This is a genomic window from Embleya sp. NPDC050154 (genome assembly GCF_044460165.1).
Classification (GTDB): Bacteria; Actinomycetota; Actinomycetes; order Streptomycetales; family Streptomycetaceae; genus Embleya.
This window is the reverse complement of record NZ_JBITJP010000015.1, coordinates 57,672-113,205: the sequence shown is the minus strand read 5'-3', so window position 1 is coordinate 113,205 and position 55,534 is coordinate 57,672. Positions and strand designations below refer to the sequence as shown.

Here is a 55,534-nt window from a genome sequence, read left to right as displayed (position 1 = left end):
ATTGCCGCGCATCCGTACGGACAGATCGCTACGTTTCTCATCCGCGATATCGAACGGGGTGTGTACGCGGTCGGCGAGCGAATCCCGTCGGATTCCGAAATCATGCGGACCTATGACGTGGCTCGGGAAACAGCCCGGCGCGCGGTCGCGATCGTGCGTGAGGCGGGCTACGTCGAGACGAAGCCACAACGAGGAACGTTCGTGCTCGTACGCGATGAGGACATCAAAAGCTGAAGTAGGTCAGCCCCGACCCCGGGTTGCTTCGGGTCGGGGCTGACGCGTGGCTAGGTGACCGGCGCCGGTCCGATCTCCACTCGGCCGTTCGGCCCGTTGACCCATGTCCGTTGCCCGTCCGGGGTCACGGTGACGCCGTGCTGTTCGCGCGCGGGTTCGCCCTGGGCACGCCACGCGTCGTATGCGGCTTCGATCTCCGCCCACAGATCACGTGGTCCGGACTCGTTCACCTCGAACTTGTCGGCCCCGGGCACGTAGTCCACCGATGCCCACGACAAGCCGTCACTGAGCCATTGCGTGTACTCGTCCGCAGCGTCACCGTGCCCGAAGTACACGCGTTGCTCGACATCCGGCAGGCGCAGCCCGATTGCGAACTCGGCGTGTTCCCGCATGGGTCGCGGGTCGGTCGTGGTGTGTCGCACCCTGTCCGGTGCCGGGTCCGGGATGACGTCGCCCACGAACTCGCGGGTGTCGAACCTCCGACGTTGCGACCGTGCCCACATGAAGTTCACGCTGCCCACGAACGGACCGCTCGCCGTGCCGTCGCTGTTGACGACAAGACGCAGAAGCCCGCTGTTGTGAAACGCCGTTCCCCAAGGCGTGAGGATCACACCGCCGGGCTTCACTTGCTCCGGCCACTCGTACGGCACGTGCTGAACCGCCATGGTCGCGATGAGGCGGTCGTACGGTGCGCCGTCCGGGTACCCCCGCAATCCGTCGCCCACGACAACGAACGGTGCGGCTCGGCAAGCGATCAGGTTCTCTTTGGCTTGTGCCGCCAGGGCCGGGTCCACCTCGATCGTGATCACCTCGCCATCGGTCAGCGCGGTGGCCAACAGCGCGGCGTTCCATCCGGTGCCGGTCCCGACTTCGAGGACTCGGTGATCCGGGTGGATGTCGAGTTGATCGAGCATGAGCCGAACCAGGGACGGCATCGATGCGGACGACGACGGGAACAGACCGCCCCCTTCCGCTCCGTCGTCCATTTGGGTGACGAGAGGGATGTCCGCCGCTACGGCGTCCGCCCACGCGTCGGGGTCGTTGTCGCGGTTGATCGGGTCGTCGTCGTCCGCCCACACCACGGCGGGGATGTACGGGCGACGGGGCGTGTCCGCGAACACGCGTTCCCAATTGACCGCCGTCACTTGTCCTTGTCCTTGTCCGGCTTGGGCTGGGGTACTTGGCCGTCCCGCTCCCGGATGGGGGTCTTGCTGTCGCCGTCGTCGCCGGGCTTGTTGTGCTGTCCCACGGTCGTACCTCCCGAGGTGTCGAGTCGGTATCCATCGTGCGTGCATCCGTCCGGCACCTGAGCCCGAACTCCCATACGGCGTAGGGGCTTCCGCTTCCGATCGGACGGGGCAGAGGGTCCGACCAACTGTGAACGGAGGTTGCCGGTTCACCCCTGCCCCCTTCCGCGCACGGATCGGCCGTACGCGGGTCAGGTGCCGCCCGCCGGACGAACACCCGTCTTGTGAGCCCCGGTCGGGGCTGCGGTCAGACGTCTCGGTAGACGACGCTCGGACAGTGCTTGCATTTCATCTTCTGAACACCCATGAGAGGTGCTGCCGCCGTGCCGTACTCGTGTCGGCCGGTCGGTGACTTCGGGCATGGGGAGTCGCTGCTCATGGCGCGCCTTCTTCAGGGGTGATGGAGACCCCGCCCGCGCCTTCCTTGCGTTCTCGGGTGGGGCCGATTGTGGGGTTCAGCGCGAAGGGTCGACGCGGTGAAGCTTGGACGCTTCGAGCAGGTACGGGATGCCGCGCGAACCACGTCCGCCGACTTGGACCATGACGACCTGGTCGTCGTGGAGACCGGGCGAGTCGGCGACGGTCACTACCTGTCCCGGAGGCTGGTGAAGACCGGTGCCGGGCAACGGCTGAACCCATTCGTCCGGCCGGAGCGGTGCCCGGAGGGCGGGCTCTGGCGGTTCACGTTTTGGCGCTTCGTCGGGCACGGGGATCGCGATCACGCCGCGCTTGTTCACGGTGAACACTCGGCGGGTCATGTCAAGCCCGCTTTCGAACCGGGAACCACGCTTCGAATCTCATGCAGTACTTCGCCCGCGCCGCGCGAACGACCTCGCGATGCCGTACGAGCGCGTACCCCGACAGTGTTCGGCCATCGATGCGTGAAAGGCGATACTCGGGCGGGCTTTTCGCAACCGGTTCATCCGGCATCGCGCATCACTCCGATCCGGGTAGCGGCCTGTGGCACTCGGCGCGCCGTGCGGGGAATGGACAAGCCCAGTGCGCCGAGGTTCTGCCGCCGATTCAGCTCCATACACCGATGTTGGCGGTGCGCGGTAGACCCGCGCGGCGACAGAGAAGACGGCATTCCGGCGTCATTAGGGGCGGCAAATCGGTGTCGGAAGCGTGTGCGCACGTCTACCGTGATCTGCATGACGGAGCCGAACAGCACACTTCGCGCGGTCCGCATGGGGCTGCTTCTGAGTCAGGACGACATGGCCCGGGCCGTTCGCAACGCCGGCGAACGGTCGGGGGAACCCAACGGGTGCAGCAAGCGACACGTCCAACGCTGGGAAGCGGGTGAAGTCGCAGCGCCACGGCCGGTCTACGCACGTGCCCTTGAGTCCGTCACCGGACTTCCGATCAGCGCGCTCGGCTTCACACTGGCGGTACCCGTGGCGCGGGTCTCCGACGACGGAGCCGGTGGCCATGATCTGAAGCCCTCGCCCACCGGAGTGGCAGCCGCCCGCAACACGCCCGGCGCCGATACCCACGAGACCGCCCAAGGCAGCTACAGCGGGATATGGCTCAGCCGGTACGAGTACTACTCCAGTGGCCGGAACGGAACGTACGTCGGACAGCACTACGTCATCCTGTTGCAACACGGCAACCGGCTCACGGCGCGCAGCCTGCCCGGCTCCTCGGATTCCCCGCTGACTCTCGATCTGGCCATCGAGCGGAACGTCGTGACGGGTACGTGGACGGAGCAGACCGCGAACGACGGCTACTACCAGGGGGCGCGCTACCACGGGGCGATCCAACTCCTCGTGGAGCCGACCAGCCGCCGTATGTCCGGGAAGTGGGTCGGATTCGGCAAGGAGTTCGACGTGAACACGGGACCGTGGGAACTGGTCTTCAAAGACGCGTCCACGTCGAAGGCAGCCCTGGAGCGGTACAACAAACGCCCCGAATGAGCGATGACGAGGTCTGGCGCGGAGCAAGGTATCAACGGAATCGTCCTTGGCCGTCCACAACGAAAAATGCCCCGACCCGATGGCGAGTAGCCGACGAGCCGGGGCATAGTTGCAAGTATCATCAGTTGTGGGCATCCACAAAAATGGCCCTATGGGCCACGCGCGGATTTCCCCTCCCTGCCGCTCGGTGTGGCCGGGGGGGAGGGGGTCCCCGCCCGGGCTGAGCCGCGCCGAGGTCAGCTCGACTCGGACGGAGAGCGACGCTCCGCAGCCCAACCGCCGGGCTGAAGCCGAGCGGTCTCGCGGTTGTGGCAGCGCACACACAGCGGACGTAGCCGAGTCCACGCATCGGGATCGGTCACGCCCTGGTCGAGCAACTGCCGCCGGCTGATCGGATGATGGTCGGCGACAACGGCCGGTTGAGCACAGAGAACACACCACGGGTTCGCGTACGGGTAGGCGCGGCGGGTCCGTTGCCAACGCACGTCGTATGCCTTGCCGTTGCTCACGCGAGCCTTGTTGGCCTGCCTCTTGTGCTTCGCGCAATGCCCGCCCGAGGTCAGCTCGGGACAACCAGGGACGGAGCAAGGGGGGCGGGGTCTTCGCGGCATGGGGGTACCTCCAAACGAGTGGGTGTGGACACGCAGCGCGTTGGGAAGGTCACCGCTGGTCGGCAAGTGGTCGACCGGTGAGGGGACTTACATGTCTGATGAACAAGCGGCGCCCAATTCGCACGGTCCGGTACAGGAACAGATGACACCCGAGATGGCCGCACGTCTCGGCCTGACGCCGACGCCTGAAGGTGCGGCACTCACGCCGATTCCGGCTGATCAGGTCAAGCCCGAGGACATCGGCATTCTGTCGATCGAGTACCAGAACGGTGAGCCTGTCGTCATCGTCAGTGGCGGAAAGGTCGTACCCACTCGGCTGGCGGTAGCCGGCGCCAACGGGAGATTTGCCACCTACAACATCGGCCCCCTACCGGACGGCGCACCCAACAGGGGAGACCTCTGGGGCTTCGCCAGCTTCGACGACTTCTTCAATCGGTGATCGACGCCTTTCACCCCCTGAAGTGGACGAAGCCGAGTCCGGCAGCGAAGGAACACGGTCCCCGTAGCCACAAGCAGGACACGACCACCCCGGTATGAGCCGTTCAATGCCCGTACCGGGGCGGTTGCATGTTGCGGGGCCGGCGGGGTCGTCTGGGCAGGGGGCGCCTCCGAACGAGTGGGTGTGGCCACGCAGTGCCATGGGAAGGTCACCGCTGGTCGGCAAGTAGTCGACCGGTAAGAGGACCTACATGTCTGACGAAGCGGTACCCAACTCGCACGGTCCGGCGTCGGTTCGGGTTCCGGTCACCACAGACCCGAACTCGATTCCGGTGGACCAGGTCAAACCTGAGGACAGCGGCACACTGTCGATCGAGTATTGGGACGGACGGCCCGTGATCGTCGTCAGTGGCGGAAAGTACATCCCGGCCCACCTTCCGGTGGTGGATACCAAGTCGAAAGCGTCGAATTTCCCAGGTTGGGACAGTTACGAGTCTCACGGGACTTACGTGTTCGCCAGCGGCCAGAGGTACGAGGGCGGATGGAGCGAAAGCCTCACTCCTGGGCCCTGAGCCACAGACGGACCGGCCGCCCTTTTTCCACTGAGCGGCCGATCCATCCTCGCCCCGGTACGAACCGTTCAGCGCCCGTACCGGGGCGGTGTTGTGTCGCGGGACCGGCGGGGTCGAACCGCCACTACCGCCGTGTTCAACCGAACGACCAGCCCGGTCTACTAGGGCGCGTATCCAGTTGAGATCAGCAGGAGCTCCGGCTGAGGGGTTGAGCCGGATCATCGCGGCGCGGAGATGGAGGCCGGTGGGGTAGCTTTCGGGGGTCTGGTCGTATCTCGTGGAGATGCCGCGCCAGGCCTTGGGTTTGTTGATCAGGCGCTCGATTCTCGAGGAAACCCTCGAACCGTCCTGCTTCGGGGCCACTCGGAATCGCACACCACGCACCGCGCACCGCGCATGAACTTCATCACCAGGTAGGTGAGTTCGGCCGGGCCGTCCGGCCCCGGACCCGAGTACCGACCGGACGAGCCGAAGGAGTACTCCGGTCCTGGGACCGGAGGACGATGTGCGCCGAGGCCCGGGTTCTTAGCTTGGGCGCCATGCCAAACGCGACCCCGCGTGTATCGCGGGCCATCCCCGACCACCCGTCCGATCAACGGAGTCAGCCGCTTTCGCGGGCAGTCCGGCAGGTGCTGCGTACCTTCGTGCCCCTCGTGCTGTGCGTGGGTGCGGCCGCCGGCGGGATCGGCACCGCATATGCGGGATCGGTGACCGACACCAACCCCCCGGCCACCGCGTCGGTCTTCGCCGGCGTCGCCGCGTCCGCCGGCCCGGAGGGCGCCGCGGCCGCGGCGTTCGGCTCCCCCGAGGCGGCCCTGGGCCGGGTGGCCCACCCGCTGCGCACCACCGAGCCACGCGGCGGCCTGGCCGATCTGCGTCCGTTCGGCCGCATGGTCGGCGACGCCCGGGTGGTGGGCCTGGGCGAGTCCACCCACAGCTCGCACGAGTTCCTCACCGTCAAGCACCGGGTCCTGCGGTATCTGGTCGAGGAGAAGGGCTTTCGGGCCTTCGCCCTCGAAGCCGCGTGGAGCACCGGAGTGCGGCTCGACGCCTACGTCCTGCGCGGCGAGGGCGACTTGAAGCAGATCATGGACGAGGAGTTCCAGGGCTCCTACCGGTTGTGGAACAACGCCGAGTACCGCGATCTGCTCCAGTGGATGCGCGCGTACAACGCCGAGCACCCGAAGGACCCGGTGCGCTTCGTCGGCGACGACAACGGTTTCGCCGGTGCCCAGCTGTACGACAAGGTGGGCGCATACGCGGCTGCGGCCCGCCCCGAACTCGTTTCGCAGCTCACCGAGTTGTACCGGGGCCTGCGGCCCGCCACCGACGCCGACACGTACATCAACGAGTACCTGTCCAAGCCGATCGCCGAACGCAGGGAAATCGCCGAACGCACGGGCCGGGCGGTGGAACTGCTCAAGCAAAGGCCCGGCACGGGCACCGACGCCGACGCGCATGCCTGGGCCGTCCAGCACGCCACCGCGATCCACCAGATGACCACGTTGTACGCCTTCGACTTGGACGACCCCCGAAGCATCCCCGACGCCATGACCTACCGCGACCGGAGCATGGCGGACAATGTCGCCTGGTGGCAGCGGCAGACCGGCGACAGGATCGTGCTCGCCGCCCACAACACCCATGTCGCCCTCGACACCTACGCCCCCGCTACTCATCCGAAGGTCCAGGGCGCCTTCCTCCGCGAGCGGTTGGGCAGCGGATACCTGAGTGTCGGACTCACCTTCGACCGGGGCTCGTTCAACGCCTTCGGCCGGGACGGCGGCGTGCACCGCTTCACCGTCGGCCCGGCCGCGCCCGGCACCGCCGAGCACACCCTCGACCGGGTGCGCTACCGCGACTTCGTGGTCGACCTGCGCAACACTCCGACGGAAGCCCGCGCCTGGCTGGCCGAGCCGCACACCATCAAGAACATCGGCGCCACCTACCCCGGGATCGCGGACGCCCCGCAGATCCGACTCGCGAAGACACACGACGTCGTGATCCACCTCCGGCAAGTGAACGCGGCCGGCATGCTCAACTAGCGCGTATCGGGTCGCGATCGATCTGTGGGATTCGTCGCCGAGGCGGTCCTGAGCTGGTGGATCGTCGTGTTGTGACGAGAGAGCAACTGACGGACGTGGACTGGGAGTTCATCGGGCCGTACCTGCCGATCGGTGGGTTCGGTCCGTATCCCGAGCGGCTGCGGCAGCAGTTCGAGGGCGTGATCTGGAAGTTTCGGACGGGTGCGCAGTGGCGTGAGATGCCGGAGCGGTTCGGTGCGTGGCCGACCGTGCACAACCGTTTTCTGCAGTGGCGTGACGCCGGTGTCTTCGAGGCCCTGTTGGAGGGTCTGATCGCGGAGGCCGCGAGGCGGGGCGTGGTGGACCTGTCGTTGGTGAGCGTGGACTCGACCACCGTCCGGGCGCATCACGACGCCGCCGGGATGCATCTCGATCCCGCCACGCTCACCACCCTGGAGAAGGCGGCCGCCGAGGAGGGGAAGGCCCGGAAAAAGGGGGGCAGGCCGGGGGAACAAGACGGGAACGGAGCCGGAATCGATCCGGAGCGGGAGGAACGACGACGTGTCCGGCGCCGACACAAGGTCCGACTGAGGGTTGCTCTGCTCGGGCGATCGAGGGGCGGGCAGACCTCCAAGATCCACCTCGCCTGCGACCGGAACTGCCGCCCGTTGGCGTTCGTCCTGACCGCGGGACAGGCCGCCGACAGCCCGCAGTTCGTCCCCGTCCTCGGGAGGATACGGGTCCGCAGGCCCGTCGGGCGTCCCCGCACCCGACCCGACGCGGTCGCCGGGGACAAGGCCTACTCGTCCCGCGCCAACCGCGCCCACCTGCGGAAACGCCGCATCAAGGTGGTCATCCCGGAGAAGAGCGACCAGGCCGCCAACCGCAAGAGGAAAGGCAGCGGCGGCGGCCGGCCCGTCGGCCACGACGCCGACCTCTATAGGGAACGGAACACCGTCGAGCGCCTCATCAACGAGCTCAAGGCCTGGCGCGGAATTGCTACCAGATACGACAAAATCCCCAGAGTTACCTCGCCCCCCTCCACCTTCGCGCCGCCATGATCTGGGTCAACGCCCTCAGCCGGAGCACCCGTTGATCTCAACTGGATACGCGCCCTAGTGACTCTCGTTCGGTGGCCGGGCTGGTTGTGCTCAAGCGCCGCACGGGCTGGGTGGCCTCATGCGCCGGCCGGGCTGGGTGTGCTCAGGCGCCGCACGGGCTGAGTGGCCTCGGACGCCGCACGGGCTGCTTGGGTTCAAGCGTCGGCTGGGCTGCGTGGTTCGGGTGGAAGCGCCGGTCGGCTCTTTGGGGCCCGGCCGGCGCTGTCGGGTTGGGGGTCAGGGGGTGAAGGTGGTGAGGACTTGTTCTGCTTCGGTGAGGAGGGTGGTGTCGTGGGCGCCGGTGGCTACCGTGTCGTAGAAGAGGTGGACTCGGGCGTTTTCGATGCCGCTGAAGTTGGTGATGCCGATTCGGAGGCGGCGGTCGAGGAGGTCGTCCCAGCCGCCCTTGGTGAAGTGTTCGTGGGAGTAGCCGGCCAGGCCGAGCCACAACATTCGTTTTCCGGCCAGGCGTGGGCGGCTGCGGCCGTAGGCGAAGCCGTAGTTCCATACCCGGTCGATCCAGCCCTGGAGTAGCGCGGGCAGCCCGAACCACCACACGGGGAAGACCACGACGATCGTGTCCGCGGCCTCGATCCGGGCCATCTGCGCGCGTACTTCCGGGCTGTAGTGCTTGTCCCGGTCGGCCCAGTCGGGTTCGTCCTCGACGGTCATCCGCGGGTCGAAGCCCTCGGCGTGCAGGTCGAGTACGTCCACGGTGTGGCCGTCGGCCAGCAGCCGATCCCGGACCCGCGCGGCGACCCGGGCGGTCAGCGAGTCGGCCCGGGGGTGGGCGAGGACGACGAGGGCGTGCGGCGCGTCGGTGGTCATGTCGGGGCCTTCCTCGGTGGTGGTACCGGTCGGAGCGGTGGGGCCGGGTCAGTCGGCCAGGCGGACGAGCATCTTGCCGGTGTTGGCGCCGCCGAGTACGCCGAGGAAAGCCGCGGGGGCCTGCTCGATGCCCTCGAACACGGTCTCGTCGGTGCGCAGCGAACCCTCGGTCAGCCAACCGATCGCGCGCTCGGTGAACTCGGGGAACAGCGCGAAGTGGTCGGTGACCAACAGGCCGCGCAGGTTCAGCCGCTTGATGTACGCCTGGAAGAGGTTGCTCGGGCCGGGCACCGGCTCGGTGGCGTTGTAGCCGCTGATCGCGCCGATCAGCGCGAACCGGGCGCCGACCTTGGCGTTCGCGATGGCCGCCGCCAGGTGGTCGCCGCCGACGTGGTCGAGGTAGACGTCGATGCCCTCGGGCGCGGCCTGGGCGAGTTGGTCGCCGATCGCACCGGCCCGGTAGTCGAGCGCGACGTCGTAGCCGAAGTCGGTACGCAGCCGCTCGGCCTTGGCCGGGCCGCCGGCCGAGCCGATCACCCTGGCCGCCCCCAGCTTGCGGGCGATCTGGCCGGCCACGCTGCCGACCGCGCCCGCCGCGCCGGAGACGAACACCGTGTCGCCCGCTCGGACGGGGGACACTTCGGTCAGCGCCGCGTACGCGGTCAGGCCGGGGGTGCCCAACGCGCCCAGGTACGCCTGGGCGGGGACGGCGGAGGTGTCCAGGACGACGGCGCCGGCCGCGTCCACGACCGCGTACTCGCGCCAGCCGGCGAAGTGCGACACGGTCGCGCCGACCGGGACCGCGTCGGCACGGGAGGCGATCACCTCGCCGACCGCGCTGCCGTCCAGGACCGCGCCCAGCTCGAACGGCGGTATGTACGACTCGACGTCGTCCATCCGACCGCGCATGTAGGGGTCGACCGACATCCAGGTGTTGCGGATCAGGAGCTGACCCTCGCCCAGCGCCGGGATCGCGGCGGTGACCAGCTCGAAGTCGGCGGCGGTGGGGGTGCCCACCGGGCGGGCCGCCAGGCGGATCTCGCGGCCGGTGGTGACAAGGTTGCCGGCGGCGGCGGCAGGGGCAGCGGCGGCGGTGCCGGTGGTGGCGGCGTCGGCGTTGGCGTTGACGGACATGGTGGGGCTCCCTGTTTCGGTGCTTCCCGGGCCGCGGTGTGTGCTGCTCGGGGTGTCTTGTTCGGGCCGTCCCGAACTCGATGACACGACTGTGCCGCCGGCCGCGCACGGAATCCTGGGGGTCTACGCACGGGCGCCGGCGGTCCACCGTCAGAGGCCGGTTGACCTGCGCTAACGTGGCGGCATGCGCTTCGGGGTGATGGGTCCGCTGGCGGTGTGGACCGCGGACGGACAGCCGGTTCGCGTCCCGGAGTCGAAGGTGCGCGCGCTGCTCGCGGACCTGCTCGTGCATCGGGGCCGGGCGGTTTCGGCGGATCTGCTCGTCGAGGACCTGTGGGGCGCGGACCCGCCGGGCAATCCGGCGAACACGCTCCAGACCAAGGTCTCCCAACTGCGCCGGGCGCTGGAGGCGGCCGAACCCGGCGGGCGTGAACTGGTCGCCTACCGCCCGCCCGGCTACGAGCTGCTGGTCGAGGCCGGTGCGGTGGACGCGGACCGGTTCGCCGAGCTGACCGCGCGGGCGCGGGCGAGCGCCGACGCGCGGACCCGGGCCGGCTTGTTCGCGGACGCGCTCGCGCTGTGGCGTGGGCCGGCGTTCGCCGACTTCCGGGACGAGGAGTTCACCCGCGCGGCGATCACCAGGCTGGACGAACAGCGGCTGACCGCCCTGGAGGACCATGCCGAGGCGCGTCTGGAACTGGGCGAACACACCTTGCTCGCCGACGAGTTGGGTGAGCTGGTGGCGCTGCATCCGGTTCGGGAGCGGCTGCGTGCCGCGCATCTGCGCGCGCTGTACCGGTCCGGGCGGCAGGAGGAGGCGTTGGCGGGGTACGCCGAGCTGCGCGAGCGGTTGGCGGACGAACTGGGCCTGGATCCGGGGCCGGAGCTGGCGGCGTTGCAGCGGGCGATCCTGGCGCAGGATCCGGGGCTGGCGCCGGTTTCCGCAGCCGGCTCGGCGGCGGGGTCCGTGCCCGGCGCCGCGTCCGGGGCCGCACGGGTCGGCGCGGCGACGGGCTCGGTGGGTTCGTCGGCGGACCCGGCGGGAGGTTCGACGGGTGCGGCGGGGCGTGCGCGGTCCAACCTGCCTGCCGCGTTGACCGAGTTGGTCGGTCGGGAGGACGCGGTGTCCGAGGTCGGCAAGCTGCTCCGGGCCGCCCGGCTGGTGACCCTGACCGGCCCCGGCGGGGTGGGCAAGACCCGGCTCGCGCTGGAGTGCGCGGCCCGGGCGATGGACGACTTCCCGTTCCCGGACGGGGTGTGGCTGGTCGAGTTGGCCGGCCGGCGCGATCCGAGCGGCGACGACCTGGCCGATGCGATCGCCTCGGCGCTGGGCATCCGGGACGAGGTCGCGGCCGGCGCGGGACATGTCGCGGCCCAGTCGCGGACCCGGTTGGCGGACGCGCTGCGTGGCCGTCGGCTGCTGCTGGTCCTGGACAACTGCGAGCACGTGATCGAGCCGATCGCCGAGTTGGCGGACCTGTTGCTGCGGGCCGCGCCCGACGTGCGGATCCTGGCCACGAGTCAGGAACCGCTCGCGGTGGGCGGCGAGGCGCTGAGCGTGGTGCGGCCGCTGGTGGTGCCGGACGCCGGGGCGGATCCGGCGGCGTTGGAAGGGTCCACGGCGGTACGCCTGTTCGTGGCCCGAGCGGCCGCGGCGGCGCCCGGCTTCGTACTGGACGCATACACGGCGGACGCGATCGCGGCGATCTGTCGGCGTCTGGACGGGATCCCGCTGGCCCTGGAACTGGCCGCGACCCGGGTGCGCGGGCTCGGCGTTCACGGTCTCGCGGCGCGGCTGGACGACCGGTTCCGGGTGCTAGGCGTGGGTCGGCGCGGGGTGCCGGCCCGGCAGCAGACGCTGCGCGCGATGATCGACTGGAGCTGGGAACTGCTCGGCGCACCGGAACGGATCGTGCTGCGCCGGTTGGCGATTCACGCGGACGGGTGTGCTCCCGAGGCCGCCGAGGCGATCTGCTCCGGCGACGACGTGGCCCGGGTGGACGTGCTCGACCTGGTCGGTCGGTTGGTCGACCGCTCGCTGGTGGTCGTGGTGGAGGGGCGGTACGGGCCCAGGTACCGGCTGCTGGAGTCGGTCGGCGCGTACTGCGTGGAACACCTGTACGCGTTGGGCGAGTTCGACGTGGTGCAGGCTCGACACGACGGCTATCTGGCCGAGTTCGTCGAGCGCGCCGGGCCGCGGTTGTACGGCCGCGATCAGTGCGAGTGGCTCGCGCGGCTGGACGCGGAGAGCGGGAACCTGCGCGCCGCGTCCGATGGCGCGGCCCGGCGCGGGGACGCGGGGCTCGCGTTGCGGTTGGCGGGTGGGGCGGCGTGGTACCGGTTCCTGCGTGGGCGCCACCGTGAGGCGTGGCGGGCGTTGGACGCGGCGTTGGCGGTCGAGGGTCGCGCGCCGGCCGCGTTGCGCGCGTCGGCGGGAGCCTGGCGGGCCGGGTTCGCGATGGTGATCGGCGACGGCAGCGATCTGGTACGGCAGAGCCGCGACGCGCTGGCGGCCTACGACGGGATCACGGAGGGGCGGGCGCGGGCCGAGTGGTTCCTGGGCCTGGCCCACCTGCACGTGGGGGACGCGGACGCGGGTGGCGAGCTGATCGATCGGGCCCTGGCGGGTTTTCGTGCGGCGGACGACGCGTGGGGGATCGCGGCGGCGTTGACCGGTCGGGCGAAGGCGGTGATGTTCCGCGGCGACCACGTGGCGGCCGGCGAGGCGGCGGCGGACGCCGCGGCGCGGTTCGCGGTGTTGGGCGAGCGCTGGGGGCTCGTCCAGGCGTCGGATCAACTCGCCTATGTGGCCGAGGTGTCGGGCGAATACGACCGGGCCGCCGAGCTGCATCGCGAAGGGCTGCGCGGGGCCGAGGAGTTGGGCCTGTGGACGGATGTGTCGTACCGGTGGTCCGGGCTGGGTCGGATCGCGTTGTTGCGGGGTGACTTCGGGTCGGCCGAGGAGTTCCACGAGCGGGCGCGTCGGCTCGCGGTCGAGCGGTCGGACCGGTTCGCGGAGGAGTTCGCGACGGTCGGGCTGGGGCTCGGCGCGCGACGTGCGGGGGACCTGGCGGGGGCCGAGCGGCACCTGCGCGGTGCGCTGGAGTGGAATCGTCGACTGCACGAGGACTACGGCGTGCCGTTCTACGGGGTGACGCTGTTGTTGGCCGAATTGGGCTTCGTGGCGGAACTGCGCGGGGACGCGGTCGGTGCGCGGGACCTGCACGAGGAGGGGTTGGCGGCGGCGCGGTCCTCGGGTGATCCTCGGGCGGTCGCGCTGGCGCTGGAGGGGCTGGCCGGGGCCGAGTCGATCTCGGGCCGAGCGGCGGAGGCGGCGACGCTCCTGGGCCGCGCGGAGGCGCTTCGGGCCTCCATCGGCGCGCCGTTGCCTGTCGGCGAACGCGGCGACGTGTCGCGGATCGCGGCGGCGGCCGGGAAGACACTCGGCCCTGCGGCCTATGCGCGGGCCTTCGACGAGGGCCTCAAGCGCGGGCCGGGTTGAGGGGTTCGGTGGGGCTTGGGTGTCGGTTGGGTTGGGTTGGCCTCAAACGCCGGCCGGGCTGAGGGGTTTCGGCGGGCGTTGGGTGTCGGTTGGGTTGGATTGGCCTCAAACGCCGGCCGGGCTGAGTGTCGTTGGCTGATTTCGAGCTGGTGCCGTGGGGCGCGTTGGGTTGGCTTCAAGCGCGGGCCGGGTTGAGGGGTTCGGTGGGGCTTGGGTGTCGGTTGGGTTGGGTTGGCCGCAAGCGCCGGCCCGGCTGAGGGGTTTCGGCGGCTCGATCGAAGCCGACGTTGCCTGATGCCTTGCCGAGGAGACCGAACGTGGATGGTCGGGGGTTGGCCAACGGGTTCTCGGGCACCGGCCTGACTGTGGGGTTCGTGGGTGCTGGGTGGTTGGGAGGGTGGGGTATTGGTGGGGTAGTAGCGTCCGGGGGTATGGAGATTTGGGTTAATCCTGCGTGTTCGAAGTGTCGGTCCGCGTTGTCGTTGTTGGATGAGGGGGGCGTCGAGTACACCGTGCGGCGGTATTTGGAGGAGCCGCCGAGTGTGGATGAGCTCGAGGCGGTGTTGGGGCGGTTGGGGTTGGAGCCGTGGGACATCACGCGTACCGGTGAGGCGGTTGCGGGGGAGTTGGGGATGGGGACGTGGGGGCGTACGACCGGCGATCGCGGGCGCTGGATCGCCGCGTTGGCGGAGCATCCGATTCTGATCCAGCGGCCGATCATCACCGCTGACGACGGCGCCACCGTGGTCGGGCGCACGCCGGAGGCCGTGCGCTCGCTGCTCGACTGAGGTGGTGACGCGTTCCCCCTCGGGACGGCGCGCCGCCGCGGTGGGGTGTGTTTTCCATCCTCTTTCGGGCTCCTCGCTGCACTCGCCGCCCCGACGAAACGCCCACGTGGAACCACTGGGCGGGCGCTTCGCCGGCACTCCGACGCACGGTGCCGGACGCCACGGAGTCCGACGGGGGATGGAAGGCACGCCGTAGGGCCGATCGCCGGTGCGGGTGGAAAAACGAGGGACATATGCCCGATTAGTGCTGATTTGGGCGTAATGCACCATAACGTAGCGTCATGATCTTCTCGGTGGCCTCGTACTTCGTGGTCGCGGCGATCGCCCCGTGGCTGATTCGACGCCTCGGGCGGAACGCCTTTCTCGTGCTCGCCGCGCTCCCGGTGGCGACCACGGGGTGGGCACTGGCCCAGGCCGCCTCGGTTTTCGACGGCGAGCCGGTGGTCGAATCGCGCCCGTGGATCCCCGAGCAGGGCGTCTCCCTCGCGTTTCGATGCGACGCGCTCGCGCTGCTGATGGTGTTCCTCGCGGCCGGCGTGGGTGTTCTGGTCCTGGTGTACTGCGCGCGCTACTTCGCCGCGGACGAGCCCGGGCTCGGCGCGTTCGCCGGAGTCCTGGTCGGCTTCGCCGGCGCGATGATCGGACTGGTCACCACCGACGACCTGATCCTGCTGTACGTGTTCTGGGAGCTGACCACGGTCTTCTCCTACCTGCTGATCGGCCATCGCAGCGAGCACCGGGGCTCGCGCCGGGCCGCGATGCAGGCACTGACCATGACCACCTTCGGCGGACTGGCGATGCTGGTCGGGCTGATCCTGCTCGGCGAGCGGGCGGATACCTACCGGCTCTCCGAGATCCTCGCCGACCCGCCCGGCGGCACCGTGGTGACCACCGCGATCGTGCTGATCCTGGTCGGCGCGCTGTCCAAGTCGGCGATCGTGCCGTTCGGTTCCTGGCTGCCCGCCGCGATGGCGGCGCCCACCCCGGTCAGCGCGTACCTGCACGCGGCCGCGATGGTCAAGGCGGGCGTGTACCTGGTCGCCCGCCTGGCCCCCGGCTTCGCCCAGGTCATGCCCTGGCGGCCGATCGTGCTGATCGCCGGCTGCGCGACGCTGCTCCTGGCCGGATGGCGGGCGCTGCGCGAGGACGACCTCAAACGAGTGCTCGCCTACGGCACCGTCAGCCAACTCGGCCTGCTGATCGTGGTCACCGGCGCGGGCAACCGGGACGCGGCGCTCGCCGGCATCGCGATGCTCGTCGCACACGCCCTGTTCAAGGCCACTCTGTTCCTGGTGGTCGGCATCATCGACCACGCCGCCGGCACCCGGGATCTGCGCCGACTGTCCGGCCTGGCCAAGGCCATACCGATCACCTGCGTGGTCGCGGTGGTGGCCGCGCTGTCCATGGCCGGGCTGCCGCCGATGGTCGGGTTCGTCGCCAAGGAGGCCGTGTACGAGGCGTTTCTGCACCGGGGCCGCACCGACTCCATCGTGCTGGGCGTGCTGGTCGCCGGCTCCGCGCTGACCGCCGCGTACAGCCTGCGCTTCGTCTGGGGCGCCTTCGCCCGCAAACCCGGCGTACCCACCACCGGCTGCGAACCGTTCGGCGGACTGCTGCTCGGCCCCGTGCTCCTGCTCGGCACCGGCTGCCTGGTGCTGGGCCCGGCGGCAGCGTCGCTGGACCACTGGATCTCGTCGTACGCCGACGAGTTCCCGGCCGAAGGGACCGACTACCACCTGGCCCTGTGGCACGGCCCGGGTACCGCGCTGTACCTGTCCTGCGCCGCGATCGGCGTGGGCATCGTGCTGTTCCTGGCCCGCGAGCCGGTGGTGCGCCTGCAACTGGCCACCGCGCGGATCGAACCCTCGCGGCTGTACGACGCGCTGGTGCGCGGTGTGGACCGAGGCGCCCTGCAACTGACCGGCACCACGCAGCGCGGCTCGATGCCGGTCTACGTCGGGGTGATCCTGCTCAGCCTGATCGCGACCACCGCCTCGATCGCGCTCGCCCACCTCCCGCTGCCCTTTCCGCATCCGCCACGCTGGTCCGACTCGGCCGCGCAGGTCGTGGTCGGCGTACTGGTCGCCGCCGCCGCGCTGATCGCCGCCGGCACCCGGGACCGGCTGCCCGCCGTACTCCTGGTCGGCGTCACCGGCTACGGCTGCGCGACGCTGTTCGTCCTCCAGGGTGCCCCCGACCTCGCGCTCACCCAAGGACTGGTCGAGACGGTCAGCGTGGTGGTGTTCCTGCTGGTGCTGCGCCGACTCCCGCGCCGGTTTGCGAACACCACCCGGCCGGGGCGCCGGGCCGTGCACATCGGCTTGGGCGTGCTCACCGGTGTGGTGCTCGGGGGCGTCGCGATCTCCGCGTTCGCCGCGCGCACCCACCCGCCGGTGTCCCAGGCGTTCGCCGCCGCCGCGAAGGAGGCGGGCGGCAAGGAGATCGTCAGCGTCCTGCTCGTGGACATCCGGGCCTGGGACACGATGGGCGAGATCGCCGTCCTCGCGGTCGCCGCGATCGGCGTGACCAGCCTGATCTTCGTGCGCCGGGCCCACGGCCTGCCGCGACCCGGCGACGGGGCACCGAACCCGCCGACGCCGCCCGGCGGGACCCACCCGGGCGAGCCGGACCCGGCGGCAGAGCCGATCCCCGGGCCGGTCGTGGTCGGCACGCTCGCCCCCGAGCGGCGCACGGTGCTCTTCGAGACGGTCGCGCGGGTCGCCTTCCCGACCGTGCTGGTGTTGTCGCTCTACTTCCTGTTCAGCGGCCACTCCACACCCGGCGGCGGCTTCGCCGGCGGGATCACCGCCGGCCTCGCGCTGCTCCTGCGCTACCTCGCGGGCGGGCGTTACGAACTGGCCGAGGCCGCGCCGTTGCCCGCCGGGCGGCTGCTCGGCACGGGCCTGGTGATCAGCGCGGGCGCCGGCCTGGTCGGCCTGATCGTGGGCGGCTCGGCGCTGCGCAGCACGGTGGTAGACGCCACGCTGCCGCTGTTCGGCGACGTGCACATCGCGACGTCGGTGTTCTTCGACATCGGCGTCTACCTGCTGGTGATCGGCCTCGTGCAGGACGTGTTGACCGCGCTTGGCGCGGAGCTGGACCGACGCATCGAACAGACCCGGGACCGGGACGCCGAACGGACGGTGATCGTATGAAGAGCCCGACGATGATCCTGGTACTGACCGCCGCCGTCCTGGTGGGCGTCGGGGTGTACCTGGTGCTGGAACGCAGCCTGACCCGGGTCCTGCTGGGCGTGGTGCTGATCGGCAACGGGGCCAACCTGATCGTGCTCGCCGGCGGTGGTCGCGCGGGCGGCGCGCCCGTGCTCGGGGTGACCTTGCCGAGCGCGATGAACGATCCGCTGCCGCAGGCGATGGTGTTGACCGCGATCGTGATCACGCTCGCGGTGACCGCGTTCGTGTTGTCGATGGTGCACCGGCACTGGGAACTCACCGGGACCGACGAGATCCAGGACGACGCCGAGGACCTGCGCGTGGGGCGGCGTGCCGAGCGGGGCAACCTGCGCACCGAACACCGGCGGCTGCGCCGCGAGTTGCGCAGGCAGACGGCGGAGCGTCGGGCGGTGGTGCGGCGGCTGGCGGTGGAGGCCCGGGCGAACTACGCCGACGAGTGTCGACGGCTGGGCGTGGACGAGCGAGGGCAGGGCGGCCGGCCCGAGGCGCAGCGGATCGTGGGCGAGCGGCGCGAGGAGCTGAAACTGCGGCTGCGCGGGATCAAGTCCGAGCACCGCATCCAGCAGGCCGAACTGCGGGCCCGTTTCCGGCGGGCGCGGCGCGAGCTCAATCGGCAGGCGCGGGCCGAACGGGCTGCCGTCGCCCGCGCGGACAGCGTGGTGGACGCGGTGCCCGACACCGAGTTCCCGCGCCGCGTCGATCCGGCGAGCCGAGTCCGTGACGAGCAGGGCCGGAACAGGCCCCGCCGATGAATCATCTGGCGCCGCTGCCGGTCTTGTTGCCGCTGTTCGGCGCCGGGCTCAAGCTGGCGATCGGCGCCCGACTGCCGCGCGGCCAGCGGGTGATCAGCATCGGCGTGCTGACCGCGGTTCTCGGCGTGGCGATCGCGCTCCTGGTGGCCGCGGATCGGGACGGTCCGGTGGTGGCCAGGCTGGCCGGATGGCCCGCGCCGACCGGGATCGTGCTGGTCGCGGATCGGCTGTCCGCGCTGATGCTGGTGGTCTCCTGCGCGGTCACCCTCGGCGTCCTGGTCTACTCGATCGGCCAGGGCCGTGCGGACGAGGACGAGGCCACGCCGCTGTCGGTGTTCCACCCCACGTACCTGATCCTGGTCGCGGGGGTGGCGGACGCGTTCCTGGCGGGCGACCTGTTCAATCTGTACGTGGGCTTCGAGGTGTTGCTCGCGGCCAGCTACGTGTTGTTGACCGTGGGCGGCACCGCCGCCCGGGTGCGCGCGGGCGCCGGCTACGTGGTGGTCGGCCTGCTGTCCTCGATGGTGTTCCTCGCCGCGATCGCGATGGTCTACGCGGCGACCGGCACGGTCAACCTGGCCCAGCTCGCGGTACGGCTGCCCGAGGTGGATCCCGGCGTGCAACTGGTGCTGGAATCGATGTTGCTGATCGGATTCGGGGTCAAGGCGGCGGTGTTCCCGCTGTCCGCGTGGCTGCCCGACTCGTACCCGACCGCGCCCGCGCCGGTGACCGCGGTGTTCGCCGGACTGCTGACCAAGGTCGGTGTGTACGCGATCATCCGGGTGCAGACGTTGCTCTTCCCGGACGGACATCTGCGCGCACTGCTCCTGGTGGTGGCCGCGTCGACGATGATCGTCGGCATCCTGGGCGCGATCGTGCAGAGCGACCTGAACCGACTGTTGTCCTTCACCCTGGTCAGCCACATCGGCTACATGGTGTTCGGCATCGCGATCGCGAGCGCGGCGGCCCTGGCCGGCACGGTGTTCTACGCGATCCACCACATCACCGTGCAGACCTCGCTGTTCCTGGTCACCGGGCTGATCGAGCGGCGCGGCGGGAGTACCGACCTGGGCCGGCTCGGCGGGCTGGTGCGGCTGTCGCCGGCGCTCGCGGTGTTGTTCTTCGTACCGGCGATGAACCTGGGCGGGATCCCGCCGCTGTCCGGATTCCTGGGCAAGTGGCTGCTGTTGCAGGCGGGCGCGGAGAGCGGCACGCCGGCCTCGTACGTGCTGATCGGCGCGGCGGTGGGGACCAGCCTGTTGACGCTGTACGCGATGGCCCGGGTGTGGGGGCAGGTGTTCGGCAGTTCGCCGGACACCTCGGGTGCGACCGCGTACTCCTCCGGCGCGAGTCTGAGCGGGCGTGATGTCGCGGCCACCGGCGGGGCATTGCCGCGCGCGATGACGTACGCGACCTGCGCCCTGGTCGCGGTGGGGTTGGCCTTCACGGTGCTGGCCGGTCCGCTGGTCGCACTGGTCGATCGCACGGGTGTGGAACTGGTGGGCCGGGTCGGCTATGTCGACGCGGTGCCGCTGCCGGGCGGGTTCGAACGCGGGGCGGGCCGATGACCGCGACCCGGATTCGGGCGGTGTCCCGGCGCGGGCGGATCTCGCCGCTGTTGGTGGTGTGGTTGACCGCCGTGTGGGTGGCGCTGTGGGGCACGCTGACCGTCGCCAACGTGCTGACCGGGATCGTGGTCGCGGTGCTGCTGTCGGGACTGCTGCCGCTGTCGTCCGGTCGGGGCAGGCTCGCGTTCCGGCCGTGGGGGCTGGCCCGGTTCGTGGCGATGTTCGTGGGTGACCTGGTGATGTCCTCGCTGCGGGTGGCGTGGCAGGCGTTGTGGCCGGGCAGGTTGCCGCGCAGTTCGGTGGTGGGGGTCGAGTCGGCCACCCGCTCGGACGTGCTGCTCACGCTCACCGTGCTCGCGCTGAACGTGATGCCCGGCAGCATCGTGATCGAGATCCGTCAGGGCCGGCCGACCACGCTGTTCATCCATGCCCTGGGCGCCGATACGCCGGCCTCGGTGGCGGCGGCCCGGCGGGCGGTGGTGCGCCTGGAGGCCCGGGTGGTCGCCGCGTTCGGTACCCGTGCGGAACGCGGCGTGTCCGCGGCAGACCCCGGAGGTGGTTCATGAACGCGTTCGTCGGCGGTGCCGTGATCGTATTGCTCGGCGGGGCCGCGGTGGCGGCCCTGATCCGGCTCGTGCGCGGGCCGTCGACCCTGGACCGGGCGGTGGCGGTGGACATGCTGCTCGCGGTGGTGTTGGCCGCGATCGCGGCGGAGGCCACCTTGAACCGACACACCACGACCGTGCCGGTGCTGCTGGCGCTGGCCCTGGTCGGCTTCCTGGGCTCGGTGTCGATCGTGCGCTTCTCGGCCCGCGAGGACGGCTGACGTGCGGGCCGGCGAATTCGCCGACGGCGCCTCGGCGGTGTGCCTGCTCGCGGGTTGCGCGCTCGCGTTCGTCGCGGGCGTGGGGCTGCTGCGCTTCCCGGACACGTTGTCCAGGATGCATACGGTGGCCAAGCCGCAGGTGCTCGGCCTGCTGCTGGTCACGCTCGGTCTGGGGCTGCGGCTGCGCAGCGGGATCGACATCGGGATGCTGGTGATGGTGGGGTTCTTCCAACTCACCACCGTTCCGGTGGCGACCCATCTGGTGGGGCACGCGGTCTATCGGCTGCCGCAGTTGCCGACCGGGGACCTGGCCGTGGACGAACTCGCGGACGGGGTCGACCCGAAGAGCTGAAGGTCGTCGGCGGGCAGGCGGGCAGGCGGGCAGGCGGGCAGGCGGGCGGGGGGCGGGCGGGGCCGCACGCGGTGGCAGGGCGTGGCGTCTTGTCAGCGGACCCGGTGGGCGCGGCTGATCCGGGACCACACGCGTCGATCGCAGACGCCCGCCGGGCGGCGGAAGGCGTCGTGGCCGATCGTGCGCAGCGGTCCGGTCTCCAGCCAACTGCGGCGCTCCGCGCCCGGATCCCAGGTCTTGGTGGGCATGCGCACATAGCGGTCGCGGGTGCTCTGGTCCCGGCTGGTGATCTTGAGCACGTCGGCGCCGCGCGGTCCCACCCGGACCACCAGGCACGGGCGATCCTTGGCGGTGTCGCCCTCGTCGAAGGGCACCGAGGCCCACCAGATCTGACCGGGGGCCGGGCGGGACGAGCGGCCGGACGGCACCGGCGGCGGCGGGGTGCGCGGCCGGCGGGTCACGAACCACACGAGAGCGGCCGCGAGGAGGACGACCACGAGTGCCGGGACGAGGAACTTCATGATGCCTGTCTACCCGATCCGCGCCCGACTCCGGGAGGCCGAGGCCCTCGCCGGATGGTCATATTTCACTCCGATGCGCGAGGTTGGCGGGTCGCCCCGGCGGATAGTCGGGACGAGACAACCCTCGACCCAGGCCACCGGGCCTGCGGCTCGCGTACGTCACGGGTCCGCGGGGCAGTCGCATCCGAGGCCCGCGACCGGCGTGCCCGCACGCCGGTCGGCCGGGCCCGCGCCCGGCCGTTCGGGGCCACCGCACGTCCCGGGGCCGAGCCGGCTCTCGGTCGTACCCGCCGCAGAAAGGAATTCACGATGAATCCGGAACCCCGCGAGATCGACGAGCCCAAGGCTTCGGCATCGGCCGGCGCCGGGGCGATGTCCGGCGTCGACCCGATCGGCGGCTGAGTCGTGTCGGAGCGGGTGGCGGTGGTGGCGGTCGGCGGCCACGAGAGTGCGAACGGCGCGGCGCTGCCGGGGCTGTTCGGGCCCGAGGTGACGTCGGTGGCGTGCGGACGGCAACTGCACCGGGCGGTGTGCGCCTTGCTGCGGGGCGGAGCGGAGCGAGTGTGCGTGGTGCCGATCACGTTGGGCCGGGACGCGACGCTGGTCGCGGACACGGCGCGCACCCTGCTCGCGCTGCCGGCGGCGGAGCGGTCCCGGGTGCTGCTGGGCCGGCCGTTCGCCGGTACGGAGCAACTCACCGAGTGGCTGCGCGCGGCCGCCGCGCGAGTGCCGGCGCGGGCCGCACTGCTGATCGCGGCGCCGGCGGGGGAGCCGCACGAGGACGCCGAGTTGTACCGGATCGCGCGCCTGGTGTGGCAACACGGCACGCATCGGATCGTCGAGGTCGCGCTGATCGGCGGTGATCCGGACCTGGGCCGGGCGCTGGAGCGCTGCCGGGTGTTGGGCGCGGTGCGCACCGTCGCGCTGCCCGCGTCCTTCGTGCTGCCGCCCGTTCCGGGCGTGGCACCGCTGCTGTCCGGGCCGGCGGCGGCCGGGGTGCTGGCCGCTCGGGTCGGCCTGGCCGTCGAGCGCTTCCGTGTGCACGGCGACGACGGCCTCGCGGCGACCGGCGCGCACTGGCCCGTGCACGCCCATCCGGACCGGCCGGCGCTCGATCACGCCCATCCGCTCGGCCGGGCGCACGGACGCGAGTTCGTGCACGCGTCCCCCTTCCCCGTCGCCTAGGAGCGTCGATCCCATGGTCATGGCCCGACCACAGCGGTACCTCTACCGCGACGACCCGGCCGCGCCGGCCCCTGACCGGCCCGTGTTGACGGTCTCGGTGCGCAACTCCGGCGCCGGTGTGATCCGGGTCGGATCGCACTACCACTTCGCCGAGATCGACCCGGCGCTCGTGTTCGACCGCGCGGCGACTTTCGGCATACGAGCCAACATCGCGGCGGGTACGTCGATCCGGTTCGAACCGGGCGGCACGCGCGAGGTCGAACTGCGCCCGTTCGCGGGTACGGGCCGCCTGGTGGGCTGCACCGACCTGGCACACGGCCCCGCCGCCGGGCGGCCGGCCCGGCTCAAGGCGACGCTGCGGGCGATCGAACACGGCCTGCGCGAGGCGCACGCGCGGGCGCAGACTGGCGGCGCCGACCCCACCGCGCCGCAGCCGGCCGAGGCGGAGCGGCCTGCGGGTTCGGTACCGGCCACCGCCAGGGCCGGCAGACCACCCAACCGGCCGGCCCCACGCAAACCGGGAGCCGGCCCCCCGGCAAAGCCCTCACCCACGACGCGATCCACCCGAAAAGGCACCCGCTGAAGCCGAATCCGGGACGAATGTCGGCCCGGGCCCGGGCTCCGCCTCGGCTCTGGCTCCGCCGTGGCTCCGGCTCCGGCTCCGGCCCGGGTTCCGGCCTCGGTTTCCGGCCTGGGCTCGGCTCGACTTCGGCTCTGCCCCCGACCTGCTCCGTCCCCGACCCGGTTCCGTCCCCCGACCCGGCTCCGTCCCCAGACTTGGCCCCGGCCCGGCTCCGGGCCCGGCTCGGGCTTTGGCTCCGGCCCCGCCTCGGTTTCCGGCCTGGGCCCCGACTTCGGCTCCGACCCGCCTCCTGCCCCGCCCGTGGCTCAGCCCCGCCCCCGACCCGACCTGACCCGATTCGGGCCGGGCTCCGGCCTGGGCCCGGGTTCCTGCCCCGGCCTCGCCCCGACTCGGGCCTCGGTTCGGGCCCCGCCGGTGCTTCGCCCCGACCCGGCGCCCGACGCCGCCCCACCCGACCCTGTTTCGCCCTCGACCCTCTTCCGGCCCCGACCCCGACCCTGGGTGCGACCTCGGGACCGGTTTCGGGCCGAGTGGGCGCGGCTCGGGCCGGTTTGCCCGGGGCGTTCGGTCAGGTCTGGTGGGGGTAGGTCATTCCGATCCCGAGGGTTGATTGCATCGGGAGCAGGCCCGTGCCGATCGTGTCCATGACCGCGGGCAGGATCAGGTCGGCCAGGTGCGCGGCGCGGGTCGCGCCGATGGCCTGCCAGGGCTGGGCGGCGAGTTCGTCGGTGAGGGCCTCGACGGAGTCGCGGCCGGTCCGGCCCGCCTCGGTCGCGGTGCCGTCGGCGGTGAGCCAGCCCCGGGCGGCGAGGCGCTCACGGGCCGCGTCCCACTCGTCGGTGCTCCACTGTCGGCTTGCGAAGATCTCGGCCGGCGCCGCGCCCGCGGCGCTGTGTGAGACCAGCGCCTCGACGCCGTCCAGACGGTGGGTCACCAGTGCCGCGATGTGGCCGTCGCCCCGGTGCTCGCGCAGCCGGGTGATCGCCTGCCACAACACCAGGTGTGGTTCGCTCGCCCACGGCAGCGCGGCGTGCGCGGCGGCCAGTGGCCGGCCAACGTTGTCGGCCGCCTCGGCCGCTTCCCTGGTCAGTGCGGCGGCCTCGGCGATCTCGGGGGCGTGTACGCGCTCACCGAGCGCCGCCCGCAGCGTCGCGTCGGCCGCGCGCAGCCGGGCCGCGAGCACCGCGGTCGGATCGGCGATCTCCCAGGCCCGGGGGACGTACCGGGCGACCATCGCCGGGCTGAAGCTGTAGAACGTCGAGGTGACCAGTTCGGCGGAGGCGGCGCCCAGCGCCGCCGCGCGCATCGCGAAGTAGGCCGGCCAGCGTTCGTCCACCGCGTACCCGAGGGCCTCGGCCTCCTTGAACATCTCCGGTGAGTAGTAGTTCAGCGCGTGCAACGGCTCCAGGGTCTGCCACATCCGGCGGACCAGTCCGGGGTTCAGGGTTTCGTTCGTCGCGCTCATGTCGGTTCCTCTTCCTGGGACTTGTCTTGCGGATGTGCTTTCCGAGACGCGTCTTCCGGGGCGTGTCTTCCCGGGACTTCGCCGCCGGGTGCGGTCATCGGTCGGATCACCGAGCCGGACCCCGAACTTGTCGATGACAAGATTGCTCTTCTGGCCCAGACTTGTCAATGCCTAGATCCCGAGTAGCATCGATCCATGACCACCGGACGCCCCTATCACCACGGCGATCTGCGCCGCGCCGTGCTCGCCGCCGCGCTGGACGTGGTGGCCTCGGACGGGATCGGTGCGATCAGCCTGCGCGACCTGGCCCGCCGCGCGGGCGTGTCGCACGCCGCCCCCGCGCACCACTTCGGCGACAAGACCGGGCTGCTCACCGCGATCGCGGCCGAGGGCTACGGACTGCTTGCCGACGCGCTCGCCGAGGTGGTTCCCGGCGACCTGGACGCGCTGCGCGAACTGGGCGTGCGCTACGTGTTGTTCGCGCTCGCGCACCCCGCGCACTTCGAGGTGATGAACCGCCCGCACGCGATCGACGGCACCGATCCCGAACTGCTGCGCCAGCGCGCCCGGGCCGGCGCGTCGCTGCGCGGCGGGGTCGCGGGCGTGCCGGCCGAGCGCCGGGGCGATCCGGATCAGGCGGTACTCGCCGCGTGGTCGCTGGCGCACGGATACGCCGCCCTGCACCTGTCCGGGGGGATCCCCGCCGCCGCCGACCCGGGTGCCACGTTCCGGGTCATGGCCGGCATGTTGTTCGCCGGGCCCGTCGAGGGGTGACGGACACCCGCGCCGCGCGCTCCGGCGGACTCGGGCGTCCGCCTCGGCCGCCCGGAAGCGATGATTCCGGGCGCCGGTGTGCACCATGTGTGACCGAAGGACTCTTGACCGTGATGTCGGGGGCCCGGTACACCTGACAGTCGGGTCGAGCACGACCCGCTCGACCTTCTGGAGAAACGCGCCTCGTCGGGCCGGGGGCTTCCCGCGCTTCGACGGCACGTCCCGGTGGATGGTGTGGTTCGCGACCGGGCGTCCCGCGCACGTGAGCCCCGCACACGTGGTGCCGACCGAGGCCCAGCCGCGGTTCACCGCGCCACCGCGGGCATCGAGCGCGAGGGTGCGCGGTGCGACCCGGTGACGGGAGGCCGAGCATGCCGGAAGTGAGCGTGGTGGTTCCGCTGTACGGCGACCACGAGGCGCGCGCGGTGTTCGCGTCGGTCGCGGCGGCCTGGCTGGCGCAGAGCGTGCGCTGCGAGGTCGTGCTGGCGACGGCCGGGGAACCGGCGCCGGCCGTGCCGCCGGACCTGGACGCGTGCCGGCGGGTGCGTGTGGTCCGGGCCCCGGCCACGAACCTGGCCGCCGGGCTGCTGCGCAACGTGGCGGCGGAATGGGCCAGGGCACCCGTGTTGTACCTGACGGACGCCGACGTGGCCCCGCTCGGGCGGGACTTCGTGGCGCGGGCACTGGAGTTGGCGGCCGGCGGGGCGTTGGCCCAGCCGTGGATGTACCGGCTCGTCGGCGCCGCCGAACTGCCGTCCGGGTGGGCCGCGGTGGACATGGTCCCGGTGGGCCGGGATCCGTTCTGCTTCGTACGGGAGGATCCGGACGGTGTGCTGCGCGGCTTCCCGGACGAGCGCATGGTGTGGGATCCGCCACCGCACGGCGCGCCCGAGGATGTGCAGGCGATCCCGCGCGTGTTGCCCCCGCCGCGGGCGCGGGCGCCGTACGGGCCCCGAAGCCGGTTGTGGCGCGCGCCGTATCAGTGGGGGGCGATGCTGGTGGACCGCCGTACGTTCGACCTCGTCGGCGGCTATTGCCCGCGCTATGTGGGCTGGGGCAGCGAGGACGACGACCTGCTCGCGAAGGTCGCCGCGCGCACCCGGTTGCGGCGGGGCCGGCAACTCGACCGGTCCTGGAGCTGCCTGCACTTCGAGCACCGCACGCCCTACGACGGGAGCGAGCAACAGGCGGCCAACGAGCGGCTGTTGGCCGCGCGGACCGCAGCGGGGCCGGAGGCGATGATCGAACAGGACCTGGCCGCGCACGCGGACCCGGGCGGCGCGCCGTACGGCCATTGAGCCTCGCCGGCCGGGGCGCGGGCGACCGATCGGCCCGCACGATCGGCCGGCGCGGCCTCGGCCACCGCCCGGTCGGTCTACCGGCCCCGCCGGGCTCCCGGGTTCCGGTCGGGCCACCGGACCCGGTCGCGCTACCGGGGCCGGTTCAGCCAGTCGTGGAACAGGCCGAGGCCCGCCGCGCACTGCGAGTGCAGCGGCGTGGGCAGCGCGTCGGGCGCGAACCACTCCAGCGCGTCGAACTTGTGCGGCTCGCCGATCGCGACCCGCTCCGGGTCGACCGCGACCGCGAACACCACCGCGACCCAGTGCGTCTCCACCGGCTCCCCGCGCAGCACGTTGCGCACCCCGATGGTCTCGATCGACAACGCCTCGGTCGCGTACTCCTCGCGTACCTCTCTGGCCACCGCGCGCTCGAAGGTCTCGCCCCACTCCAGCGCGCCCGCGCCGGTGTCCCACGTGCCCGCCTCGTCCCGGGCCGCGGCCGACCGGCGGGCCAACAACACCCTCCCGGCGCCGTCGTGGCACACGAAGACACAGGACACGGACGGGCCGGCGGGCCGGTCCGCCGCCATCAGAAGTGCTCCAGCAACTGCGGGAACGCGGTCAGCGTCAACACCCGGCTGTCGTTCGGATCCAGCTCGCTCTGCTCCAGGACCCAGGTATGCGCGTTCGGGATGAACACCGCGCCCAGACCCGCGCCCCGAGCGGGCAGAATATCGGATTTGGGGGAATTTCCGATCATCCAGGTCGTCTCCGGCACGAGCCCGTGCGTGCGGGTGAGGTCCAGGTAGGCGTCGACACCCTTCTCCGGCACGATGTGCACGCTGTTGAAGTGGTGGGCCAGCGCGGACGCGTCGATCTTGCGCTGCTGCTCCTCGGTGTCGCCCTTGGTCAGCAGCATCAGGTCGTGGCGCGCGCCGAGGGTGGTGAGCGTCTCGACGACCCCGGGGACCAGTTCCACCCGGTTCTCCACCAGCGCGACGGCGAGTTGCTCGATGTGCCGCAATTCCGCGGCGGTGGCCGGCCGCGCGTGCAGCCGCTCCAGCGCCTCGCCCAGGCTGCGCAGGAACATCTTGCTCCCGTACCCGTGCGTGATCGCGTTCGCGGCCTCGATGTCGTTGAGGATCGCGCGGATCTCGGTCCGGTCCAGGGTGGGGTGGTCCAGCCAGTCCAGCCAGTCCTCGATGACCCGCTCGAACAGGACGTTGTTCTCCCACAACGTGTCGTCGGCGTCGAAGATCAGGACCTGACGCGAGAGGCCCGTCGGTGTGCGCATGGTTCGATTCGTCTCTGTCCGCTCGGCGACACTGCGGCGATCATCCTAGAGCCGGCCCCCGGCATGATCATCGTGTTTTCCGGCCGACGCCGTGCCGCCGCCCCGCAACGCCCGGCGCCCGACCCGGGCAGCCCGACGAGGCAGCCCGGCCGGGCGCCGGCCGCTTGTGCGCCACACGCCGATCGCCTGCCTGTGCGGACCGGTGAACAGCGCCGACGCCAACTGTGCCCGGTCGTTGACCCCGACCTTGCGGTGCATCCGCGTCAGGTGTTGCTCCACCGTGCTGACCGTGATGCAGAGCAGCTTGGCTATCTCACTCTTCGTGTGCCCCAGCGCACCAGGTCAGCGCGCCGGCGACACATGCCGCGGCGATCTCCCCCGGGGAGTGGCCCAGGACGGCGGCCGGCCGCACGCCGTGGTCCTGCCACAGCCGGGCGAGGGAGACCGAACCACGATGCGGGCGCTTCTCCGGCACGCCGATGCACGGCATCCGCCCGTCGGGCTCCTCGCTGCGCTCACACGCGGAGCCCGACGGGGGATTGAAGACACGCCCTAGTACTGCTCCGCGAGTAGCTCGCGGGCGCGGCGCGCGGCTTCGGCGACGAGCGACTCCAGCGCACCCGCCGGGATCCCGGGCGGCGGCGTGATGCGCGCCGGCGCGACCGGGTCCGGGACCGGCGGCGGATCGGCGGGCAACGGGTCGGCCGGCCGGTACGCCTCCCGGGCGGTCACCCCGGACCCGGGCAGCCCGGGCCCGGTCGTTCCGGCCCCGGGCAGCCCGGCCGCCGGGGCACGAACGCGGGTGATCGTGTCCCGCTCGCGCAACCGGTCCAGGAACACGCGTTCGCCCCGCCCGCGGATCAACAGCAGCACGAACGGGTCCGCGTCCAGCAGCCAGGCCGTCTGGTAGCTCAACGCGGCGGCGTGCGTGCAGGGCAACTCCCAGTCGGGACAGTCGCATTCCGGATCCAGATCGCCGATGCCGGGGAGCAGCGCGACGTCCGCGTCCTCGGCGGCGCTCACCAGATCGCGCGGCATGTCCCGCTCCACGAGCGCGGCCAGGTGCCCGGCCTTGGCGGCCACCTGGTCGAGGAAGCGATCCCATTGCGCGTCGGTGAACCGTTCGACCCGCACCACGGTCTCGTACGGCGTGCCGTCCGCGTCGTGCACGGTCGCGGCGATCCGGCCCGGGCCGACGGTGATCGGGCCGACCCGGCCCGAGTTGGCGCAGGCCCGGCCCCTGCGCATCGGCTCCTCGGAAAGCGCCGAGTCCTCCAGGGCGTTGGTCCAGGCGCGGCCCCACCAGGTCTGCCCCTTGGCGCCGCGCGACCGGCGGGCGGTGAACGCGGGGAAGACGCGGGCGGGTTCGGCGCTCATCGGGCGCTCATCGGTCATCGGGCGCTCCTCAGCTCGACCAGGTCCGCGAGTTCGGTGTCGGAGAGTTCGGTCAGCGCCGCCTCGCCGCCGGTGAGCACCGACTCGGCCAGCGCGCGCTTGTCGCGCAACATCTCGGCGATCCGGTCCTCGATGGTGCCCTCGGCGATGAACCGGTGCACCTGGACCGGCCGGGTCTGGCCGATCCGGTACGCGCGGTCGGTGGCCTGTTCCTCGACGGCCGGGTTCCACCAGCGGTCGTAGTGCACGACATGGTCGGCGCGGGTGAGGTTGAGCCCGGTGCCGGCCGCCTTGAGCGAGAGCAGGAAGATGGGCACCTCGCCGTCCTGGAAGCGGGCGACCAGGGTGTCCCGGCGGGCGGGCGAAGTGCCGCCGTGCAGAAGCTGGTTGCCGATGCCCCGGGCGTCGAGGTGGCGGGCGAGCAGTCTGGCCATGGTGACGTACTGGGTGAAGACCAGGACCGCGCCGTCCTCGGCGAGGATGGTGTCCAGGAGTTCGTCGAGCAGTTCGAGCTTGCCGGAGCGACCGTCCAGGCGGGGTGCGCTCTCCTTGAGGTACTGCGCGGGGTGGTTGCAGATCTGCTTGAGCCCGGTGAGCAGGCCGACGATCCGCCCGCGCCGGGCCATACCCTTGCTGTCCCGCAGCTCGGCCATCGCCTCGCGCACCGCCGCCTCGTACAGCCCGGCCTGCTCGCGGGTGAGCGACACGGGCTGATCGGTCTCGGTCTTGGCGGGCAGCTCCGGGGCGATGCCCGGATCGGACTTGCGGCGGCGGAGCAGGAACGGCGCGATCAGCCGGCCCAGTCGCTCCGCCGTGGGGCCGTCCCGATCGGCCTCCACCGGCTTGACCCAACGGCGGCGGAACGCGGCGAGGTTGCCGAGCAGGCCCGGGGTGGTCCAGTCGAGGATGGCCCACAGCTCGGACAGCCGGTTCTCCACCGGGGTGCCGGTGAGCGCGACCCTGGCCCGGGCCGGAATCGCGCGCAGCGCCTTGGCGGTGCCGGAGCTGTGGTTCTTGACGTGCTGAGCCTCGTCCGCGACCACCAGGTCCCACGGCACGGCGGCCAGGCGGGCGCGATCCAGGCGCATCGTGCCGTACGTGGTGAGCACGAAGCCGTCGCCGAGGTCGTCGAGGGTGCGGGTGGCGCCGTGGAAGCGGCGCACCGGGGTACCCGGCGCGAAGCGCTCGATCTCCCGCTCCCAGTTGCCGAGCAGCGAGGCCGGGCAGACCACGAGGGTCGGCGCGGCCTCGGCCGGGTCGCTGCACACGGTCCGGCGGTGCAGGTGCAGCGCGATCAGGGTGACGGTCTTGCCCAGGCCCATGTCGTCGGCCAGGCAGCCGCCCAGGCCCAGCGAGGTCATGCGATCCAGCCAGCGCAGGCCGCGCAGTTGGTAGTCGCGCAGGGTCGCGGCAAGCGCCTCGGGCGCGGCGATCGGCTCGCCGCCGGCGTCCGGATCGGCGATCCGCGCGCGCAGGTCGTCCAGCCACGTCGAGGTGCCCACCTCGATCCGCTTGCCGGCCACCTCGGTGCCGCCGGTCAGGGCCGCGTTCAGCGCCTCGATCGGGGTGAGCGGTTTGATCGAGCGGTTGCGGGCCTTGGCGGCCAGGGCGGGGTCGACCAGCACCCACTGATCGCGCAGACGGACCACGGGTCGGTGCGATTCGGCCAGCGCGTCCATCTCGGCTGCGGTCAACGGGTGCTCGCCGAGCGCGAGTTGCCAGTCGAAGCCGAGCGGGGTGTCGCCGCCGAGGAAGGCGCGCAGATCACCGGGCGCCCGGTCGCGGGCGCCGACCACGGCCTTGGCGGTGAGGTCGCGGACGAGATCGCGCGGCCAGTGCACCTCGACACCGGCTGCGGCCAGCCGGGCGGTCGCGGCGCCGAGCAGCGCCCCGAGGTCGTCGTCGCCGACCACCACGCGGTCCGGCACGCCGGCGTTCAGCAGTGGTTCCAGGGCGGGCCACACCCGGGCGGCCCGGCGCAGCGCGAGCAGTACGTCCAGCCGGGCGCGTTCGCCGAAGCGCGGGTCGGTGCCGGTCCACAGAGTGTCCGCGTCGATCACCGCGGTCGGGTCGGCGAGCGAGTGCACCTGGACCACGGCCCGGAACGGCGCGTGTTCGACGTCGTACGTCTCCAGCCGCAGCGAGATCCGCACGCCGGTGTCGATCCCGGCGGCGACCCGGTCCGACCACGGGCGCAACTCGGGCAACCGGCGCGGAGCGGCGGCGGCGAACGCGGAGGCGTCGTCGGCGGACGCGGTGGAGTCGCCGACACGCGACGTCGCGGCGGTGCGCGGCATGGTGTCGGCGACCGCGTCCAGGAAGGCGCGGACCAGCGGCGCGGCCTCCGGGAGCAGCGCGCCGCCCGGCGTCGGGATCGCCCGCGCCTCGCCGGGCATCGCGTCGGCGAGCGCTCGCACCCGCTCCACGTCGGCGGCGTCCAGCGGCCCGGCCCGCCACGCGTCGTGGTCGCCGGGGGAGAGGCCGGGCAACATCCGGCCGCGCGCGACCAGTTGCAGCGCGAGCACGGTGGCCGCGCCCCAGAACGCGGCGGCCGGGTGGGCGTCCGGGGCCCGGCGGGCCCGGGAGAGCAGCCGGACCGCGTCGGTGACCGGCACGCGCACGGCGGGATGGGTGTGCTCGATGCCGTCGGCGTCGAGCACGGTGACGGTGTCGGTGCCGGTCGGGTGCGGCCAGAAGGCGACGGTGCCGGCGCGGGGCGGATCGGCCGGCGCGAAGGTGGCGGCGCGTCGGATCAGGTCGGGCGGGGCGTGGGTGACGCGGGTGGCGATGTTCGTTACTCCTGTGTCGCGGGGGGTTCGGTGTGCCGGGCGGATTCCCCGGCCTCGGCGGGCTCGGCGTGCCGGGCGGGTTCGGGGGACTCCGCAGGCCGGGCGGGGTCCGCGGACTTCGCGGGCTCGCGGGAGCGGATCAGCGTCTCGATGCCGTCCAGGACCAGGCGCAGGCCGAACTCGAAGCTCGCCTCGGGCGGCTCCTCGTAGGTGCCGGCGGCCCAGACCCGGGTGAGGGTGGGGAAACGGGCGGGCTGGATCAGGCGTTCCAGGTAGGGCGTGCTCTCCGTCCACCAGTCCTCGTAGCCCACGCCGCTGTTCGCCGCGTCCCGGTTGACGTCGACGGCGACCTGGGTGACCCCGCGGACGTACGCGTCCACGAGTCCGACCACGTGTGCCATCTCGGCCTCGGTCAGCCCGAGGTCGGCGACGGTGCGCAGCGCCACCTCGGCCCGGGCGGTGATCCTGGGGCCCATCAACAGCAGTCCGGGACCCCACAGTTGCACCACCCACGGGTGCCGTTGGGCGAGCGCGTGGTCGGCGCGCGCCTGCCGCTCCAGCGCCGTGCGCCAGCCGAGCCCGATGGGGTCGGGCAGCTCGCTCTCGCCGAGCACGGTGTCGAACATGACGTGCAGCAGCTCGGCCTTGCCCGGCACGTAGGTGTACAGCGACATGGTGCCGACCCCCAGGCGCTCGGCGACCGCGCGCATGGACAGCGCGCCGAGCCCGTCGGTGTCGGCGATCGCGATGGCCGCGAGCACGATGCGGTCCACGGTCAGTCCCTGTTTGGGACCCCTGGTCGGCCCCTCGCCGGTGCGCCACAACAACGCGAGCGTCCGCGCGGGATCGGCGCGCCCACTCTTTTCTCGTGCCACGTGCGTGCCTCTCTCGGGAAACTCCGTATGGCGTACGGTACGTCATCCGGAATTGATCGACAAGTGCCGTGGATTCGATCGGGAGCACGCTTGCGCGACAACTCCGTATGTCGTACGGTACGGCGTACGGAGCAACTTCGTACGTTGTACAGAGTTGGCTTTCGAGGGCATGACCCGAGAGCGCGACAAGCCGAACAAGAAGGGGTGTACATGCCACTGGCGATCTCCGCCGAGGGTGTGACCAAGACCTACGGCGCCGAGCGGGCGTTGGACGGGTTCGATCTGGAGGTGCCGGTCGGGACGGTGCACGGGCTGCTCGGACCCAACGGGGCGGGCAAGACCACGGCGGTGCGGATCCTGACCACACTGCTGGCGTCGGACGGCGGGCGGGCCGAGGTGGCCGGGCTCGACGTGACGCGGGACGCGGCGAGGGTACGGGCCCGGATCGGGCTGCTCGGGCAGCACGTCGCACTGGACGAGATGCTCGGCGGGCGGCAGAACCTGGAGATGTTCGGCCGGCTGCACCACCTGGGTGCCCGCAAGGCCCGGATCCGGGCCGGCGAGCTGCTGGAGCGGTTCGCGCTGACCGACGTCGCCACGCGGGCGGTGACCACGTACTCGGGCGGCATGCGGCGCCGGCTGGACCTGGCCGCGTCGCTGATCCTGGCGCCCGACGTGCTGTTCCTGGACGAGCCGACCACCGGGCTCGACCCGCGCGGGCGCACCGAGGTGTGGGACGCGGTGCGCGAACTGGTGGCGGGCGGCACCAGCGTGCTGCTGACCACGCAGTACCTGGAGGAGGCGGACATGCTCGCGGACGCGATCTCGGTGGTCGACCACGGCCGGGTGATCGCCCGGGGCACACCCACCGAGCTCAAGTCCCGGCTCGGCGGCGACCGGATCGACGTGGTGGTCCGCGACCCGCTCGACCTGGGCGCGGCGGCCGCGATCCTGACCGACGTGGGCGCCGGCAATCCGGAGATCCACCACGACCAGCGGCGGGTGGGCATCGCGGTCTCCGACCGGGTGGCCGCGCTGACCGGCACGGTGCGGGCGCTGCACGACGCGGGCATCGAGGCCGAGGACATCGCGCTGCGCCGACCCACGCTGGACGAGGTCTTCCTGACCATCACCGGAGTGCGTCGGGACGAGAAACCGGACGACCGCGCGGGCGGACCGCCGCGCGCGGCGGGCAAACCCGGCACGGGCGACAAGGCGGAGGTGGCCGGATGAGTACCGCACTGCGCTGGGCCGTGCTGGACACCTGGACGCTGACCCGGCGCGCGTTCGCGCACTGGGCCCGCCAACCCGCGCCGGTACTGGTCGGGTTGCTGTTCCCGGTGCTGATGGTGCTGATGTTCGGCTACCTGTTCGGCGGCGGAATGGACGTGCCGGGTGGCGGCGACTACCGCGAGTTCCTGATGCCGGGGATGTTCGCGATGACGATGGTCTTCGGCATCGAGTCCACCTTCACGGCGGTCGCCGGCGACGCCTCGCGCGGGGTGACCGACCGATTCCGGTCGATGCCGATGTCCCGCTCGGCGGTGGTCGGCGGTCGGGTGCTCGCCGACATGCTGCACGCCGCCGTCGGACTGCTCGTGCTGATCGGCTGCGGGCTCGCAGTGGGCTGGCGCTGGCACGAGGGACCGGGACGGGCGGCGCTCGCCGTCGCGCTGCTGCTGGCGCTGCGGCTGGCGGTGTTGTGGATGGGCATCTACCTGGCGCTGCGCGCGAAGGGGCCGGAGTCGGTCGCGGCCCTGCAGATCCTGGTCTGGCCGCTGGGCTTCTTGTCCAACGTGTTCGTGGCGCCGCAGACGATGCCCGGCTGGCTGGGCACGATCGCCGAGTGGAATCCGCTGTCCGCGAGCGCGGGCGCCGGCCGCGAGTTGTTCGGGAACCCCGGCTGGGCCGGCGGCTCCTGGATCGCCGACCACGCGGTCCTGATGGCCTTCGTCTGGCCGCTGGTGCTCATCGCGATCTTCGCGCCGTTGTCGGTACGGCGCTATCGCGGACTCGGGCGGTAGGGCTGCCCCGTCCCGGCACCGGGTCGGCGTCCGGCCGCTCGCGAACCCGCGAGCGGCCGGACGCGCCATCCACGGACCGCGATCAGGCGGGCCCCTCGCCACGCTCGACCAGATCCCAGGCGTGGGCGAACAGTTCGGGCAGGGTCAGGCGCCAGACCTGGTCCTCCCACACCCGTTTGCCGATCAAGTGCACACCCAGCAGATTCGCCTTCCACACCTCGATCGGCCACAGCGGCTTGCGGGCCTCGGCCCAGTCGCCCGGCAGGAAGACCCCACGACCGGCGCGCGCCCGCTTGTCCGCGACCACCACGCCGGCCGTCACCAACGCCGCCGCGGCCTGCCGGTGGCGGGCGGCGTTCCAGCCGTTCCACAGCCGGACCCGTCGATCGCTCGGGCGCGCGATCGCGAGCAGTTGCAGGTACAGCGCGGCGGCGTCGGCGTCCACGCCGAGTGCCTTCTCGACCCGTGCGACCGTCTCCGGCGCGCTCAGCGCCGGATTGCCCTCGTACCCGCCGACCGGCAGCGCGTCGCCGGCCACCCGATCCACCACCCGCGCGCACCAGTCCCCGCGCAGCATGTCGACGGCGTCGCGCACCGGTGCGCCACCGGAGGCGACCCGCCGCAGCAGGTTCGAACGCTCGTCGTCACCGTAGAGCGCGGGCCGGAAGTACAGCCGTACGAACGGATCGGGGGCGCGTTCGGTGGGTGTGGCGAGGGTGGCGATGGTCAGGCCGTCGTCGAAGTTCGCCGACGTCAGCGGGAGCGGTCCGGCATGCGGGCGATCGCCGAACAGCGCCCGCAGGCGGTCGGCGCCCTCGTTGGAGCGCGCGGTGTAGCCGGCGTTCAGCAGCAGTCCCGGATGATCGAGCCGGGCGCGCACGGCGGCCACCACGGCGGGCAGCCCGGCGCGGACCGGATCCCCGGCGGGCAACTCGGCGTAGACGGTCGGCAGCGCGACATCGAGCGCCATCAGGAACTCCGCGAACCAGCGCTCGCCCTGCCCTTCGCTGGTGCTGTACGTCCCATGGGTGCCCTCCACCAGCCACGAGTCGTGGTTCCGGCTGGTCAGCGGGTGTGTCTCGGGGGCCAGGAAGGCGGCGCACACGTGCGCGGCCGGGGTGTGCAGGGTGACGCGACCGAGCTCGGCGAGCACGGCGAGGGTCTCCTCCGGCACCGGCCGCGCCCGCCCGAACCGCTCCCGCCACGCGGCGGCGATCCCGGCCGCGAGCGCACCCGGGGCGGCGTCCTCCCACAGATCGGCCGGATCCTCGGGCAACACGCGCGCGAACAGCTCCAGCCGCTCGAGTTCGGTCAGCCGGCCCAACTCGTCGTAACCGGCGTCGGCTTCGGCCGTGCTCAGCCCGAGCAGGCGGCGCTGGTCGGGATTCAGCGGCGGCAGCGTGCGGATCCCGCCGGCATCGCCGGTCAGCAGCAGCACCGCCGCCGCCCGGGACACGCCCGTCTCCTCGGCGAGCAGTCGCGCCGCCGCCGGATCCCAGGCGATCGGCCCGCGTTCGCGCACCAGCGCGACCAGGCGGCGCAGTTGCCGCGCGTCGCCCCAGCCGTGGGCGACCTCGACCCAGTCGGTCGGCTCGCCGAACACGGGCGGATCGGCGTCCCCGGCCCGCACCTGGAGCACGCCGCAACGGCCGTCACGCGGCCACGTCGTGGCGATCGTGGCCCCTCGCCCGTCGCGCACGGCCTTGGCGTCGGCGCGCGCGGAACCCACGCGTATCCGGGTCGTCGGGTCGGCCAGCGGCGTGCCCGCCCAGTTCTCCAGGAACCCCAGCAGGGCCTCGCGCTGCTGCGCCGAGGTGGTCGGGGCCGCGGCGCGCAGCGCGATCGCGCCGATCCGGCCGATCAGCGGCGGCCAGGACCCGTCGCCGATGATCCCCGGGCCGTCCTCCTCGGCCGGCGGATCCCACGTGCCGGCGAGATAGCCGCCGACCCGCTCGACGCCCGCCAACACATTCCAACTCCACATCCCCAGACCGGTGACCAGCCCCGACAATGCCGGGGAGAGCCACTGATCACGAGGATCAACCGTCGTAGGTGCCATGCCGACATCCCTATCGCGTCGCGCCGACGCGGCCGGCGGCGCCCCACTCCCACGCGTTGCCACGGCTCACGACACCGGCGAGACCGGCGACGCCGACGCTCACAACACCAGCCACAACGCGGTCGTCGACGCGACCAGCCCCAGCGGCACGGTCAGCAGCCCCAGCCGAGTGAAGGCCGCCAGGTCGGCGTCCGTGTCGTGCTCGCGCAACACCCGCCGCCACAACAGCGTCGCCAGCGACCCGACGTAGGTCAGGTTCGGGCCGAGGTTCACCCCGATCAGCACGGCGAGCACGGGCCCCGGACCCGCGCCGGTGCTCGCAGTGAGCGGCAGCAGCGCGAGTACGGCCGGCAGGTTGTTGATCAGGTTCGCCAGACCGGCCGCGACGGCGGCGATCGCGAGCAGGGCCGGCCACGAGGACCCGGCCGGCAACACGTGGGCGAGCGCGTCGCCGAGCCCGTTGTCGACCACGGCGGTGACCACGACCCCCAGCGCGAGCACGAACAGGCAGAACAGCGGATCGGCCGCGCCGAGCAGGCCGCGCACCGTGGTGTGCCGGCGGCGCAGCGCGCGCACGCCGAGCACCAGCACACCGCCGAGCGCGGCCCACACCGGTTCGAGTCCGGCGAGCGAGGTGACCGCGAACCCGGCCAGCGTGCAGGCCAGGACGACCAGCACGAAGATCGGCACCCCGGTGGTCGGCGTCGCCGTCGGCGGGGTGAGCGGCGCGGCCAGGTCGGTGCGGAAGAAGCGGCGGAACACCACGTACTCGACCACGATCGCCACCAGCCACGGCAGCGCCATCAGCAGCGCGAAGCGCCCGAAGGACAGGCCGCTGACGGTGAACGCGAGCAGGTTGGTCAGATTCGACACCGGCAGCAACAGCGAGGCGGAGTTGGCCAGATGCGCACACGCGTACGCGTGCGGGCGGGCGCGGGCACCGACCCGCGCCGCCGTGGCGAACACCACCGGCGTCAGCAGTACGACGGTCGCGTCCAGGCTCAGCACGGCGGTCACCACGGCGGCGACCACGAACACCCCGGACAACAGCCGACCCGGCCGGCGCCGACACAACCGGGCCACCGCGTTCCCGGCCGCGACGAACAGGCCCTCGTCCGCGCACAGCTTGGCCAGCACCAGCACGGCGGCCAGGAACGCGACCACCGGCGACAACGTGCGCACCTGCTCCCGGGCCGCGTCGAAGGACACCGCCCCGGCGGCCACCACCAGGACCGCCGCCGGCACCGCGGCGACCGCCTCGGGCCATCCGCGCGGCCGGGCCACGGCGAACGCGAGCACCGCGGCCAGCAGCACGACGGACAACGTCTCGGCGGCGGCGGTACCCACGGTCATCTCCCCGGCGAAGGTCGGACGGTGCCGATCGACCGACCGGGTCGACGAGCGGCCCACCACCCTGCCGGCCGCCCTTTTCCGGCTCGACGGCGGGCCCGGGGTCGGGTATCCCGGGCCCGGAGTCGGGTTCCTCCGGCTCGGGGCCGCGCCGCCCGGCCCGCAGCCGGGTTCGTCCGAAGTGTCAGCTCGCCCGGGCCCGCTCCGCCGTCGCCAACGCGGCTCGCAGGAATTCCGCGGTCGCCGAGTCCTCGGCCTTGACCAATTCCGCCGGCGTGCCCTCGAACACCACCGTGCCGCCGTGCTTGCCGCCGCCCGGACCAAGGTCGAGGACGTGGTCGGCGCGCTTGACCACGTCCAGGTTGTGCTCGACCACCACGACGGTGTTGCCCGCGTCCACGAGCCGGTCCAGCAGTCGGATCAGTGTCTCCACATCGGACATGTGCAGGCCCGTGGTCGGCTCGTCGAGGATGTACACGCTGCCGGCCTTGTGCAGTTCGCTCGCCAGCTTGAGCCGCTGCAACTCGCCGCCGGACAGCGAACTCAGCGGTTGCCCCAGGGTCAGGTAGCCCAGCCCGACCGAGACCAGCGACCGCACCCGAGTGCGCAGCGCCTTCTCGGTGAAGTAGTCCACCGCCTCCTCGGCGGTCAGCGCCAACACCTCCACGATCGACTTGCCGCGCAGCCGGTACGCCAGGACCTCGTCGCGGAACCGCCGCCCCTCGCACGCCTCGCAGCGCGTGGTGACCGGGTCCATGAACGCCATGTCGGTCCGGATCACGCCGCGCCCCTGGCACTCGGGACACGCACCGAGCGAGTTGAACGTGAACATCCCCGGGTCCACGTCGTTGGCCTTCGCGAACAGCTTGCGCACGGTGTCCAGCACGCCGACGTAGGTCGCCGGCGTCGAGCGTGAGGAGATGCCCACGCCCGACTGGTCGACCACCACCGCCTGCGGGTGCGCGGCGACCAGCACGTCCGAGATCAGCGTGCTCTTGCCCGAGCCCGCGACGCCGGTGACCACGGTGAGCACGCCGGTGGGGATGTCCACGTCCACGTTCCGCAGGTTGTGCAGGTTCGCGCCGCGAATCTCCAGCGCGCCGGTGGGCCGGCGAAAGCTCGGCTTGAGCGGGCTGAGCCGGCGCAGCGCGCGCCCGGTCGGCGAGTTCGCGGCGCACAGTTCGGCGAAGCTGCCCTCGAACGTGACGGTGCCGCCGTGGATGCCCGCTCCCGGGCCGACGTCGACGACGTGGTCCGCGATCGCGATCACGTCCGGGTCGTGTTCGACCACCAGCACGGTGTTGCCCTTGTCCCGCAGCCGGGTGAGCAGGTCGTTGAGTCGGACCACGTCGCGCGGATGCAGTCCCACACTCGGTTCGTCGAAGATGTACGTCATCCCGGTCAGGCTCGAACCGAGGTAGCGCACCATCTTCAGCCGCTGCCCCTCGCCGCCGGACACCGTCGAGGTGGGCCGGTCCAGGTGCAGGTAGCCGAGCCCGATCGCGACGATCCGCTCCAACGCGACCGCCGCCGGTCGCGCGACCCGCCGCGCGACCGGATCGGCCAGTCCGGTGAGCACCTCGACCAGGTCGGCGATCTCCATCGCCGCGTAGTCCGACAACGAGCGGCCCTCGATCAGCGATGTGCGCGCCGCCTCGTTGAGCCGGGCCCCCGCGCAGTCCGGACACGCTCCGTCGGTGACGAACCGGGCGATCGTCTCGCGGCTCTTCTCCGCCAGCGCCGAGGTGTCCCGCTTGAGGTAGAGCCGGTTGAACCGGTCGACCAACCCCTCGTAGTCGATGTGGTGCCGGCCGTTGTTGTTGACGATCTCCACCTTGGCGCCGGTGCCGTACAGGAACAGCCGCCACTGCTCGTCGGTGAACTCGCGGATCGGGACGTCGGTGGGGTAGAGGTCGTGGTTCGCGTACAGCTGCCACTGCCAGCCGCCGACCGCGAACCCCGGGTGCCGGATCGCGCCGTCGCCGATCGTGCGGCTCGGGTCGATCAGCGCGTCCAGGTTCAGCCGGACGGTGTGCCCGAGGCCCTCGCAGGTCGGACACATGCCGTTCGGGTCGTTGAACGAGTAGTGGTTGGAGGGTCCGGCCGACGGGGTGCCGTGCCGCGAGAACAACACGCGCAGCAGCGGGTGGATGTCGGTCATCGTGCCCACCGTGGACCGCGAGTTGCCGCCGATCGGGCGCTGGTCGACGATGATCGCCGTCGACAGGTGCTCGATCGAGTCCGCCTCGGGGCGCTCGTGCTTGGGCAGCCGGTTGCGGATGAACGCCGTGAACGTCTCGGCGAGTTGCCGCTGCGACTCGACCGCGATGGTGTCGAACACGATCGACGACTTGCCCGATCCGGAGACTCCGGTGAACACCACGATCCGGTTCTTGGGGATGCGCAGCGACACCCCCTTGAGGTTGTGCTCCCGGGCGCCGGTGATCACGATGCTGTCGTAGTTCATGGCACCAACGTACGAAGGGGTCCCTGACACGTGTTGTCAAGGATTTCGGAGCGATTCGGCACCGGTCGCGGAACCGCCCGCTGTCGCGCGGACCGATGCGGCGGCGCACAAACGGGTTGCGCGGGACGGTGTCCATCCAGCACCATCGCCGCCATGACGAACCCGAACCGAGAGGGCGGCGACCGCCCCCGCGCGTGAACGCCCCGACGTCGGCGCCCGAGCCGATCGACCCGACCGACCCGACCGAGACGACCGCGGCGCCTTTGAGCCCGACGGTGCACGATCCGCTCTTCGCCGGCTACGGCGACGCGACGTACCAGGCGATTCTGGCCGATCGCGACGGCCCGACGGCCCGCGAGATGTTCGCGCGAAGCGCCGATCCGGATCCGGCCGTCCGGCGGCGCGTGATGACGCTGTTGACCACCGTGAGCCATGCGGTCCAGCGATGGCCGGCCGCCGCCGACATCGCCGCGAACCTGCTGATCGACCCCGACGAACGGGTACGCCGCGCGGCGGCCTGGCTGCTCGCGCAGGCCGATCTCGACCGGGCACTGCACATGGCCCACGAACCACCCGCCGACCCGGTGGCCGGCCTGGCACTCGTCGAGGCCGCGCTCGGCCGTTGGGCCCCCGGCACCGAGGCCGCGCGACTGGATCTGGCCGGGCACCTGCGCGAACACCCGGATCCGGCCGTGCGGTTGCGGGCGGGCTTCGCGGCGCTCGCGCTGTGCGCGCCGGAGCGGCGGGGGAACTGGGAGCGGGTGATCCGGGGCGCACTGGGCTCGGCCGAGCGCCTGTCCGGTCCGGGTTCGCCGGTCACGTGGAGCGCGGCCGAGCTGTTGGCCTCCGCGTTCGAGCGCGGCGGACGTGCCGAGATCGACTGGTACCTGTGGGCCGACCTGCTGATGCGTTCCCCGGACCCGGCGACGGCGCGGGTGGGGATCGGGTTCGGCCGCGAGGCGATCGGGAAGTGGCGGGCCGGCCCGGTCCGTTTGTTGCCGGCCCTCGGCCACGCGCTCGACCACGAGGACCCGGACGTACGGGCGGCCGCGCTGCACACGATCGGCGGCTCCACACAGGCCACCCGGGGCGCCGCCGACCGCCTGGCGCGACTGACGGCCGACCCGATCGCGGGCTGGCCGGCCGTCGTGGCCCTCGCGCGCGAGGGTGATCGCCGGGCACTCCCGGCGGTTCGCGCGGCACTGTTCACGGCGGCGACGGACGCGACGCACCCGGGGTTGACGCGGGCCGCGGCCGGCTTCGCCGACGACCCGTCGGCGCTCCTGCCGGCCGCCGGACTCGACCGACTGGCCAGGCACGACGCCGCCTCCTGTGTACGTTCGCTCCGCGAGCGGGGGTGCCTGCTGCCGGCGGCCGTGGCCGCGCTGAACCCCGACGCGCCGGCCGACGCGGCGGTGGTGCCCGCGTTGATCGCGACGCTGTCCGACGTGGCGAGCGTCGAGGCGCACACGTGGCCGCGCGCGCGGATCGCGCAGGTGCTGGGCGAGTTCGGCCCGGCCGCGGGCGAGGCCGTACCGCTGCTCGCGCGCCTGGTCGCCGAGGCGCCCGAGACGCTCGCACAACACGCCGCCCTCGCGCTGATCCGGATCACCGGCGATCGCCGGCTCGCGGAGGCCCGCCTCGACGCGCTCGAATCGGTGATCCGGCGACCGCGCCAGGCCGTGGTGCTCTTGGAGTGGCTGGTCGACAACGGCGGCCTGAGCCCGCGCCATTCGGCCGCGCTGTGGTCGATGGCGGCGGACCCCGACCGGACCTACGCCCGCGTCCTGGAACCGCTGTGGCGGCATGCCGGCGCCGCCGCGCTGCCGGTCCTGCTCGCGTCGCTGCCGCGATTGCTGGACGCCGACGTGTACGCCTCGTCCGTGTACCGCCTGCTGGACGAGATGGGCGCGGCGGCGGCCCCGCTGCTGCCCGCCCTGGACACGATCGTCGACTCGCCCGAGCGCCCGCCGCTCCTCGACGACGACCGGGACCGGATACGCCTGGACGAGGCGCTCGTCGAGCGCGCCCGCGCCGCGCGGGCCCGGATCGCCGCAGCTATTGCAAGTGGTGTGCAAGTACTCGGTAATGGCAACTAAGCTCGTGCCATGAGTGCCTCACCCATCGTCCTCGGCATCGAATCGTCCTGCGACGAGACCGGAGTCGGCCTGGTCCGGGACGGCCGGCTGCTCGGCCACGCGGTGGCCACCAGCATGGCCGAACACGCCCGATTCGGCGGCGTCGTACCGGAGATCGCGGCCCGCGCGCACGTGCACGCGGTCACCCCGACGGTGCGCGCCGCGCTGGACGCGGCCGGGCTGCGCCGGCGCGACATCGGCGCGGTCGCGGTGACCACCGGCCCCGGTCTGGCCACCGCGCTCCAGGTCGGCGTGGCCGCCGCGAAGGGCTTCGCACTCGCGCTGGACGTGCCCCTGTACGGCGTGCACCACCTGGCCGGACACGTCGCCGCCGACACCCTCGAACACGGCGCGCTGCCCGACCCGTGTGTCGTGCTGATCGTCTCCGGCGGCCACACCTCGCTGCTGCTCGTGCGCGACCTCGCCCGCGACCCGATCACCCACCTCGGCGACACGCTCGACGACGCGGCGGGGGAGTGCTTCGACAAGGTGGCCCGGGTGTTCGGCCTGCCCTACCCGGGCGGGCCGGCGATCGATGCCGCCGCGCGCGACGGCGACCCGCGCGCCGTCGCCTTCCCGCGCGGGCTCACCGGACCGCGTGACGACCCGTACGCGTTCTCCTTCTCCGGTCTCAAGTCCGCCGCCGCCCGCTGGGCCGAGCGCTCGCGCGCCGCAGGCGCCGAGTTGCCGGTCGCCGACGGCGCCGCCGCGCTCCAGGAGGCGGTGGCCGACGTGCTGACCCGAAAGGCCGTCGCGGCCTGTGTCGCACACGACGTGCGCACCCTCGTCGTGGTCGGCGGCGTCGCGGCCAACTCCCGGGTGCGCTCGCTCGCGGCCGAGCGCTGCGCCGCCGCGGGCATCACGCTGCGGGTGCCGCCGCCGCGCCTGTGCACCGACAACGGCGCGATGATCGCCGCCGTCGGCGACCTGCTGATCCGCGCCGGCGTCGCGCCGGCCCCGCTCGACGTGTCGATCGACCCGTCCGCACCCCTGGAGTACGCGTGCCTGCACCCCGTGGCGACACCCGCGCGAGCGGCCGGATGACCCCGGAGATCCGCCGATTCACCGCCGCCGAGCTCACCCGGTACGCGGAGGGCATCCGCGCCGTCTACGCCGAGGCCTTCGCCGAACCGCCGTGGGACGAGGGGCCGGAGCAGGCCGACGAGTACCTGCGGCGGCTGGCGGCGGACGCCGGCCGGCCCGGCTTCGTCGGCGTCGTCGCGGTGGCCGAATCCACCGGCGCCGTGCTCGGGTTCTGTACCGCGTGGACCACCACGACACCGATGCCCACCGGCCGCTCGTACGACCGGGTCGCCGAGACGCTGGGTCCGGAGCGGACCCGGGCGTGGCTCTGCGGCGCGCTGGAGGTGGACGAACTCGCGGTCTCCGGCGCGGCCCGGGGCACCGGAGCCGCCGCCGCGCTGCTGGAAGCGGTGACCGCCGACGCCGTCGACGGCCGCTCCTGGTTGCTCACCTCCACGCAGGCGGAACCGGCCCTGCGCTTCTACGCGCGCCAGGGTTGGCGGCGGATCGCCTCGGCCGAGTGGCCGGGCACGGTGGTGCTGCTGCACCCCCGGCACCCGGCGCACGATGCGGCGGTGCCGCAGGGTCAGGGCGCGGAGCGCAGCAACCAGTCGTTGTTCGCGTCGCGGCCGAACTCGGGGTCGTTGGGCGGATCGGCCGGGAGTTCCTCGACCTGATCGGCCGGTGCCACCCGCTCGGGCAGCTTGCCCCAGCGCTCGGCGCGAGCCGCCTCGGCGGTGCGATCGGCGGCCTTGTCGGGAGTCTCCTCCACCGACGGATGTCCACGCTGCTCTTCGTTGCCCATGAGCCCCTGCCCGGTTCGGACGTGCACGCTGACACCCCAACGGTACCGCCACCCGACCCGGGGATACTGGGGACGTGTATGTCGAACGTCGTTCCCGGCTGGCACCGCTGATCGTGTGGACCCGCACGGTCGAGACGGCCGGATCCGGTCGCGTGCTGCCGGACGGGTGCATGGACCTGATCTGGTCCGGCGACGAGTTGATCGTGGCCGGACCCGACACCGCCGCGCACCTGGTCCAGGACAGCCCGGGCGCGCGCCACGCGGCGGTGCGCTGCGCCCCCGGGTTCGGGCCCGCGCTGTTCGGGACGCCCGCCGACGCGCTGCGCGACCGGCGGGTCCCGCTGGCCGATGTGTGGGGCGAGCGCGACGCACGGGAGTTGGCCGAGCGAATCTCCGCCGCCGCCGACCCGGCCGCCGTCCTGGAACACGTGGCCGCCGAGCGGCTGCGCGAGCACGACGCCGACACGGCACGGTTCGCAGGCACCGTGGTCGGCGAACTGCGGGCCGGCGCGGACGTCGCCACGGTCGCGGCCGGGGTCAACCTGAGCGAGCGTCAACTGCACCGCCGCTCGCTCGCCGCGTTCGGCTACGGGCCCAAGACGCTGGCCCGGGTGCTGCGCCTGGACCGCGCGCTGGACCTGGCCCGACGGGGCGTCCCGGCCGCCAGGGTCGCGGCCGTCACCGGCTACGCCGACCAGGCCCACTTCGCGCGGGACGTCAAGGCGCTGGCCGGCGTCCCGCTGCGCACCCTGCTGGGTTGAACCCCGACGCTCGCCCCGCTGCCCGGCCGGCTACTGTGCGGCGTCCGGCAGGGGTGCCATCAGGTCGACGCCGTTTCCGTCCGGGTCGTGCACGACCGCGTACCGCTGGCCCCAGAACGCGTCCCACGGCGGCAGGTGGCCGGTGTGTCCGGCCGCGACCAGTTCGCCGTACAGCTTGTCCACCGCGGCCGGATCGGCGCACATGAAGGCCAGCGCGGCCCGATGACCGCCGGTCGGCGCGGTCCACTCGGGGTCGAACGAGCGGACCGTTCCGACCGTGTCCAGGACCAGCAACGGCCCGCCGGGCAAGGTCACCTCGACGTGCGGCAGCGCGTCGTCCCCGGCGGGGATGTCCAGGCCGAGCGCGCGGTAGAACGCGAGCGACGCGGGCATGTCGGCGACCACGAGGCCGATGAAGTGGAAACGCAACGCGGGAGAAGTCATGCCCTCACGCTAGCCGGCGCCGGCGGCCGGGATCTTGAACGAATCGGACGTGTTCGCGCGACGGACCCGAACGTGTTCGCGTGACGCGTCCGGACGAGTTCAGGCCCGTGCCCGACGAGTCGCCGTCACGGCCAGCAACCCGGTCGCCGCGGCCAGGGCGCCGCCGAACCACAACACGGCGGACGTGGCCACCGCGTCCACCGCGACGCCGCCGAGCAGCGAACCGAGCGCGATGGCGACCTGGAAGCCGGTCACGAACACCGCCGACGCCGCCTCGGGGGCGTCCGGCGCCGAGCGCGACAACCACGCCTGCAACCCCACCGGCACCGCGCCGTACGCGAGCCCCCACGCGAGCATCGCGGCCACCGTGCCCGGCGTCCATGTCCGGGTCAGCGCGAGCAGCACGACCGAGACGCCGAGCAGCCCGGCCGCGACCGCGAGCGTGCCGTGCGGGGCGCGTCCGGTGTACGCGCCGGCCACGAAGTTGCCGACCACACCGGCCACGCCGTACCCGAACAGCAGCCCGCCGATCGGCCCCGGACCCAGGTCGCCGACCCGCTCCAGGACGGGCCGGATGTAGGTGTACGCGCCGAAGTGCCCGGCGATCACCAGGATCAGCCCCGCGGCGCCCAGGAGTACGGGACCGCGGCCCAGCAGCGCCCGCAGCTCGCTCGGTCGCACGGCCCGTTCGGCGGGCAGCGGCGGGAGCAGCAGCAACAGCGCGGCAAGGACCACCGCGGCGAGCCCGGCCATGGCGGCGAACGCGACGCGCCAACCGGCCCATTCGCCGATCATCGTGCCGATCGGCACACCGACCACCGAGGCCACCGACACCCCGCCGAAGATCATCGCGGCGGCCCGGCCGACCGATCGGGCGGGTACCAGGCGGACCGGCAGGCTCGCGCCGATCGCCCAGAAGCCGCCGAGGCCGGCGCCCACCAGGACCCGGGCGACCAGCAGGGTGGCGAAGTTCGGCGCCAGCGCGCTGATCGTGTTGGCGGCCAGCAGCACGAACATCATTACGGCCAGCACGATCCGCCGATCCACCCGACCGGCGGCGACGAGCACGATCGGCGCGGCGACGCCCGCGACCACCGCGGCCAGCGTCATGGCCAGCCCGGTGGTGCCGTCGGACACGTGCAGGCCGTGCGAGATCGGGGTGAGCAGGCCGACCGGGAGCATCTCGGTGCTGACCACCGCGAAGGTACCGACGGAGACGGCCGCGACGGCGAGCCAGGACCGGGCGCCGGCCCTCTCGGCGGCCGACCCGGATTCGGCGGCGGACCCGGGAGCAGAGGCCTCGGGATCGGCGGCGGACCCGGGATCTGCGATTGACGAAGGGGACGAAGCGGTGTCGACGACTGGGTTGGACATGGCGTCAACCCTGGTCACCGGGCCGGGACCGAACAACGGCCAAGATCGCATGCGTGCACAAGCCTCGCTTATGCTCGCAGGTCGAAGTCCGGTGCCGGGTCCGAGCGGGCATCGCGTACTGGCCCGGTCGACCCGTACCCGAGGGGGAGGAGAGCGCGGATGAGCGTGGAGTTCCGCGAGTTGGAGTGTTTCGTCGTGTTGAGCGAGGAACTGCACTTCACCCGCACCGCCGCCCGGCTCTACACGTCGCAGGCCCGGGTCAGCCAACTGCTGCGGCAACTGGAGGATCGGATCGGCGCCCGGCTGTTCGAGCGCAGCAGCCGTCGGGTCGAGCTCACGTCGCAGGGCGCACTGTTCCTGGCCGAGATGCGGCCCGCGTACGCCGAACTCACCGACGCGGTCGAGCGCGCCCGCTCCCGAGCCCGGGGCATCGAGGGTGTGCTGCGGATCGGCTTCGTCGGCACGCCCTACGGCACCCTCCTGGACCTGGTCGGCGACTTCCGCGCCGGACATCCGCAGGCCCGCGCCGACCTGGTCGAGACGCCGCTGTCGGATCCGTTCGGCGCGGTGCTGCGCGGCGAGATCGACGCGGCCTTCGTGACCCTGCCGGTGGTCGACCCCGCGCTGCGCACCGGCCCGGTGATCGCCGCCGACCCGCTCGTGCTCGGGGTCTCCACCCGGCACCCGTTCGCGCGGCGCGAGCACGTGGACGCCGAGGAGTTGGCCGAGTGCGCGCTCGTGGACATCGCCGGGCCGGCCCCGGCGCGCTGGCGTGAACTCCAGTCGCCGACGGTGACCCCGGGTGGTCGCCCGATTCCCCGCGGACCGGTCGCCGGCACCCTCCAGGAGGTGTTGTCGCTGATCGCCGCCGAGCGGGGAGCGCTGCTGTTCTGTGCGCAGTTCGCCGGCTACAACGGGCGCCCCGACGTCGCGTTCGTGCCGGTCACCGGCCTGGCCGAGTCGGCGGTCACGCTCACCTGGCGGGCCGGGCACGAGACGAACCTGCTGCGCTCCTTCGTCGCCGTGTCGAGCCGGCCGCCGATGGCGGCCTGACCCTGGGCGCGTCTTCGATCCCCGCGGGGCTTTGAAGACACGCCCTATGGCGAGCGCCCGTGGCGACGGGCCATACCGTGGGGGCGTTCACCGATGCCTGCCGAAGGACCTGGTCATGCCACTGCTCACGATCAAGTCCGAAGGTGAGGTCGAGGTCGAGGTTCGGCGCTCGCGCTTTCTGTGCGCCGTCGCGCGGGTGGCCGACGACGCCCAGGCGCAGGCATTCCTGGCCCGGCGCCGGGCGCTGCACCCCTCCGCGCGGCACAACTGCTCGGCGTGGATCGCGGGCGGCCGGGAGAAGGGATACGACGACGGCGAACCGTCCGGTACGGCGGGTGCGCCGATGCTCCAGGTGCTCCGGCGCCGCGAGCTCACCGAGACGGTCGCCGTGGTGACCCGATACTTCGGCGGCATCATGCTCGGCGCCGGCGGCCTGATCCGGGCGTACGGCTCGGCGGTGACCGAGGCGGTGGACACGGTCGGGGTGGTCGAGTTGCGACCGATGCTGGTGCTGACGGTGGACGTCGACCACGCGCACGCCGGCCGGTTGGAGAACGACCTGCGCGGGCTCGGCCACGAGGTGCGCGACATCCGGTACGGGGCCGAGGTGGCGATCGACGTGTGCGTGCCGGAGCCGGATCGGGAGCGCTTCACCGCGCGGTTGACCGACCTGACCGGCGGCCGGGCGAGCGCCCGCGAGACGGGGCGCACGTTCGTCGAGGTGGACGCCTCCTGAAACATTTCCTGACGGACTTCTCACGCCGGTGTGCGCCGGCCCGGTTGAAACGCGCCCCAGGTCGGAACACCAAGGGGTGTATGGGGTGCTCGCACGGGGCTGCGGGAAATGAGGAAGTGATGACGGCTGGATACGACGAGAGGTCGGCGACCGACCAAGCGAAGGTCGACCGGGCCGTTCGCGAGCGGGTGATTCGGGCTCGCGCGGTGTTGTCCGAGGCCAGCGCCACGCACGACACGAACGCGTTGTCCCCCGCGTTGGACGAATTGGAGGACGCGTTGCACGCCGCACGGGAATACGGCGTGACGGTCCCACCGACGGGCAACGGCTGATCGCGCCGGGTCAGGGGTCTCGGGCAACCCCGCGTCGGCGGGTCCGACGACGAAGCGGGTGAGACGCACCCGCGGACCCGTGGCGCTTCGGCGAGCAGCAGAGTGGTCCGGCGAAGGTCCGCGCGTCGGGGTCGGGGGACGGCGGTGCGAGTCGGATGGTCCGCCAGGGGTCGGCGGCGGAACCTGCCCGCATGGTGAGCGCGTCGCCGGCTCGACCCGGGTCCGCGTGGGATGAGGGCGGTAGTGCGACCGGGGACCGATTCTCCGGTCCCCGGCCGCACCCGAGGGGTCAGATCGCCTTGTGCATGCCGCCGTCGACGACATAGTCCACGCCCATGATGTTCGCGGCCCGCTCGGAGGCCAGGAACAGCACGACGTCGGCGATTTCCCGCGGCTCGGAGACGCGACCGGTGAGCACACCCATCGCCTGCGGAAGCACCTCGTCCATGAACACCTGCGCGGTGGTCCCGGCGGACGCGGCCATCATGTCGGCGAACTGCCCCGGGTCGGTCCACAACGGCGTGCGCACCGGACCGGGCGAGACGGTGTTCACCCGCACACCCTGCGGGCCGAACTCCTCGGCGAGCGACTTCGAGTACGAGCTCAGCGCGGCCTTCGATGCCGAGTAGTGCACGAGCGACGAGGACGGGAGGTGACTGTTCAGCGAGCTGATGGTGATCACCGCGCCGCCGCCCCGGGTGACGATGGACGGCATCGCGGCCCTGGTCGCGCGCACCGCGCTGAACAGGTTGATCTCGAAGATGCGCTGCCACTCGGCGTCCTCGACCCCGATGATCGAGGGCGTCGGCGCACCGGTCCCGACGTTGTTGATCAGTACGTCGACCCCGCCGTGGGCGTCGACGGCAGCCTGCACCAGCTCGGCCGGACCATCCGGGTGAGCCAGGTCCACGGCCACCGGAAGTACGTCGAACTCCCCGCGCAGCGCCATCAGTTCGGTGGATATGGTGCGGCTGCCGGCGACGACTCGGGCGCCCTCCTCGGCGAAGCCGCGCACGATCGCCAGGCCGATGCCCTTGCTGCCACCGGTGACCACGACGACCTTGTTCTTCAGGTTCAAGTTCATGGCTCAATCATTGTTGCGCGGATAGCTCAGGTCTGGCGGAAATCCGCCGCGGTGTTTCGGCGGGGCGGGCTGGGCCTCCCGGCGCCTTCATCGGCTCGCCGGCCGGGGCGCGAAAAGCGCGGCAGGGCGGCAGTGCGGCCGGGCGCCAGGGCGGCCGGGACGGCGTCGAGATCGGTGAACGGCCCTGCCGCGACGCGCTGTTCGGCGGACGGACGGCGGCGGCACGGATTCGGGCGATGACCGAATGTGCGGCGGGCCGAGGCGACGTCGGCGGCCGGCGACGCGCGGAGGACGGTCGGTGGCAGCCGACCGGGTCAGGCGGGTCGGCTCGCCTTCAGGGCGTTGTCGAGGAGGGCGCCGGTCTCGGCGATCGCGGTGGACAGTGTCGTGGGGGTCAGCCGGGACACGATCTCGTCGACGCCGCGCAGGCCCGCGCGATCCAGCAGGGTCTTTTCGTTGGTCACCCACTCGCCGCGACCGGCCGACACCGCGTGTGCCGCCTCGCACGCCGCGCGCCCGATCGCGCCCGCGACGTCGGTGACATGGCCGTGGCCGGCGTGCGCCCCGTCGGCGTACGCGAGGGTCAGCCGCGCGTCGTCGCCCCACCTGGTGTGTCCGGTGCGGCGCAGCGCCTCCGGGTAGGAGGGGCGCGGCAGGTCGCCGAACAGCACCCGGTTGACCGCGAGTTCGGCCACCACCAGGTAGGTCGGCACGCCCGCCAGGTGGAACAGCAGCCGCTCGACCTCGAACCGGCCCTCCCGCGCCTGGGCCAACCGAAGTTCCACGTCCGCGAGTTCGCGATAGTGCAGATCGACCGCCCGGTCCTGGACGGTGAGCCAGGCGCCGCCGTTGAACACCCCGCCGCCCCACGCGCCGATCTCGGACACCTCGCCGGGCCAACCGAGGCCGCGGACCGCGTCCGGGGTGAATCCGTCCCGGTAGTAGACCGAGAAGTCCCAGTCGCTGTCCGGGCGGTGGGTGCCCTGGGCGCGCGACCCGCCGAGCGCGACCGCCGCGACGCCGGGCAGCGCCGCGAGCCGTTCGGTGACGTGGGTGGTGAAGGATGCGTCACTGGTCATGATCGCAGGCTACAACGCGCCGCGCGCGGGCCCTTCGACCCGCGCGCCTGGCCCGGCGGGGCCGACAGGACCCGCCCCTGGCCCGGCGCGGTCAGGGCCGCAGGTAGCCGCGGGTGACCGCCTCGTCGATCAGTTCCAGGGTGTAGGCCCACAACGACGGCGAGCCGTCCGCGATCGTGCTGCCCTGCTTGGCAAGCACCTGGGTGCGGGTCAGGTCGTACTCGCGCCACGTGCCGCCCTCGGTGTGGAAGTTGAGCAGGCACGGCTGGAACCGGTCGATGGCCTTGGCGAAGCGCGCGTCCGGGGTCTCGCGGGCCTCGAACTCCTCCCACAGGGCGCGCAGTTCCGCCCCCTGCGCGGCGGGCAGCAGACCGAAGATCCGGTCCGCGCCCTTTTGTTCGCGCTCGGACTGGTCCACCTCGGCGACCGAGTCGTAGTAGAACGTGTCGCCCGCGTCGATCTCGACCAGGTCGTGGATCAACAACATCCGGGTCACCCGCGCGACGTCGACCTCGGTCGCGGCGTGCTCGGCCAGCGTGCCGGCCAGCATGGCCAGGTGCCACGAGTGCTCGGCGGTGTTCTCGCGGCGCGAGGCGTCCGCGACCAGGTTGCGCCGGACCACACCCTTGAGTCGGTCGATCTCCAGGATGAAGCCGATCTGCGCGGCCAGGTGCGTGTCGGTGGGCGGGAACAGCGGGACACCGGACAAGGCAACTCCTCGGTCGAACGGTCGGGCGGCGTCCGGATCGCCCGACCGTCGCGCGGGCGCGGCGGCCGACAGCCGACGGTCGACGACTGCCGGCCGACAGCGGGTCGGCGGTGCGCGCGGTCGGCGGTGATCGCGGACGCCCCCACGATATGCAACGCGGTCGCGCCGAGGATCGCCCCGGGTCCGCGGGAGCCGCAGCCCACGCCGGCCCGCGCCGCCGCGACCGTCGCGCGGCCCCCGCATCAGCGCAACTTGGCCAGCAGCGCCGGGTGATCCGCCAGCGCGTTCTCGACCATCGCGGTCGCCATCGGTGCCAACGCGGCGACGTCCGCGCCGGCCCAGTCGATCGGCCCCTGCGGCGGCTCCGGGTCGTACTCGATACCCAACTGGATCGCGCGCGCGACGTCCGCGCCGGCGATTTTCTCGACCACGTGCAGCGCCATGTCGATCCCGGCGGACACACCCGCCGCGGTGACCACGTCGCCGTCCTCGACCCAGCGCTCGGCCACCGGTTGCGCGCCGAAGGCGGTCAGCCGGTCGCGGAACATCCAGTGCGTGGTCGCCCGGCGCCCGGTCAACACGCCGGCCTCGCCCAGGATCAGCGAACCCGAGCACACCGAGGTGGTCCAGGCGGCGGCGGCCGACGCGGTGCGCACGTAGTCGAGCAGCGGGGCATCGGCGAGGGCCAGCAGCGTCGCCTCCTCCCCGCCGGGAACACACAGCAGATACGGCGCGGGCACCTCGGCGAAGGTGCGATCGGCGGCCACCCGGAGCGGAGTGCCGGTGGACACCGGGTCGGTGTTCGCGGCGACCACGGTCACCTCGAAGCCGAGCCCGAACCGGGCCAGGGCGGTGAACACCTCGAGCGGACCGACCAGGTCGAGCAGGGTCAGGCCCTCGTACAACACGAACGCGATGGTCCTGGGAGGGGGAGCGGCGGGATCGTGCGCGGTGGATGCGGTCATGTGACGACCTTCGCGTGCCCGCGCCGGCCGTGACGAGGACGATGTCCGAATCCTTGCGATCCCCGTCCTTCGGACACTAGGTTTCCGGGCCATGGACACTCACCCGACCCCGCGCCCGGCCGCGCGCCGGGTGATCGTGGTCGGCTACCCCAACTCCGCGCTCCTGGACATCGCCTGCGTCACCGAGACGCTGATCACCGCGAACACGCTCGGCGCCGACCCGCCCTACGACGTCCGCCTGGCCGGGCTCGGCGGCCGGCCGATCGCGTGCTCGGGCGGCTTCGAGTTGACCCCGCACATCCCCCTCGAACACGTGGTCGGCGCGGTGGACACGCTGCTGATCTGCGGCGGGTACGGTCACGAGCGGGCCGCCGAGGACGAACGCTTCGTCGGCCACCTGCGCCGGGCGGCCCGGGAGGCGCGGCGGGTGGCGTCGGTGTGCACGGGTGCCTCGGTGCTGGCCGCGACCGGGCTGCTGGACGGCCGACGAGCCACCACACACTGGGCGTACGCCCGGCAACTGGCCGCCGACCGGCCCGCGGTCACGGTGGACGCGGCTCCGCTGTTCATCCGCGACGGCCGGATCTCCACATCGGCCGGGGTGACCGCGGCGCTCGACCTGACGCTGTCCTTCATCGAGGAGGACCACGGGCCGGACCTGGCCCGGCACACCGCGCGCGGCCTGGTCACCTACCTCCAGCGACCCGGCAACCAGGCCCAGGTGTCCATGTTCGTGGCCGCGCCGCCGCCCGAACACCCGCTGGTGCGGCGGGCGACCGCGTACGTGACCGGCAACCTGGACGCCGACCTGAGCACCCCGGCGCTGGCCCGCGAGGTGGGCATCGGCGCGCGGCACCTGACCCGGCTCTTCCACGCCCAGTTGGGCACCTCGCCGGGCCGGCACGTGCGAGTGGCCCGCACCGAGGCCGCGGCCCGGCTGCTGGTGTCCACTCGGCTGCCGCTGAGCGCGATCGCGCGCCGTTGCGGGTTCGGTACCACGGAGACGTTGCGGCTGGCCTTCGCCGACCTGTACGCGTGCTCGCCGTCGGCCTATCGGCGATCCGCCGGCGATCCGGACGGGCCGCCGGTGTCCGCCGCCGCGACGCCCTCGGGCACGATGTAGTCGCGAATCAGCCGTTCCGCGTCGCGCACCAGCGGCCGGAAGACCTTGTACCGGGACAGCGAGATCACCCGCTCCACCATCGGGGTGGTGCGCGCGACGAACGCGCGTGACTTGGCGCACTCGGGGGAGCGGTCGTAGACCCAGAAGAGCACGATGCCCATCAGGTGCAGCCACAACAATTCGGGCAGCAGCTCGGCGAGTTCGTCGTCGATCCGGAGCGAGGAGCCGCGCAGGACGTCGGCGAACAGCCCGGTGACCTGTTCGCGGATCGGGTACGACTCCGCGGAGAACGGGCTGAGCGGGCTCTCCGGGTCCGCGGCGTTACGGAAGAACTGCACCGCGAACGCGTGGTACGGCTCGGCGACGTCCAACCACGCGGACAGCACCACCTGGAGCCGGTCGCCGAAGTCGCGGACTCCGCGCAGGTCCCGCCGGCAACGGTCGACGTGTTCGTGGGTGACCTGGTCGTAGAAGCCGTGGATCAGGTGTTCCTTGGAGCCGAAGTAGTAGTAGGCGTTGCCGACCGAGACGCCGGACTCCTGGGCGATGGCCCGCATGGTCGTCTTGTCGTAGCCGCGCTCGCGGAAGAGCCGCAGCGCGGTCTCCAGGATCAGAGACCGCGTCTGCTCGCTCTTGCCGGGCCGACCGCCCCGGTCCGGCCGCTCGCTCTTGTCGGCCGGGTTCGATGCGTCGGTGCCTTCCACGTGCTCCACGACAGGCAAGGTTAGTGCTCGAATTCGCACTGGTCGCCACACGCGACCACCGTC

52 protein-coding genes and 1 pseudogene (2 of these 53 only partly in view) are annotated in these 55,534 nt (G+C 72.4%); 28 read left to right on the top strand and 25 right to left on the bottom strand.

Translation table 11 applies throughout. The features are described from left to right. A protein-coding gene (locus ACIBSV_RS29160) for a winged helix-turn-helix domain-containing protein (RefSeq protein WP_395868149.1) crosses the window boundary here: on the top strand, positions 1-234 show its 3' portion. Its footprint begins 27 nt before the window's first position; 234 of the gene's 261 nt are visible here — the last part of the coding sequence; the start codon falls outside the window, past its left edge; the stop codon is at positions 232-234. Positions 235-284: 50 nt separating this feature from the next. Here ACIBSV_RS29160 and ACIBSV_RS29155 read toward each other — a convergent pair whose 3' ends face one another. Beyond that, positions 285-1,379: a methyltransferase domain-containing protein gene (locus tag ACIBSV_RS29155; protein ID WP_395868147.1), complete on the bottom strand. Its 1,095-nt coding sequence runs from the start codon at positions 1,377-1,379 to the stop codon at positions 285-287. 557 nt (positions 1,380-1,936) lie between these two features. Continuing rightward, positions 1,937-2,227, bottom strand: a complete 291-nt coding sequence (locus tag ACIBSV_RS29150) for a hypothetical protein (RefSeq protein WP_395868145.1) — start codon at positions 2,225-2,227, stop codon at positions 1,937-1,939. A 405-nt stretch (positions 2,228-2,632) separates the two neighbouring features. Between ACIBSV_RS29150 and ACIBSV_RS29145 the strand changes: the two genes are divergently transcribed. The 5 genes and pseudogenes from ACIBSV_RS29145 to ACIBSV_RS29125 all read left to right on the top strand — a co-directional run bounded on the left by ACIBSV_RS29145 (position 2,633) and on the right by ACIBSV_RS29125 (position 8,132). Then, positions 2,633-3,394 (top strand): XRE family transcriptional regulator, encoded by a 762-nt coding sequence (locus ACIBSV_RS29145; protein ID WP_395868143.1) that lies wholly within the window; start codon positions 2,633-2,635, stop codon positions 3,392-3,394. Between the two features lie 702 nt (positions 3,395-4,096). Further along, complete coding sequence (locus tag ACIBSV_RS29140) at positions 4,097-4,444, top strand: hypothetical protein (protein ID WP_395868141.1); 348 nt, start codon at positions 4,097-4,099, stop codon at positions 4,442-4,444. Between the two features lie 250 nt (positions 4,445-4,694). After that, on the top strand, positions 4,695-5,015 hold the full coding sequence (locus tag ACIBSV_RS29135) for a hypothetical protein (protein WP_395868453.1): 321 nt from the start codon (positions 4,695-4,697) through the stop codon (positions 5,013-5,015). 707 nt (positions 5,016-5,722) lie between these two features. Continuing rightward, the gene (locus ACIBSV_RS29130; protein WP_395868139.1) at positions 5,723-7,057 is read left to right on the top strand and encodes an erythromycin esterase family protein; all 1,335 of its coding nucleotides are present in this window, start codon (positions 5,723-5,725) and stop codon (positions 7,055-7,057) included. 71 nt (positions 7,058-7,128) lie between these two features. After that, positions 7,129-8,132 (top strand): annotated as a pseudogene (locus ACIBSV_RS29125) (IS5 family transposase). Positions 8,133-8,373: 241 nt separating this feature from the next. On the opposite strand, the gene ACIBSV_RS29120 reads toward ACIBSV_RS29125, so the two are convergent. Both ACIBSV_RS29120 and ACIBSV_RS29115 read right to left on the bottom strand, forming a co-directional pair. Next, the gene (locus ACIBSV_RS29120; protein WP_395868137.1) at positions 8,374-8,964 is read right to left on the bottom strand and encodes an NAD(P)H oxidoreductase; all 591 of its coding nucleotides are present in this window, start codon (positions 8,962-8,964) and stop codon (positions 8,374-8,376) included. Positions 8,965-9,012: 48 nt separating this feature from the next. Further along, complete coding sequence (locus ACIBSV_RS29115; RefSeq protein ID WP_395868136.1) at positions 9,013-10,098, bottom strand: NADP-dependent oxidoreductase; 1,086 nt, start codon at positions 10,096-10,098, stop codon at positions 9,013-9,015. A gap of 184 nt (positions 10,099-10,282) precedes the next feature. Between ACIBSV_RS29115 and ACIBSV_RS29110 the strand changes: the two genes are divergently transcribed. The 8 genes from ACIBSV_RS29110 to ACIBSV_RS29075 all read left to right on the top strand — a co-directional run bounded on the left by ACIBSV_RS29110 (position 10,283) and on the right by ACIBSV_RS29075 (position 21,080). Further along, entirely contained in the window at positions 10,283-13,600 is a 3,318-nt protein-coding gene (locus tag ACIBSV_RS29110) for an AfsR/SARP family transcriptional regulator (protein WP_395868134.1), read from the top strand. A gap of 431 nt (positions 13,601-14,031) precedes the next feature. After that, a complete protein-coding gene (locus tag ACIBSV_RS29105; protein WP_395868132.1) occupies positions 14,032-14,388 on the top strand; it encodes an arsenate reductase family protein in 357 nt (118 codons plus the stop codon). Between the two features lie 281 nt (positions 14,389-14,669). After that, complete coding sequence (locus ACIBSV_RS29100; protein ID WP_395868131.1) at positions 14,670-17,543, top strand: Na+/H+ antiporter subunit A; 2,874 nt, start codon at positions 14,670-14,672, stop codon at positions 17,541-17,543. Further along, complete coding sequence (locus ACIBSV_RS29095) at positions 17,540-18,334, top strand: Na(+)/H(+) antiporter subunit C (RefSeq protein WP_395868130.1); 795 nt, start codon at positions 17,540-17,542, stop codon at positions 18,332-18,334. Before ACIBSV_RS29100 ends, ACIBSV_RS29095 begins: the two co-directional genes overlap by 4 nt. Beyond that, positions 18,331-19,902, top strand: a complete 1,572-nt coding sequence (locus ACIBSV_RS29090; RefSeq protein WP_395868129.1) for a Na+/H+ antiporter subunit D — start codon at positions 18,331-18,333, stop codon at positions 19,900-19,902. Before ACIBSV_RS29095 ends, ACIBSV_RS29090 begins: the two co-directional genes overlap by 4 nt. Next, positions 19,899-20,468, top strand: coding sequence for a Na+/H+ antiporter subunit E (locus ACIBSV_RS29085; protein WP_395868128.1), 570 nt, complete (start codon positions 19,899-19,901; stop codon positions 20,466-20,468). The genes ACIBSV_RS29090 and ACIBSV_RS29085 overlap by 4 nt, the downstream gene beginning before the upstream one ends. Continuing rightward, entirely contained in the window at positions 20,465-20,728 is a 264-nt protein-coding gene (locus ACIBSV_RS29080; RefSeq protein WP_395868127.1) for a monovalent cation/H+ antiporter complex subunit F, read from the top strand. Before ACIBSV_RS29085 ends, ACIBSV_RS29080 begins: the two co-directional genes overlap by 4 nt. Before the next feature lies 1 nt (position 20,729). Continuing rightward, complete coding sequence (locus ACIBSV_RS29075) at positions 20,730-21,080, top strand: cation:proton antiporter (protein ID WP_395868125.1); 351 nt, start codon at positions 20,730-20,732, stop codon at positions 21,078-21,080. Between the two features lie 92 nt (positions 21,081-21,172). On the opposite strand, the gene ACIBSV_RS29070 is transcribed toward ACIBSV_RS29075, so the two are convergent. Beyond that, complete coding sequence (locus tag ACIBSV_RS29070) at positions 21,173-21,601, bottom strand: type II toxin-antitoxin system PemK/MazF family toxin (protein WP_395868123.1); 429 nt, start codon at positions 21,599-21,601, stop codon at positions 21,173-21,175. 405 nt (positions 21,602-22,006) lie between these two features. On the opposite strand from ACIBSV_RS29070, the gene ACIBSV_RS29065 reads away from it, so the two are divergent. Both ACIBSV_RS29065 and ACIBSV_RS29060 read left to right on the top strand, forming a co-directional pair. Further along, positions 22,007-22,786, top strand: coding sequence for a sirohydrochlorin chelatase (locus ACIBSV_RS29065; protein WP_395868121.1), 780 nt, complete (start codon positions 22,007-22,009; stop codon positions 22,784-22,786). A gap of 19 nt (positions 22,787-22,805) precedes the next feature. Continuing rightward, the gene (locus ACIBSV_RS29060) at positions 22,806-23,369 is read left to right on the top strand and encodes an urease subunit beta (protein ID WP_395868119.1); all 564 of its coding nucleotides are present in this window, start codon (positions 22,806-22,808) and stop codon (positions 23,367-23,369) included. Between the two features lie 568 nt (positions 23,370-23,937). Here ACIBSV_RS29060 and ACIBSV_RS29055 read toward each other — a convergent pair. Beyond that, on the bottom strand, positions 23,938-24,834 hold the full coding sequence (locus tag ACIBSV_RS29055) for a hypothetical protein (RefSeq protein ID WP_395868117.1): 897 nt from the start codon (positions 24,832-24,834) through the stop codon (positions 23,938-23,940). Between the two features lie 195 nt (positions 24,835-25,029). On the opposite strand from ACIBSV_RS29055, the gene ACIBSV_RS29050 reads away from it, so the two are divergent. Together ACIBSV_RS29050 and ACIBSV_RS29045 are read left to right on the top strand one after the other, a co-directional pair. Next, positions 25,030-25,608 (top strand): TetR/AcrR family transcriptional regulator, encoded by a 579-nt coding sequence (locus ACIBSV_RS29050; protein ID WP_395868115.1) that lies wholly within the window; start codon positions 25,030-25,032, stop codon positions 25,606-25,608. A 371-nt stretch (positions 25,609-25,979) separates the two neighbouring features. Next, a complete protein-coding gene (locus ACIBSV_RS29045; protein WP_395868114.1) occupies positions 25,980-26,906 on the top strand; it encodes a galactosyltransferase-related protein in 927 nt (308 codons plus the stop codon). Positions 26,907-27,037: 131 nt separating this feature from the next. Here the strand turns inward: ACIBSV_RS29045 and ACIBSV_RS29040 are convergent, their stop codons facing one another. From ACIBSV_RS29040 to ACIBSV_RS29010, 7 genes are all read right to left on the bottom strand, one after another. Next, the gene (locus ACIBSV_RS29040; protein ID WP_395868111.1) at positions 27,038-27,478 is read right to left on the bottom strand and encodes an NUDIX domain-containing protein; all 441 of its coding nucleotides are present in this window, start codon (positions 27,476-27,478) and stop codon (positions 27,038-27,040) included. Beyond that, positions 27,478-28,182 carry an HAD family hydrolase gene (locus tag ACIBSV_RS29035; RefSeq protein WP_395868109.1) on the bottom strand — a complete coding sequence of 235 codons (705 nt, stop codon included), beginning with the start codon at positions 28,180-28,182 and terminating at the stop codon, positions 27,478-27,480. Before ACIBSV_RS29035 ends, ACIBSV_RS29040 begins: the two co-directional genes overlap by 1 nt. Before the next feature lie 45 nt (positions 28,183-28,227). Continuing rightward, positions 28,228-28,461 (bottom strand): hypothetical protein, encoded by a 234-nt coding sequence (locus ACIBSV_RS29030; RefSeq protein ID WP_395868107.1) that lies wholly within the window; start codon positions 28,459-28,461, stop codon positions 28,228-28,230. A 34-nt stretch (positions 28,462-28,495) separates the two neighbouring features. Continuing rightward, positions 28,496-28,672, bottom strand: coding sequence for an acyltransferase domain-containing protein (locus tag ACIBSV_RS29025; RefSeq protein ID WP_395868105.1), 177 nt, complete (start codon positions 28,670-28,672; stop codon positions 28,496-28,498). A 62-nt stretch (positions 28,673-28,734) separates the two neighbouring features. Continuing rightward, the gene (locus ACIBSV_RS29020) at positions 28,735-29,577 is read right to left on the bottom strand and encodes an SWIM zinc finger family protein (RefSeq protein ID WP_395868102.1); all 843 of its coding nucleotides are present in this window, start codon (positions 29,575-29,577) and stop codon (positions 28,735-28,737) included. Next, positions 29,574-32,237, bottom strand: a complete 2,664-nt coding sequence (locus ACIBSV_RS29015) for a DEAD/DEAH box helicase (protein ID WP_395868101.1) — start codon at positions 32,235-32,237, stop codon at positions 29,574-29,576. The genes ACIBSV_RS29020 and ACIBSV_RS29015 overlap by 4 nt, the downstream gene beginning before the upstream one ends. A gap of 134 nt (positions 32,238-32,371) precedes the next feature. Beyond that, positions 32,372-33,241 (bottom strand): TetR/AcrR family transcriptional regulator, encoded by an 870-nt coding sequence (locus ACIBSV_RS29010; RefSeq protein WP_395868098.1) that lies wholly within the window; start codon positions 33,239-33,241, stop codon positions 32,372-32,374. A 210-nt stretch (positions 33,242-33,451) separates the two neighbouring features. Here ACIBSV_RS29010 and ACIBSV_RS29005 point away from each other — a divergent pair, with 210 nt between their 5' ends. Further along, on the top strand, positions 33,452-34,474 hold the full coding sequence (locus ACIBSV_RS29005; protein WP_395868096.1) for an ATP-binding cassette domain-containing protein: 1,023 nt from the start codon (positions 33,452-33,454) through the stop codon (positions 34,472-34,474). Continuing rightward, entirely contained in the window at positions 34,471-35,265 is a 795-nt protein-coding gene (locus ACIBSV_RS29000) for an ABC transporter permease (protein ID WP_395868094.1), read from the top strand. The genes ACIBSV_RS29005 and ACIBSV_RS29000 overlap by 4 nt, the downstream gene beginning before the upstream one ends. A gap of 82 nt (positions 35,266-35,347) precedes the next feature. Here the strand turns inward: ACIBSV_RS29000 and ACIBSV_RS28995 are convergent, their stop codons facing one another. The 3 genes from ACIBSV_RS28995 to ACIBSV_RS28985 all read right to left on the bottom strand — a co-directional run bounded on the left by ACIBSV_RS28995 (position 35,348) and on the right by ACIBSV_RS28985 (position 41,141). Beyond that, positions 35,348-37,324, bottom strand: coding sequence for a hypothetical protein (locus tag ACIBSV_RS28995; RefSeq protein WP_395868092.1), 1,977 nt, complete (start codon positions 37,322-37,324; stop codon positions 35,348-35,350). A 99-nt stretch (positions 37,325-37,423) separates the two neighbouring features. Then, positions 37,424-38,677, bottom strand: a complete 1,254-nt coding sequence (locus ACIBSV_RS28990) for an SLC13 family permease (protein ID WP_395868090.1) — start codon at positions 38,675-38,677, stop codon at positions 37,424-37,426. A 181-nt stretch (positions 38,678-38,858) separates the two neighbouring features. Next, positions 38,859-41,141, bottom strand: a complete 2,283-nt coding sequence (locus tag ACIBSV_RS28985; protein ID WP_395868088.1) for an ATP-binding cassette domain-containing protein — start codon at positions 41,139-41,141, stop codon at positions 38,859-38,861. 194 nt (positions 41,142-41,335) lie between these two features. Here ACIBSV_RS28985 and ACIBSV_RS28980 point away from each other — a divergent pair, with 194 nt between their 5' ends. Genes ACIBSV_RS28980 through ACIBSV_RS28970 form a run of 3 tightly spaced genes read left to right on the top strand, consistent with a single transcriptional unit; the run spans position 41,336 to position 44,979 of the window. Beyond that, the gene (locus ACIBSV_RS28980; protein ID WP_395868086.1) at positions 41,336-43,240 is read left to right on the top strand and encodes a hypothetical protein; all 1,905 of its coding nucleotides are present in this window, start codon (positions 41,336-41,338) and stop codon (positions 43,238-43,240) included. Between the two features lie 9 nt (positions 43,241-43,249). Next, positions 43,250-44,323, top strand: coding sequence for a tRNA (adenosine(37)-N6)-threonylcarbamoyltransferase complex transferase subunit TsaD (gene tsaD / locus ACIBSV_RS28975; protein ID WP_395868084.1), 1,074 nt, complete (start codon positions 43,250-43,252; stop codon positions 44,321-44,323). Next, a complete protein-coding gene (locus ACIBSV_RS28970; protein ID WP_395868082.1) occupies positions 44,281-44,979 on the top strand; it encodes a GNAT family N-acetyltransferase in 699 nt (232 codons plus the stop codon). The genes tsaD and ACIBSV_RS28970 overlap by 43 nt, the downstream gene beginning before the upstream one ends. Here the strand turns inward: ACIBSV_RS28970 and ACIBSV_RS28965 are convergent. Further along, positions 44,889-45,134, bottom strand: a complete 246-nt coding sequence (locus ACIBSV_RS28965; RefSeq protein ID WP_395868080.1) for a hypothetical protein — start codon at positions 45,132-45,134, stop codon at positions 44,889-44,891. The genes ACIBSV_RS28970 and ACIBSV_RS28965 overlap by 91 nt on opposite strands. A gap of 47 nt (positions 45,135-45,181) precedes the next feature. Here ACIBSV_RS28965 and ACIBSV_RS28960 point away from each other — a divergent pair, with 47 nt between their 5' ends. After that, entirely contained in the window at positions 45,182-45,868 is a 687-nt protein-coding gene (locus ACIBSV_RS28960) for a helix-turn-helix domain-containing protein (RefSeq protein WP_395868078.1), read from the top strand. A 30-nt stretch (positions 45,869-45,898) separates the two neighbouring features. Here ACIBSV_RS28960 and ACIBSV_RS28955 read toward each other — a convergent pair whose 3' ends face one another. Together ACIBSV_RS28955 and ACIBSV_RS28950 are read right to left on the bottom strand one after the other, a co-directional pair. After that, complete coding sequence (locus ACIBSV_RS28955) at positions 45,899-46,312, bottom strand: VOC family protein (RefSeq protein ID WP_395868076.1); 414 nt, start codon at positions 46,310-46,312, stop codon at positions 45,899-45,901. A gap of 99 nt (positions 46,313-46,411) precedes the next feature. Then, a complete protein-coding gene (locus tag ACIBSV_RS28950; RefSeq protein ID WP_395868074.1) occupies positions 46,412-47,686 on the bottom strand; it encodes an MFS transporter in 1,275 nt (424 codons plus the stop codon). Positions 47,687-47,845: 159 nt separating this feature from the next. Here ACIBSV_RS28950 and ACIBSV_RS28945 point away from each other — a divergent pair, with 159 nt between their 5' ends. From ACIBSV_RS28945 to ACIBSV_RS28935, 3 genes are all read left to right on the top strand, one after another. Then, positions 47,846-48,739 carry a LysR family transcriptional regulator gene (locus tag ACIBSV_RS28945; protein WP_395868072.1) on the top strand — a complete coding sequence of 298 codons (894 nt, stop codon included), beginning with the start codon at positions 47,846-47,848 and terminating at the stop codon, positions 48,737-48,739. A gap of 115 nt (positions 48,740-48,854) precedes the next feature. After that, on the top strand, positions 48,855-49,475 hold the full coding sequence (locus ACIBSV_RS28940; protein ID WP_395868070.1) for a YigZ family protein: 621 nt from the start codon (positions 48,855-48,857) through the stop codon (positions 49,473-49,475). A 119-nt stretch (positions 49,476-49,594) separates the two neighbouring features. Next, on the top strand, positions 49,595-49,807 hold the full coding sequence (locus ACIBSV_RS28935) for a hypothetical protein (RefSeq protein ID WP_395868069.1): 213 nt from the start codon (positions 49,595-49,597) through the stop codon (positions 49,805-49,807). Between the two features lie 289 nt (positions 49,808-50,096). On the opposite strand, the gene ACIBSV_RS28930 is transcribed toward ACIBSV_RS28935, so the two are convergent. The 4 genes from ACIBSV_RS28930 to ACIBSV_RS28915 all read right to left on the bottom strand — a co-directional run bounded on the left by ACIBSV_RS28930 (position 50,097) and on the right by ACIBSV_RS28915 (position 53,644). Beyond that, positions 50,097-50,891 (bottom strand): SDR family NAD(P)-dependent oxidoreductase, encoded by a 795-nt coding sequence (locus ACIBSV_RS28930; protein WP_395868067.1) that lies wholly within the window; start codon positions 50,889-50,891, stop codon positions 50,097-50,099. A gap of 314 nt (positions 50,892-51,205) precedes the next feature. Continuing rightward, complete coding sequence (locus tag ACIBSV_RS28925; RefSeq protein ID WP_395868065.1) at positions 51,206-51,970, bottom strand: nucleotidyltransferase domain-containing protein; 765 nt, start codon at positions 51,968-51,970, stop codon at positions 51,206-51,208. 91 nt (positions 51,971-52,061) lie between these two features. Next, positions 52,062-52,679 (bottom strand): HD family hydrolase, encoded by a 618-nt coding sequence (locus tag ACIBSV_RS28920; protein ID WP_395868063.1) that lies wholly within the window; start codon positions 52,677-52,679, stop codon positions 52,062-52,064. Positions 52,680-52,921: 242 nt separating this feature from the next. Next, positions 52,922-53,644, bottom strand: a complete 723-nt coding sequence (locus ACIBSV_RS28915) for a DJ-1/PfpI family protein (protein ID WP_395868061.1) — start codon at positions 53,642-53,644, stop codon at positions 52,922-52,924. A 91-nt stretch (positions 53,645-53,735) separates the two neighbouring features. Between ACIBSV_RS28915 and ACIBSV_RS28910 the strand changes: the two genes are divergently transcribed. Continuing rightward, the gene (locus ACIBSV_RS28910; RefSeq protein ID WP_395868059.1) at positions 53,736-54,767 is read left to right on the top strand and encodes a GlxA family transcriptional regulator; all 1,032 of its coding nucleotides are present in this window, start codon (positions 53,736-53,738) and stop codon (positions 54,765-54,767) included. Here the strand turns inward: ACIBSV_RS28910 and ACIBSV_RS28905 are convergent. After that, a complete protein-coding gene (locus ACIBSV_RS28905) occupies positions 54,695-55,480 on the bottom strand; it encodes a TetR family transcriptional regulator (protein ID WP_395868057.1) in 786 nt (261 codons plus the stop codon). The genes ACIBSV_RS28910 and ACIBSV_RS28905 overlap by 73 nt on opposite strands. Before the next feature lie 11 nt (positions 55,481-55,491). Then, positions 55,492-55,534, bottom strand: partial view of a thiol-disulfide oxidoreductase DCC family protein gene (locus ACIBSV_RS28900; RefSeq protein ID WP_395868055.1) — the 3' portion only. 518 nt of this gene lie beyond the right edge of the window; the window shows 43 of its 561 coding nt (coding positions 519-561); its start codon lies off the right edge, out of view; it ends in the stop codon at positions 55,492-55,494.

Coding starts and splice junctions, on each gene's coding strand:
- ACIBSV_RS29145 (WP_395868143.1), top strand. CDS start 2,633: ATGACGGAGCCGAACAGCACACTTCGCGCGGTCCGCATGGGGCTGCTT.
- ACIBSV_RS29140 (WP_395868141.1), top strand. CDS start 4,097: ATGTCTGATGAACAAGCGGCGCCCAATTCGCACGGTCCGGTACAGGAA.
- ACIBSV_RS29135 (WP_395868453.1), top strand. CDS start 4,695: ATGTCTGACGAAGCGGTACCCAACTCGCACGGTCCGGCGTCGGTTCGG.
- ACIBSV_RS29120 (WP_395868137.1), bottom strand. CDS start 8,964: ATGACCACCGACGCGCCGCACGCCCTCGTCGTCCTCGCCCACCCCCGG.
- ACIBSV_RS29115 (WP_395868136.1), bottom strand. CDS start 10,098: ATGTCCGTCAACGCCAACGCCGACGCCGCCACCACCGGCACCGCCGCC.
- ACIBSV_RS29110 (WP_395868134.1), top strand. CDS start 10,283: ATGCGCTTCGGGGTGATGGGTCCGCTGGCGGTGTGGACCGCGGACGGA.
- ACIBSV_RS29105 (WP_395868132.1), top strand. CDS start 14,032: ATGGAGATTTGGGTTAATCCTGCGTGTTCGAAGTGTCGGTCCGCGTTG.
- ACIBSV_RS29100 (WP_395868131.1), top strand. CDS start 14,670: ATGATCTTCTCGGTGGCCTCGTACTTCGTGGTCGCGGCGATCGCCCCG.
- ACIBSV_RS29095 (WP_395868130.1), top strand. CDS start 17,540: ATGAAGAGCCCGACGATGATCCTGGTACTGACCGCCGCCGTCCTGGTG.
- ACIBSV_RS29090 (WP_395868129.1), top strand. CDS start 18,331: ATGAATCATCTGGCGCCGCTGCCGGTCTTGTTGCCGCTGTTCGGCGCC.
- ACIBSV_RS29085 (WP_395868128.1), top strand. CDS start 19,899: ATGACCGCGACCCGGATTCGGGCGGTGTCCCGGCGCGGGCGGATCTCG.
- ACIBSV_RS29080 (WP_395868127.1), top strand. CDS start 20,465: ATGAACGCGTTCGTCGGCGGTGCCGTGATCGTATTGCTCGGCGGGGCC.
- ACIBSV_RS29070 (WP_395868123.1), bottom strand. CDS start 21,601: ATGAAGTTCCTCGTCCCGGCACTCGTGGTCGTCCTCCTCGCGGCCGCT.
- ACIBSV_RS29060 (WP_395868119.1), top strand. CDS start 22,806: ATGGCCCGACCACAGCGGTACCTCTACCGCGACGACCCGGCCGCGCCG.
- ACIBSV_RS29055 (WP_395868117.1), bottom strand. CDS start 24,834: ATGAGCGCGACGAACGAAACCCTGAACCCCGGACTGGTCCGCCGGATG.
- ACIBSV_RS29050 (WP_395868115.1), top strand. CDS start 25,030: ATGACCACCGGACGCCCCTATCACCACGGCGATCTGCGCCGCGCCGTG.
- ACIBSV_RS29045 (WP_395868114.1), top strand. CDS start 25,980: ATGCCGGAAGTGAGCGTGGTGGTTCCGCTGTACGGCGACCACGAGGCG.
- ACIBSV_RS29040 (WP_395868111.1), bottom strand. CDS start 27,478: ATGGCGGCGGACCGGCCCGCCGGCCCGTCCGTGTCCTGTGTCTTCGTG.
- ACIBSV_RS29035 (WP_395868109.1), bottom strand. CDS start 28,182: ATGCGCACACCGACGGGCCTCTCGCGTCAGGTCCTGATCTTCGACGCC.
- ACIBSV_RS29025 (WP_395868105.1), bottom strand. CDS start 28,672: ATGCCGTGCATCGGCGTGCCGGAGAAGCGCCCGCATCGTGGTTCGGTC.
- ACIBSV_RS29020 (WP_395868102.1), bottom strand. CDS start 29,577: ATGACCGATGAGCGCCCGATGAGCGCCGAACCCGCCCGCGTCTTCCCC.
- ACIBSV_RS29005 (WP_395868096.1), top strand. CDS start 33,452: ATGCCACTGGCGATCTCCGCCGAGGGTGTGACCAAGACCTACGGCGCC.
- ACIBSV_RS29000 (WP_395868094.1), top strand. CDS start 34,471: ATGAGTACCGCACTGCGCTGGGCCGTGCTGGACACCTGGACGCTGACC.
- ACIBSV_RS28995 (WP_395868092.1), bottom strand. CDS start 37,324: ATGGCACCTACGACGGTTGATCCTCGTGATCAGTGGCTCTCCCCGGCA.
- ACIBSV_RS28990 (WP_395868090.1), bottom strand. CDS start 38,677: ATGACCGTGGGTACCGCCGCCGCCGAGACGTTGTCCGTCGTGCTGCTG.
- ACIBSV_RS28985 (WP_395868088.1), bottom strand. CDS start 41,141: ATGAACTACGACAGCATCGTGATCACCGGCGCCCGGGAGCACAACCTC.
- tsaD (WP_395868084.1), top strand. CDS start 43,250: ATGAGTGCCTCACCCATCGTCCTCGGCATCGAATCGTCCTGCGACGAG.
- ACIBSV_RS28955 (WP_395868076.1), bottom strand. CDS start 46,312: ATGACTTCTCCCGCGTTGCGTTTCCACTTCATCGGCCTCGTGGTCGCC.
- ACIBSV_RS28950 (WP_395868074.1), bottom strand. CDS start 47,686: ATGTCCAACCCAGTCGTCGACACCGCTTCGTCCCCTTCGTCAATCGCA.
- ACIBSV_RS28945 (WP_395868072.1), top strand. CDS start 47,846: ATGAGCGTGGAGTTCCGCGAGTTGGAGTGTTTCGTCGTGTTGAGCGAG.
- ACIBSV_RS28940 (WP_395868070.1), top strand. CDS start 48,855: ATGCCACTGCTCACGATCAAGTCCGAAGGTGAGGTCGAGGTCGAGGTT.
- ACIBSV_RS28935 (WP_395868069.1), top strand. CDS start 49,595: ATGACGGCTGGATACGACGAGAGGTCGGCGACCGACCAAGCGAAGGTC.
- ACIBSV_RS28930 (WP_395868067.1), bottom strand. CDS start 50,891: ATGAACTTGAACCTGAAGAACAAGGTCGTCGTGGTCACCGGTGGCAGC.
- ACIBSV_RS28925 (WP_395868065.1), bottom strand. CDS start 51,970: ATGACCAGTGACGCATCCTTCACCACCCACGTCACCGAACGGCTCGCG.
- ACIBSV_RS28915 (WP_395868061.1), bottom strand. CDS start 53,644: ATGACCGCATCCACCGCGCACGATCCCGCCGCTCCCCCTCCCAGGACC.
- ACIBSV_RS28910 (WP_395868059.1), top strand. CDS start 53,736: ATGGACACTCACCCGACCCCGCGCCCGGCCGCGCGCCGGGTGATCGTG.